We start from the raw sequence: 57,671 nt of genomic DNA, 5'->3' as shown, positions 1-57,671 counted from the left end.
CCGGCTGGAGGTGTCCGACCGCGGCACCGGCCAGCCGGCCCCGCGCACCCCGCACCGGGCCGGCCGCCCGGGTGGCCACGGGATGTTCATCGTGCAGCGGCTCTGCCTGGACTGGGGGGTCGTCCGGACCCCGGGGCGGGCGGGGAAGACGGTGTGGGCGGAGCTGGGCGCTCCGCTGTAGGCCCCGCGCCCCGTGGGGGTGCTCCCCTTCAGGGCGTTCGCATCGTCACAGATCCTCCCCGCACCGTCTCTTCCTTCCTCACGCGCCCCGGCGTACCTTGACGGCCCATCTGATGAACCGTCAGGAATGGGGTGGACCGATCGTGTCGTACCCGAAACGAACCGCGGCACTCGCGTCCGCCGCGGCCCTCGCCGGGTCGGTGGTGCTGCTGGCGGCGCCCGCCGCCCATGCCGATGTCGTCGACGTCAACTACCGCTGTCAGACCCCGATCGGGGTCAAGAGCGCCGTCTCGCCCATCAACATGACGGGCGTCAAGAGCGGCAACGACTACAAGATCACGATGTCCTGGCAGAAGGGCGTCTCCTCCAGCCCGGTCGAGCTGGGCAAGGGGGCGATGACCCCGAGCGCCACCATCCGGCTGGGCGGCGCCGACAGCGGCTCGCTCCCGGTCAGCGGGCCCCCCAACGCGGCCGCGATCCCCGCCAACACTCCCATCAAGATCAGTGACTTGAGCGGGACGTACACACCGAACAAGACCGGCAAGGTCACCTTCACACCGGGCACGCTCACCATCAAGGCGCTCGGCACGACGACGACCTGCACGCCGACCAACAGCCCGGGGCCGGGCCTGACCCTGGACGTGACGGCGGCCGGCGGTTCGACCGGGTCGTCCTCCGGCGGATCGTCCTCGGCCGGGTCGTCCTCGTCGTCGTCCTCGGGCGGCACCTCCGCCGCCGGACAGCTCCCGCAGACCGGCCCCGAGGACTCGGCGGTCGCCCTCGGCACGCTCGGCGCCACGGTGTTCCTCGCCGGTGCGGCCGGCACGTTGTGGCTGACCCGCCGCGGGCAGTCCGTACGCCGCTGACCCCGGTCGAGCCCTACGCCGCCGCCCCTGGCCACCGCTGGAGCCGCCCATGCCGTCCGCCGTCCGCGCCCTGACCCGCCCGCTGCCCCTGGCCGCCGGCCTGCTGCTCGCCGTGCTGGGCGCGGCGCCGCCCGCGGCCGCCACGGACCCGGGCTGGTCCGTCGCGCCCGTCGGCGGCGGCCGGCCGTCCTTCTACGCCGAGGGCACGCCCGGTACGGTCCTGCAGGACGCGGTGTCCGTCACCAACTCCGGGCGCGCGCCGCTCGACGTCCGGTTCTCCGGCACCGGCCCGCGGACCGTGTTCGCCCGGCCGGCGCTGCGCGTCCCCGCCCGTACCCGTGCCGAGGTGCCCTTCACGGTGACCGTACCGGCCGGGGACGCACCCGGTGTCCGCTCCGGCGCCGTCGTCGTACGGGACGCCAAGGGGCGCACCGTGAGCGTGCCGGTCCGGCTCCGGGTCGGCGGTCCGACGCTCGCCGCGCTGACCGTCGAGCACCTTGCCGTACACGCCCACAGCATCACGTACGACCTGGTCAACCGTGGTACGACCGTGCTCGTGCCGACCCTCGCGGTGCGCGCGGACGGGGTGTTCGGCCGGGTCCTGGACCGCGCCTCGCGCGCCCTTCCGCTCCGGGTGCGCCCCGGCGCGCGGGTACGGCTCACCGAGCCCTGGCCGGACCCGCCCGCGCTGGACGCCGTCGACGTACGGCTGACGGTCACGGCGCCGGGCGGCGCGCGCGACACGGCGGCCGCGTCGGCCCGGTTCGTGCCGTGGACGCCGGTGACGGGGGCGGGCGGCGTCGCGCTGGCCGGGGCGGGCGCGCTGTTCGCCGTACGCCGCAGGCGGGGGCGGGAACCGGTGGACGTACCGCAGGGGTCCGCCGAACTCCCGGGCCCTGCCCTTGAGTTGACGGAAGGCGCGGTGAAGTGAGCGGACATGTGAGACTTCCGCGGCGGCCGGCGGGCGCGACGGTGCTCGCGCTGCTCCTGCTCTGCCTGGCCCTCCCCCTCGCCGCCCCGGCGCACGCGGCGGACGGCCCGACGGTGAAACTGTCCACGACCCAGGCCGGCACCGGCGGCTCGGTCACCGCCGGCGGTACGGGCTGGCGGCCGAACGCGCTGCTGATGCTGCTGGTGTGCGGCCGCGCCACACCCGCCCGGGGCGTGATCGGCGGCACCAACTCCTGTGCCAACGGCGACGGCCGGGCCGTGACCACCGACGCGCAGGGCGCCTTCAGCAAGAAGCTCCCGGTCGCCGAACCACCCGTGCCCTGCCCCTGTGTGGTGCACGTGGCCACGGTCACCGGGACGCAGGCGACGGCGGACGCGGTCCTGGAGGTCGCCGGCCATCCGGTCGCTCCGCTGCCCGCCGAGCCGTCCGGCGGCCGGCTGGCGATCCTGTCGGACACCCGGCTGACCGGTTCGAGCGGCCTGCTGACCTGGTTCGGGGCGCCGCCCGGCCGCAGCCTCGTCTTCACGATCGGCAACACCGGCACGAGCGCGATCAAGGACCCGGTGTTCCAGGTCGGCTCCGCACACGGCGTCTTCGCGCCGCAGTGGGACGACCGGCAGTGGCAGGGCACCCTGGCGCCCGGTAAGAAGGCGCAGGTCAAGCTGCCCGTCGAGCTGACGGCCGGCGCCCACGGCGACTACACCGTGTCCCTGAAGTACGACGGCAAGGTGCTCGCCGAGCAGCCGTGGGGCGTGGGGCGGCCCTGGGGCGTGAGCCTCTTCTGGCTGCTGCTCTGTCTCGTGGTCCCGGCCGCGCTGTTCCGGATCGGCATGGCCGTCGTGGACCGGGTACGGCCCCGCCGGCCCGGCGGCGCCCACCGCACCCGCGGCGTGCGCCTGCCCGACCTGCGCCTGCCGCTGCCCCGCTCCCGGACCGGCACCGGCACCGGCTCCGAAGATCCGCCCCCCTCGACCCCGACCCTGCCGTGGTTCGCCCCGGGCTCCGTCCCGGGCGGCCCGGCCGGCCGGCTCTCCGCACCGCACACCGACAGCCCGACGAGTCCTACGACTCCCACCACGAAGGGACCCACGTGAGCATCCGAAGGAGAGGTACGGCCGCGGGCGCCGCGCTGGCGCTGTGCGGTGCGGGCGTCCTGCTGGGCATCGCCGCGACCCCCGCGCAGGCGGCCGAGGTGTCGTTCGCCACCCACTGCGTGCCGCCCGCGGGGATCACCCCCGTCGACGGCACCACCAAGGTCGAGATCACCGCGCCGGCGACCGCGAAGGTCGGCGACACGGTGGACGTCGTGTGGAAGTTCGTCCAGGCCGCGTCGAAGAACCCGGACATCATCGACCTGCCCGCGAACTCGGTCCAGCCGTCCGGGGTGCTGAAGGCGGCCGGCGCGCAGAGCGCCGACATCGCCATGCAGGGCCCGCGGCAGAACCCCGCGATCCCCAAGGGCGGCGACATGGTGCTGTCCGACATGAAGGGCAGCCTGAAACTGACGACGGCCGGCGAGGTGACGCTGACGCCGGACGCCTACACCGTCAACGCGATGTCGACCGACACCAAGTGCACACCCAAGGAGACCGTCCAGAAGGCGGCGACGATCCAGGTGACGGGCGCCGGCGGCGGCGGCACCCCCACGACGACCCCCACCACGACCCCCACCACGACGCCGACCCAGACCCCGACGGCCACGGCCACGGCCACGCCCACGGCCACGTCCACCGGCGGGACCGGCGGTCAGACCGACTTCACCGGCAAGGAGGTGCAGATCCCGTACGCCTGCAAGACCCCGATCGGCGACAAGAGCGCGACCTCGCCGGTGCAGGTCAACGCCAAGAAGGACGGCGGGAACTTCGACCTCACCGTGCAGTTCAAGAAGTCCGTGATGGACAGCCCCGCCGACATCCCGGCGAACTCCGTCAAGCCGTCCATGGAGGTGGTGCTGGGCGGCGCCGACAAGGGCACGGTGCACGTGGAGGGGCCGATGAACGCAAGCCCCATCAAGTCCGGCGACCCGATCACCATCCCGGACCTCACCGGCACCTACAAGCCGGGCGCGAGCGGCAGTTCGACGCTGTCCCCGGGCGTGCTCACGGTCAAGGCGCTCGGTACGACCACGACCTGCACGCCGACCAGGAGCGAGGTCTCGCTCACGCTGGACACCAGCCAGCAGCCGGGCGGCGCGTCCGGCGGCACTTCCACCGGCGGCGGCACGAGCGGCACCACCGGCGGCTCCGGCAGCGGCTCCGGCGGCCTCGCTGACACCGGAGCGAGCGACCACGGCGCCCTGAAGGCCCTGGGCCTGGTGGCCGGCACGGCGATCCTGCTGGGCGGCGCGGTGTTCACGTTCATGCCGGGACGCCGGACACGCTGACCTGACCGTTCCGAGAACGCCGAAGAGGGCCACCGCGTCCAGCGACGCGATGGCCCTCTTCAGCGGGACCGCTGCACGGAACTGCGTCAGTGCACGTTGCCCATCATCTTGTTGACCTTCTTGCGGTACATCCACACCGCCACACCGGCGAGCACGGCGAGCACGGCCTCCAGGGCGACGAAGCCCTGCTTGTCGAGGTTGACGCCGCCGACGGCCGGGTTCGAGAGCAGCGCGGTGATCGAGTCGCCCGCGGTGACCGCGAGGAACCAGACACCCATCATCTGGGAGGCGTACTTCTTCGGCGCCATCTTCGTCGTCACCGACAGACCGACCGGCGACAGCGTCAGCTCACCGATGGTCTGCACGAAGTAGATACCGACGATCCACATCGCGGCGGCCTTGTGACCGCCCTCGGCGATGGACAGCGGGGCGAGGAAGACGAAGAAGGAGACACCGATCAGCACCAGACCGGACGCGAACTTCACGATCGTGCTCGGCTCCTTGCCGCGCCGGTTCAGCCACAGCCACAGCCAGGCGAAGACCGGCGCCAGCGCCATGATCATGACCGGGTTGACCGACTGGTACCAGGAGACCGGGAAGCCCCAGCCGAAGACCGTGTTGTTGGCCGAGCTGCTCGCGAACAGCGACAGGGTCGAACCACCCTGGTCGTAGATCATCCAGAAGACGGCGGCGGCGACGAAGAACCAGATGTACGCCGACACCTTCGACTTCTCGTCCCCGTCCAGGTCCTTGTCCCGGAGGATGCGGGCGATGACCAGGATCGGCACGATCAGACCGATGATCGTGAGCGGGATCAGCGCCCAGTTCAGCGTGAAGTGACCGGTGCCGCCGACGACACCGTAGAAGACGGCCGCGACGGCCAGCCACATCAGGCCCTTGCGCAGGGTCGCGGACTTCTCCTGGGCGGTCAGCGGGGTCGGGACCTCGCTGCTCTTCTCGCTCAGGTGACGGCCGCCGAGCAGGTACTGGGCCAGACCCAGCGCCATGCCGAGCGCGGCGAGCGCGAAGCCCAGGTGCCAGTTGACGTTCTCGCCGACCGTGCCGATGACCAGCGGCGCGACGAAGGCACCGACGTTGATGCCGATGTAGAAGAGCGTGAAGCCACCGTCACGGCGGGGGTCGTCGGCGCCCTTGTAGAGGTGGCCGACCATCGTGGAGATGTTGGCCTTCAGCAGACCGGAACCGATGGCGACCAGGCCCAGGCCGACGAAGAAGCTGGCGGCGACGGGCAGTGCCAGGCACAGGTGGCCGAGCATGATGATCAGGCCCGCGACGGCGACCGTCTTGCGGGGGCCGAGCACGCGGTCGGCGAACCAGCCGCCGGGCAGGGCGAGCAGGTACACGAGCGACACGTACACCGAGTAGATGGCGGTCGCCGTGCCCGCGCTCAGGTGGAGGCCACCCGGGGCCACCAGGTACAGCGGGAGCAGGGCCCTCATGCCGTAGTAGGAGAAACGCTCCCACATCTCGGTCATGAAGAGGGTGGCCAGGCCGCGGGGGTGGCCGAAGAAGGTCTTCTCGGAGCCGGGGGTGCCCGGGCGGACCGAGTCCTTCGTCAGGCTGGACGCCATGGTCGTTCCTTGCTGGTCGGGACGCGCGAGGCGGAGCGTTGCGCGCCCGGTGGGGGTGCGGCCGGCACCGGCGAGGTCGGTCGTCCACCCCCACGCCCAGGGGGAGTCCGTCTCCGGATCACGGAAGCGGCGGACGGCGACCACCGGGATCCACGCCCCGACGCGACGATGCGTCCGGGGCCCGGCCAGAGGTCATTCCTTTCAAGGCCGGCAGTTGCCAGCCCGTACACAAAAGAGACCTTCAGCGTCAGATGCCCGCCAAAGGTCCCCGGATGTACTACAGGCGTTCACGTCACTGTACGGCAGGACACTGCCGGATATGGAAGGACTTGAGACGCGGATCACAGGTGTCGAGGGAACCGCGGGAACGGTTTCGAAGGTCCCCTCTAAGATCGCATCTCCGGACCCATGGTCCGAACCGCCGGTTCGGCAAGGTAAGAGTTCCGGGAAGCGATCACACCCCAGCGAGGCGCGCGGGCGGTCTACCATCACCTCTATGACCCGTGTACTGCTCGCCGAGGACGACGCGTCCATCTCGGAGCCGCTGGCCCGCGCCCTACGCCGCGAAGGTTACGAGGTCGAGGTGCGCGAGGACGGCCCCACCGCGCTCGACGCCGGAATGCAGGGCGGTGTCGATCTGGTCGTACTGGACCTGGGGCTGCCCGGCATGGACGGCCTGGAGGTCGCCCGCCGGCTGCGGGCCGACGGCCACACCGTGCCGATCCTCATCCTGACCGCGCGGGCCGACGAGGTGGACACCGTCGTCGGCCTGGACGCGGGCGCCGACGACTACGTCACCAAGCCCTTCCGGCTCGCCGAACTGCTCGCCCGGGTGCGGGCCCTGCTGCGCCGCGGCGCGGCCGAGCCCCAGCAGCCGCCGGCCACCCACGGTGTGCGGATCGACGTCGAGTCGCACCGCGCGTGGATGGGCGACGAGGAACTCCAGCTCACCGCCAAGGAGTTCGACCTGCTGCGGGTGCTGGTGCGCGACGCCGGCCGGGTCGTGACCCGCGACCAGCTGATGCGCGAGGTCTGGGACACCACGTGGTGGTCGTCCACCAAGACCCTCGACATGCACATCTCCTGGCTGCGCAAGAAGCTCGGCGACGACGCGGCGAACCCTCGCTACATCGCCACGGTCCGCGGCGTGGGCTTCCGCTTCGAGAAGAGCTGAGCCCCGCCGGGGGGCCGCGGTCACCCCGGGCCGATCACCTCAGGTAACGGAACATGCGCCGACGTCTCATCCAGTCCACCCTCGCCGTCGTCCTCGTGGTGATCGCCGTCTTCGGCGTCTCCCTGGTGATCGTCGAGTCCCGGACGATCAGCAACAGTGCCCAGGAGCGGGTGGACTCCGAGGCGGTGCGGCTGGCCAGCATCGTGGACAGCCGGATCCTCGCCGCGGAGAACGTCAACGCGGACGTGTTGCGCAATCCGGTCAGCAAGGAGCAGTACGCGGTCATCCGCCTGCCCGGACAGCCCCCGATCGAGATCGGCACCAAGCCGCAGGGTGATGTGATCCACGCCACCCAGCACGGTGAGGAGGGCGAGACGGTCACCGTGCAGGAGCCGCGCTCCGCGGTGACCCGGGAGGTCGGCCGCACCCTGCTGATCATCGGGCTGGTCGCGCTGCTCGCCGTCGTCGCCGCCGTCCTGCTCGCCATCCGCCAGGCCAACAAGCTCTCGTCCCCGCTGACCGACCTCGCCGAGACCGCCGAGCGCCTCGGCTCCGGCGACCCGCGCCCGCGGCACAAGCGCTACGGCGTCCCCGAGCTGGACCGGGTCGCCGATGTGCTGGACTCCTCCGCCGAGCGGATCGGGCGGATGCTGACCGCCGAGCGGCGGCTGGCCGCGGACGCCTCCCACCAGCTGCGCACCCCGCTGACCGCGCTCTCGATGCGGCTGGAGGAGATCACCCTCACGGATGACCCGGACATCGTGAAGGAAGAGGCGAACGTCGCGCTCACCCAGGTCGAGCGGCTCACGGACGTGGTCGAGCGGCTGCTGACGAACTCCCGCGACCCGCGCACCGGCTCCGCCGTCACCTTCGACCTGGACGAGGTCATCCAGCAGCAGCTCGCCGAGTGGCGGCCCGCCTACCGCAGCGCAGGGCGGGCCATCGTCAGCTCCGGCAAACGCCATCTCCAGGCCGTCGGCACGCCGGGCGCGGTCGCGCAGGTGCTGGCCGCGCTGATCGAGAACTCCCTCATGCACGGTGGCGGCACGGTCGCGCTGCGTACCCGGGTCACCGGCAACCAGGCCGTGGTCGAGGTGACCGACGAGGGCCCCGGCGTCCCGGCCGACCTCGGCGCGCGCATTTTCGAGCGCACGATCAGCGGCCGCAACTCCACGGGGATCGGCCTGGCCGTCGCCCGCGACCTCGCGGAGGCCGACGGCGGCCGGCTGGAGCTCCTCCAGACCGCCCCGCCGGTCTTCGGCCTGTTCCTCTCCCGCACCCCGCCGGCCCGCAAGGCGGACGAGAGCCAGCCGACGGTCCGCTGAGGGCAAGAAGAGCCGAGGCGCGGAAGAGCTGAGGCACAGAAAAGTGGGCCCCCGGTCAGGGGGCCCACTTCGTGCTGCTCGGTGTGTGCGCGTGTCTACGGAACCCGCTGCGTCTTCGGCTCCGGCTCGGTCCGCGACTGCGACGCGGCCGCCAGGATCGACTCCGCCTCCTGCGACGGCTCCACCCGGAACACCCAGGTGCGGTACGACCAGAAGCGGAAGAGCGTCGCGACGCCGATGCCCACGAACTTGAAGATGTTGCTCTGCAGCGAGCTGTCCCAGCCCATGCCGTAGGTCGCCGCGTAGAGCACACCGTTCTCGATCACGAGGCCGATCGCACTGAAGAACAGGAACAGCGTGAGTTCCTTGGTGCGGCCGCTCTTCTCACGGTCCCGGTACGTCCAGTAACGGAAACCGACGTAGTTGAAGGCGATGGCGACCACGGTCGCGATGATGCTCGCGCGCACGACCGGCAGGTTGGAGCCGTTGCGTACGAGGTTGAAGACAGCGAGATTGACAAAGATGCCCGCGACACCGACGGTGCCGAACTTGGCCACCTCGCGCACGAGTCGTTGCAGCCCCGAGGAACGAGGTTCCATGGCTGGGCAGCTCCCGTCGGTAGGTTTCGTCAGCCCAGCCATGCTAACCAGGTGAACCGGCCGACGCCTGCGCTCCAGGCCACAGCTGGGAAACAGTCCGGAAAGAGGTCGGGAAGCCGGCGGTAAGAGGCCGTGAGAGGGACGCGATCCGGCCGCCTCGATGTGGCCGATACGCTATAGGCGTGACGTTCCCGGTAGTCGGCATGGTCGGCGGGGGGCAGCTCGCGCGTATGACGCACGAGGCAGGCATCCCGTTGGGCATCAGGTTCAAGCTCCTCAGTGACACCCCTCAGGATTCCGCGGCGCAGGTCGTGAGCGATGTCGTCATAGGCGACTATCGCGATCTCGACACGCTGCGTGACTTCGCGCGCGGATGCGATGTGATCACCTTCGATCACGAACACGTGCCCACCGAGCACCTCAGGGCCCTGGAGGCGGACGGCATTCCCGTGCGCCCGGGGCCCGACGCGCTGGTGCACGCCCAGGACAAGGGCGTGATGCGTGCGAAGCTCGACGCGATCGGCGTCCCGTGCCCGCGGCACCGCATCGTCGCGGACCCGGAGGACGTGGTCCGGTTCGCGGCCGAGGGCGAGGGCTTCCCGGTGGTCCTCAAGACCGTCCGCGGCGGCTACGACGGCAAGGGCGTGTGGGTCGTGGAGACCCCTGAGGAGGCCGCGGAGCCGTTCCGGGCCGGTGTCCCGGTCCTCGCCGAGGAGAAGGTCGACTACGTCCGCGAGCTGGCCGCCTGTGTCGTCCGTTCCCCGCACGGCCAGGCCGTCGCCTACCCGGTCGTCGAGTCCCGGCAGGTGAAGGGCGTCTGCGACACCGTGATCGCGCCCGCCCCCGGCCTCGACGAGGCGCTCGCGCTGCAGGCCGAGGAGATGGCGCTGCGGATCGCCAAGGAGCTCGGCGTCGTCGGGCATCTCGCCGTCGAGCTGTTCCAGACCCGCGACGGCCGTGTCCTCGTCAACGAGCTGGCGATGCGACCGCACAATTCCGGCCACTGGACCCAGGACGGCGCGATCACCAGCCAGTTCGCCAACCATGTCCGCGCGGTCCTCGACCTCCCGCTCGGCGACCCGCGCCCGCGCGCCCCGTGGACGGTCATGGTCAACGTGCTGGGCGGCGACTACCCGGACATGTACTCCGCGTACCTGCACTGCATGGCACGCGACCCCAAGCTCAAGATCCACATGTACGGCAAGGACGTGAAGCCCGGCCGCAAGGTCGGACACGTCAACACCTACGGCGACGACCTGGACGACGTGCTGGAGCGCGCCCGTCACGCTGCCGGCTACCTGAGAGGCACGATCACCGAATGAGCCCCGTTGTTGGCATCGTCATGGGGTCGGACTCCGACTGGCCCGTCATGGAGGCCGCCGCCAAGGCCCTGGACGAGTTCGAGATCGCCTACGAGGTCGACGTCGTCTCCGCGCACCGCATGCCCCGCGAGATGATCACGTACGGCGAGCAGGCCGCCGACCGCGGCCTGAAGGTGATCATCGCGGGCGCGGGCGGTGCCGCCCACCTGCCCGGCATGCTCGCCTCCGTGACCCCCCTGCCGGTCATCGGCGTGCCCGTGCCGCTGAAGTACCTGGACGGCATGGACTCGCTGCTGTCCATCGTGCAGATGCCGGCCGGCGTGCCCGTCGCCACCGTCTCCGTCGCCGGCGCCCGCAACGCCGGACTGCTCGCGGCCCGGATCCTCGCCACGCACGACGAGGACCTGCTGCACAAGATGCGCGACTTCCAGCACGACCTCAACGACCAGGCCACCGAGAAGGGCAAACGGCTGCGCGCCAAGGTCGAGGGGTCGAGCGGCTTCGGCTTCGGGAAGTAAGACGTAATGACCTCAACTGACGAAGCACGGTCCCTGCTCCGCGAGTTCCCCGTCGTCGACGGCCACAACGACCTGCCGTGGGCACTGCGCGAACAGGTCCGCTACGACCTCGCCGCCCGCGACATCGCCGTACCGCAGAACGAGCACCTGCACACCGACATCCCCCGCCTGCGCGAGGGCGGCGTCGGCGCGCAGTACTGGTCGGTGTACGTGCGCTCCGACCTGCCCGGCGCGGTGCCGGCCACCCTCGAACAGATCGACTGCGTACGGCAGTTGATCGCCCGGCACCCCGCCGACCTGCGGGCCGCGCTGACCGCCGCCGACATGGAGGCGGCGCGCGCGGAGGGCCGTATCGCCTCCCTGATGGGCGCGGAGGGCGGGCACTCGATCGACAACTCGCTGGGCACCCTGCGCGGGTTGTACGAGCTGGGCGTGCGCTACATGACGCTCACCCACAACGACAACAACGACTGGGCGGACTCGGCGACCGACGAGCCGAAGGTCGGCGGTCTGTCGGCGTTCGGCCGCGAGGTCGTCCGGGAGATGAACCGCCTCGGCATGCTGGTCGACCTCTCCCACGTGGCGGCCACGACGATGCGCGCCGCGCTGGACACCACGTCCGCGCCGGTGATCTTCTCGCACTCCTCCTCGCGCGCCGTGTGCGACCACCCGCGCAACATCCCGGACGACGTGCTGGAGCGGCTGCCCGCCAACGGCGGCATGGCGATGGTGACGTTCGTGCCGAAGTTCGTGCTCCAGGCGGCCGTCGACTGGACCCTGGCCGCCGACGAGAACATGCGCGCGCACGGCTTCCACCACCTCGCCTCGACGCCCGAGGCGATGAAGATCCACCGCGCCTTCGAGGAGCGCAACCCGCGCCCGATCGCCACGGTGTCGACGGTGGCGGACCACCTGGACCACATGCGCGAGGTGGCCGGCATCGACCACCTGGGCATCGGCGGCGACTACGACGGCACCGCCTTCACCCCGGACGGCCTCAGCGACGTCTCCGGCTACCCGAACCTGCTCGCCGAGCTGCTGGAGCGCGGCTGGTCCAAGGCCGACCTGGCCAAGCTGACCTGGCAGAACGCGGTGCGGGTGCTGGGCGCCGCGGAGGACGTGGCCCGCGGCCTTCAGGCGACGCGCGCCCCGTCCAACGCCACGATCGAGTCGCTCGACGGCGCCGTCTGAGCGTCGAGGGCGGGGTAGTCGTTGTAACCGGCGGCCCCGCCCACGTACATGGTCCGGGTTGGCGAGAAACGGCCGGCTGAGCGCCACCAGGTCGGAGCGCACCAGGTGCGGACAGACGAGGTCCAGCCCCTCCAGCCGGGCGAGGAGCGTGGCGTAGAGGCCGTTGGTGTCCTCCTCGCGGACGCCGTTGACGGTGGAGGCGGGGGAGATCCGGACGCCCACCGGTCGGCGCCGACCGCGTCGGCCACCGCCTCGGTCACCTCCGCCGCGAACCGCACCCGGCGTTCGACGGAGCCGCCGTAGCCGTCGGTACGGCGGCCGGTCGGTGCCCGCCGGGCGTGAAGATCGTCTCCGGCAGCGGCACGGCGGAGGGGGCCACCGGGGTCAGTCCGCTGGTGGCCGGGTGGCTCACCCGGCCACCGTGCTGCCCGACTGCGTTCGCGATTGCGGGTCAGAGGGGCCATCACCAGGTGGCTGGGGAGTCCGAGCCGGGCGGGGTGAGGAAGTCCATGTCGGCCGTGGAGTCCGTTGTCCGTGCCATGCCGGCACGGTAGAACTTGACACCGGTGTGAGATTCAAGCCCTCGGCCGGCGAGGCGGACATGCGGATCGGTGAACTGGCCCGGCGCACCGGGGTGAGCGAGCGGTCGCCGCGCTACTACGAGACCCAGGGGCTGCTCGCCGCCGAGCGCACCTCCGGCGGCCACCGCGACCACCCCGAGCCGGCCGTCGACCGGGTCATCAGGATCCAGGAGCTGTACGCGGCCGGGCTGCACAGCGAGAGGATCCGGCAGCTGCTGCGCTGCATGCGCGACCAGGACGGCGGCCCCTCCGCGAGCGCCACCCCGCGCCCGGTCGAGGACCTCACCGCCGAGCGCGCCCGCATCGACCGGACGAGCTCATCCGCACGGCCCGCGACAGCTGACCGGCGTACCCCCGAACGCCCCACTCACCAGGAAGCTCCCGTTCCCCCCGTGCGACCGTGACGTGTACGCCTTCACGAAGTAGCTCGACCACGACGTAGTAGCTCAACCACGACGTAGCTCACGACGACGTACGGAGCCGCCATGGCCGACCTCCAGCACGACATATCCACGACCACCGAGGCCGGCGCGGGCGAGGGCCTGCCGGACGACCCCTTCACGGAGGACGATCCCGGCGCGCTCCTGCTGCGGGCCCACGCGCTGCTCGCCGAGCACCCCGTCGCCGACGGCTACAGCGGACTGCCCTGGGCCCTGCGCCATCTGCCCTGGTACGACCTGGAGCTGGGCGAGGCGGCCGTCGACACCGACGTGCCCCGGATGCGCGAGGGCCATGTGGGCGTGGTGTTCTGGTCGCTGCACCTGCCCGAGGGCCCCGATGGCGACCGGGCCACGGCGGCGACCCTGGAGCAGCTGGACCAGGTGCGCACGGTGATCGAGGCGCATCCGGAGGGCCTGCGCCTGGTGGGCACCGCCGGGCAGGTCATCGACGCCCGCAACCACGGCCGGGTCGCCGTGGTGCCCGGCCCCGCGTACGCCGCCGCGCTCGACGACTCCCTCGGCATCCTGCGGGTCCTGCGCACCCTCGGCCTGCGCGTCCTCACCCTGACCGGTACGGCCTGGGCGGGGGAGCGGGGGCTGAGCCGGTTCGGCGAGGAGGTGGTCCGCGAGATGAACCGCATCGGCGTGCTGGCGGACGTCTCCGGCGCCTGTGCCGCCACCGTCGAACGCACCCTCGCCCTGTCCAAGACCCCGGTGCTGTGCACCCGCTCCGCCGCCCGCGAGCTGCGCCCGCACCCGGCCAACCTGACCGACGAGCTGCTCACGGCGCTGGGCGCGGCGAAGGGCGTGTGCATGGTGCCGCTGACCGCCGAGCAGACCGGGCCGACGATCAGGGACGTCGCCGACCACCTGGACCACGTCCGCGACGTGGCCGGCCCGCAGTGCGTCGGCCTGTCCGGCACCTACGACTCCGGCGCCGTCCACCCCCGCGACCTCGCCGACGCCTCGCGCTACCCCCACCTGATCGCCGAACTCCTGCGCCGCGGCTGGACCGAGACCGAGCTGTCCCTGCTGACCTGGGGCAACGTCCAACGGGTGCTCCGCAGCGCGGACTTCATGGTCCGGGCGGCACAGCGGCGCGCGTGAAGCACGACGATGCGCGGCGATTCACAGGAAGTTCACCGGCCGGGTATGTGTCCGGTGGTGCAGAATGCGGGAAGACGCCGGTTCGGCCGACTGAGCCTCGGCCGAACCGGCGTCGTCCCGACGGCTATGCCGTGGGGCGGCCCATCGCCCGGTACGTCCAGCCCGCACCGCGCCACAGCAGCGGGTCGAGCGCGTTGCGGCCGTCCAGGATGAGACGGGCCGCCGCGACCTCGCCGAGCGCCGCCGGGTCCAGCTCGCGGAACGCGCGCCACTCGGTCAGGTGCAGCACGGCGTCGGCGCCGCGTACGGCCTCCAGCGCCGAGTCGGCGTAGCCGAGCGTCGGGAAGACCTTGCGGGCGTTGTCCATGCCCTTCGGGTCGTACACCGTGACCTGGCCGCCCTGGAGGTGGATCTGACCGGCCACGTTCAGCGCGGGCGAGTCGCGCACGTCGTCCGAGTCGGGCTTGAAGGTGGCGCCCAGCACCGCGATCCGCTTGCCGAGGAAGGAGCCGCCGCCGAGCGCCTCCCGGGTCATCTCGACCATCTGGCCGCGCCGGCGCATGTTGATGGAGTCGATCTCGCGCAGGAAGGTCAGCGCCTGGTCGGCGCCCAGCTCGCCCGCCCGCGCCATGAAAGCCCGGATGTCCTTGGGCAGACACCCGCCGCCGAAGCCGATGCCCGCGCGCAGGAACTTGGCCCCGATCCGCTCGTCGTACCCGATGGCCTCCGCGAGCTTCACCACGTCACCGCCGGCGGCCTCGCACACCTCCGCCATCGCGTTGATGAAGGAGATCTTGGTGGCGAGGAAGGAGTTCGCGGCCGTCTTCACCAGCTCGGCGGTCGGGAAGTCGGTCACGACGAACGGCGTGCCCTCGCCGACCGGGCCGGCGTACACCTCGCGCAGCAGCTTCTCGGCGCGCTCCCCGCGCACGCCCACCACGATCCGGTCCGGGTGCAGGGTGTCCTGCACCGCGAAGCCCTCGCGCAGGAACTCCGGGTTCCAGGCCAGCTCCGCCTCGGCGCCCGCCGGGGCGTTCTCGGCCAGGTACGCCGCCAGCCGCTCGGCCGAGCCGACGGGCACGGTCGACTTGCCGACGACCAGGGCCGGGCGGTGCAGATGCGGGGCGAGCGAGGCGATCGCGGCATCGACGTACGACATGTCGCAGGCGTACTCGCCGTGCTTCTGCGGGGTGTTCACGCACACGAAGTGCACGTCGCCGAAGGCGCCGATCTCGGCCCAGTCGGTGGTGAACCGCAGCCGCCCGCTCGATCCCTCGATCCCGGCCACGTGCCGGCGCAGCAGCTCGTCCAGCCCCGGCTCGTACATCGGGGTCTCGCCGCGCTCCAGCAGGGCGATCTTCTCGGGTACGACGTCGAGCCCGAGCACCTCGAAGCCGAGTTCGGCCATGGCCGCGGCGTGCGTGGCGCCGAGGTAGCCGGTGCCGATCACAGTGATCTTCAGGCTCATGGGGGTGCGCTCCAGCTCGGACTCGGGTACGTCGGTGATGCGGCCCCGAGCATAGTCGGGGCCCTCACCGGGCAATTTCCCCGCTGTCGTGTAGCTCACGTAGGCGCGGCGCGGGCGGGCCTCTAAAATTTGAGTTACTTAACGGTAATTAGCGTCAGTATCACTGCGTCTTTGGAGCGTGAGAGACCGTGGCCGGATCGGCTGACTTCGACCTGTACCGCCCGTCCGAGGAGCACGACATGCTCCGCGACGCCGTCCGTTCCATGGTCGAGGCGAAGATCGCGCCGTACGCCGCGGCGGTGGACGAGGAAGCCCGCTTCCCGCAGGAGGCCCACGACGCCCTCGTGGCGAACGACCTGCACGCCGTGCACGTACCCGAGGAGTACGGCGGCGCCGGCGCCGACGCGCTCGCGACCGTCATCGTGATCGAGGAGGTCGCCCGCGCCTGCGTCTCCTCCTCCCTGATCCCCGCCGTGAACAAGCTCGGCTCGCTCCCGGTGATCCTCTCCGGCGGCGAGGAGCTGAAGAAGAAGTACCTGACCCCGCTCGCCAAGGGCGAGGCGATGTTCTCGTACTGCCTCTCCGAGCCGGAGGCGGGCTCGGACGCCGGCGGCATGACGACCAAGGCGGTCCGCGACGGCGACCACTACGTCCTCAACGGCGTGAAGCGCTGGATCACCAACGCGGGCGTCTCCGAGTACTACACGGTCATGGCCGTCACCGACCCGACCAAGCGGACCAAGGGCATCTCCGCCTTCGTCGTCGAGAAGTCGGACGAGGGCGTCTCCTTCGGCGCTCCGGAGAAGAAGCTCGGCATCAAGGGCTCCCCGACCCGCGAGGTCTACTTCGACAACGTCCGCATCCCCGCCGAGCGCATGATCGGCGCGGAGGGCACCGGCTTCGCGACCGCCATGAAGACCCTGGACCACACCCGCATCACCATCGCCGCCCAGGCGCTCGGTGTCGCCCAGGGCGCCCTCGACTACGCCAAGGGCTACGTCCAGGAGCGCAAGCAGTTCGGCAAGCCGATCGCCGACTTCCAGGGCATCCAGTTCATGCTCGCGGACATGTCGATGAAGATCTCGGCCGCCCGCGCCCTGACCTACCAGGCCGCCGCCGCCTCCGAGCGCGGCGACGCCGACCTCACCTACCTGGGCGCCGCCGCCAAGTGCTTCGCCTCGGACGTCGCCATGGAGGTCACCACGGACGCCGTCCAACTCCTCGGCGGCTACGGCTACACCCGCGACTACCCGGTGGAGCGCATGATGCGCGACGCCAAGATCACCCAGATCTACGAGGGCACGAACCAGGTCCAGCGGATCGTCATGGCCCGCAACCTGCCGTAACGGCACGGGAGTTCACGGCTCGGTGAAAGGCGCCCCCGCGGTCCTCGGGGGCGCCTTTTCGCTTTTGCTGCCTGGGGGGACAGGCGGTGATGCATCGTTTGGCATGGAGCGCACTCCAATACCCGGCGTCCTGAGCAGACGGTCCGACGAACTCAGGAGGCAGCGGACTTCTACGGTTCCGGACACAACGAGGAGCTGATCGGGCGGGCCGTCGCCGGACGGCGTGACGAGGTGGTGCCGGCCACGAAGTCCGGCTCGGGGTCGACCACATCGACCTCTACTACCAGCACCGGGTCGACCCGCAGGTACCCATCGAGGAAACCGTCGGCGCCATGGCCGAGCTGGTCCGGGCGGGCAAGGTCCGCCACCTCGGGCTGTCCGAGGCCGGCGCGCGGACCATCCGGCGGGCGCACGCCCGCGCTGCAGAGCGAGTGGTCGCTGTGGACCCGCGGCCTGGAGGCGGAGATCGCCCCGGTCTGTCGCGAGCTCGGCATCGGCCTGGTCCCGTTCTCCCCGCTCGGGCGCGGCTTCCTGACCGGACGGGTGCAGCCCGGTCGAGGAGATGGCGGAGACCGACGTGCGGCGCGGCCAGCCGCGTTTCACCGACGGCAACCTCGAACACAACCTGGCGATCGTGGCGAAGCTGAACGAACTGGCCCTGGGTGCAGCACCGGGGCGAGGACGTGGTGCCCATCCCCGGGACCCGGCGGCAGAGGTACCTGGAGGAGAACCTCGCCGCCCTGACCGTCGAACTGTCCCCTGAGGACCTCGCAGCCATCGAGGCCGCCGCCCCGGCCGGGCAGATCGCGGGCAACCGCTACGACGCGACCAGCCTCACCTTCGTCGACCGCTGAGCCGCCGCCCGGACAGCGGCGTACGCGACCGCGCGATCGTCACCGGCTTCAAGTGCCGACCGGTCGGTCACATGCGGGACCCCGGTGCCTGACATAGGACGGAAGCACACGGGAACCCGTCCGGGCCCCAAGTCCCCCAGGAGGAGCCATGACCCAGTCCGGAACGACGATGAAGCCCATGACGCAGCAGATGCAGGAGTGCGTCGACGCCTGCATGACCGCGCACCGGATGTGCGAGGAGACCATGAGCTCCTGCATGCAGATGGGCGGGCAGGTGCAGATGAAGATCATGCGTGCGCTCATGGACTGCTCCGAGACGACCCGCATGTGCGCCGACATGATGATGCGCCGCTCGCCCATGGCGGGCGAGATGTGCGCGATGTGCGCCAAGGCGTGCGACATGTGCGTCGAGGCGTGTATGACCATGCCGGACGATCCGCAGATGACGCGCTGCGCGGAGGCGTGTCGCCGCTCGGCGGAGGCGTGCCGTGCCATGGCGGGAGCCAAGATGTGAAGCCCGCCTGAACGACGTCGAGGGCACCCGCACGGGTGCCCTCGACGTCGTACGACGACCGGTTCAGTTTCCGGAGACGGTGACCTTCTGGTCGTTGTTCAGCTCGTCCACCAGCGTCTTCACCTTGGTCTTGTCCCAGACGAGGTTGCCGCCGACCGAGCCGGAGATCGGCATGTTCAGGGACGTGCCGTCACCGCCCTGGACCCCCTTCATCGCCCAGAACATCGAGGCCAGGTCCCACAGGCTCATGTCCTTGTCGACGATCAGCGAGTCCAGGCCCGCGCCCATCACGGGGTAGAACGTGAAGGGGTTCAGGATCGTGGAAGGCGTCGCCACCTGGTGGGCCAGTGCCGACAGGAACTTCTGCTGGTTCTTGGTGCGCTGGAGGTCGCTCGCGGCGAAGGCGTGCCGGGTGCGGACGAAGGCGAGGGCCTGGGCGCCGTTCAGCGTCTGCTTGCCCGCCTTGAAGTTCGCGCCGGACCATTTGTCCGAGAAGCCCTTGTCGATGTTGATCTCGACACCGCCGACCGCGTCCACGATGTTCGCGAAGCCCTCGAAGCCGATCTCCACGTAGTGGTCGATGTGCAGACCGGTGTTCGCCTCGATGGTGCGGACCAGCAGCGTCGGCCCGTCCTCGGCGTAGGTCGCGTTGAGCTTCTCCTGGCGGCCCTGCGCCGGGTAGACCTTCCCGGACGTGGAGCCCTTGTACGAGGGGACGGTCACGTTCGAGTCGCGCGGCAGCGAGACCAGCGTGTCGCCGTTGTCACCGACGTGCAGGATCATCATCGAGTCGGTGCGCTTGCCCTCGGCGGAGCCGGTGTGCAGCTTCTGCTCGTCCGCCTTGGTCATGCCCTCGCGGCTGTCCGAGCCGACGATCAGGTAGTTCGTGCCCGAGCCCGCCGCCGGCCGGTCGATGACCGTGGACAGGTCGACCTCGCGGCGCAGCTTGGAGTCGGCCCAGAAGTAGGTCGCGACCGAGGTGACGACCAGCACGGTCGCCAGCGTGATCACGGTCCACTTGATCCGCCGCCGCCAGTTCGGCGCGGGACGCGCCCCCCGGGGCGGTACACCGTCCGGCCCGCCCGGTCCGCCGCCGCCGGGACCGCCGTAGACCTGGCCCGTGTTGTAGCCGCTGTCGTACTCGCCGTAACCGTCGTCGTACGACGGCTGCTGCGGGACACCGGCTCCGTACGGCGGGGCGGCCGGGCCGCGGTTGCCGTACGCCGAGCGCTGCCCGGGCGGCGTCGCCGGGCCGCGCCGTACCTGGCGCATCACCTGGGCGCCCTCCGGCTGTGCGTCGGAGCTGCCGCGCCCGTAACGCGGGCCGCGGTTGTCGTCGGACCATCCCTCGGGCCAGTCATTCATGGGCCCAGTGTGCAGGGCGCGGACAGGCGCCGTACAAGGGCTGTCGGAAAATAGGAGCGGCGCTGTTGCGAAGCCGACACAAATTCCGCGAAAGTCGCATCGGCATAAGGTGGACGGCATGACAGACCAGGCCACGGAAGCGGAACGAGACATGGAACCGGACATACCGGGTAAGCCGACGTCCGCCTCGCGCACCACTCTCAGCCACATCATGACCCACAACGACACCAACCTTCTGGGTACGGTGCACGGCGGCGTGATCATGAAGCTGGTCGACGACGCGGCGGGCGCGGTGGCGGGCCGGCACTCCGGCGGTCCCGCCGTCACCGCGTCCATGGACGAGATGGCCTTCCTGGAGCCGGTCCGCGTCGGCGACCTGGTTCATGTGAAGGCCCAGGTCAACTGGACCGGCCGGACCTCCATGGAGGTCGGCGTCCGGGTCCTCGCCGAGCGCTGGAACGAGTCGGCCCCGGCCACCCAGGTCGGCTCGGCCTACCTGGTCTTCGCGGCCGTCGACGCCGACGGCAAGCCGCGCCGGGTGCCCGCGGTGGTCCCGGAGACCGACCGCGACCGGCGCCGGTACCAGGAGGCCCAGATCCGCCGCACGCACCGGCTGGCCCGCCGTCGGGAGATCAGGGAACTGCGGGAGCGGCGCGCCGCCGAGGGGTTCGAGGACTGAGCGCTCCGCTGGAAGTGCCGCACTGCGCCGTCGGTCGTCTGCGGGGCCGTCGCGGCTGGTCGCGCTCACGCGCGCAGCCGCATATCGACGGAGCCCCGCGCCCCTTCGGGGCGCTGCCGAACCGCACCGGACTTCGCCGGACCCGCTTGGTCACGCCCTACGACCCCGGGCACACCACCTCGCTGCCGCGCACCGCGCGCGGGGCCGGCTGGCCCGGGTCCTCGAAGCGCACCTTGTGCACGTTCTTGAAGTCCGCCGCGACCGTCAGCCTCAGCAGCTGTCCCTGCCCCGGCACGGCCCGCAGCTCGGCGCCCGGCAGGGCCGCCGCGAGGGCGCGGGCGGAGCGGTCCCAGCGGGGGTCGTAGGAGATGACCGAGTGCGGGACATGCGCCGGGGCCGTCACCGGCAGCCGGGTCGTGGTGAAGCCCGTCGCCGCCAGCGCCGCGTCCACCCGCTTGGCCAGTCCCAGGGTGGCCGAGCCGTTCGCCACCTGGACCCGGATCTGCTGCGGATCCACGTCCACCGGGGTCACCGGGGCCGGTGCCGGGCCGTCGTGCCGCGGCGGGTCCGTGGTGAGCGGCTTGTCGTCGCGCAGGGACGTGAACAGCTGGTCCGCCTTCGCCTGGTCCCACTTCAGGGTCGAGCCGACACCCCTGACCTCGTAGTTCATCTGCCCGATGGGCACGGTGACGAACTCGGAGGAGGAGGGCGAGAAGTCCCGCATGGCCCGGGCGAGGTCGAGCAGCTCGTCCGTGCCGAAGGTCTCGTCGGCGCGGACCGAGCCGAGCACCGCCCGGGCCACGTCCCGGAACCGCATCGGGTTCAGCAGCACCCCCGAGGAGGCGGCCTTCTCGATCAGGGAGGCCAGGAACCGCTGCTGCCGCTTCATCCGCCCCAGGTCGCTGGTGCCGTCGACGTGCCGGGCCCGCACGTACTGCAGCGCCTGCCCGCCCTTGAGGGTGTGCGTGCCGGCCGCGAGGTCGAGCCCGCTGTATGCGTCCTGCATCGGGGCAGGCGTGCAGATCTTCACCCCGCCGAGGACGTCCACGGTCTTCATGAAGCTGGTGAAGTCGACCTCGAGATAGTGGTCGATCTTCAGATGGGTCATGCTCTCGATCGCGCGGACGGTCAGCTGGGGGCCGCCCTCGGAGTAGGCGGCGTTCAGCCTGATCGGATGCGCCGGGTGCTGCTGCCCGGTGGCCGGGTCGGTGCGGGCGGGCAGCTCGGCGTAGGAGTCGCGCGGCAGGCTCACCACAGTGGCCCGGTCCCGGTTCTCCGAGATGTGCACGATCATCATCGTGTCCGTGCAGTGGCAGGGCGCCCCGCCCAGCCGGAACGCCCGCCGCTCCCGCTCGGTGATCTTGTCGCGGCCGTCGGTGCCGACCAGCAGCACGTTCATGCCGTGCCCCGCCCGGGGCCGGTTCTTCATGTCCTTGAACGCGTCGACCCGCGCGATACCCGCGTCCAGGCTGCTGATCACCGCGTGCCCGATCCCGGCCGAGGCCAGCACCACCACGGACAGCGTGCACAGCGCCCGCATGGCCCAACGCGGCCGACGGGGTGTGCGCAGGGACCTCACCGGCCGTACGGGCGGGCGCGGCACACGGCGGGACGGCTGCGGTCGGCGCTGCGGAGGCGCGGGGGACCGGGGCGGGCTGGCCAAAGGGGGCACCTCCGGGCGAGGCCGTACGTGAGATCCGTGAGCACGGTAGGCCGATACGATCTCCAGCCCGGTCCTACGTCCCTGCGGCGCGCAAAGGTGTCCCCCGTTCGCGGTAACGTGAGCCCCCTATGAACGCCAAGTCCGACGTGCGGCTCCCCGCTGTCTCCGTGATCATGCCCGTCCTCGACGAGGAGCGGCATCTGCGCGGGGCCGTCCAAGCGATCCTCGCGCAGGAGTACGCCGGCGAGATGGAGGTCGTGATCGCCCTCGGTCCGTCCACGGACCGCACGGACGAGATCGCGGCCCGGCTCGTGGCCGAAGACGCGCGTGTGCACACCGTCCCGAACCCCACCGGCCGCACGCCCGCGGCGCTCAACGCGGCGATCAAGGCCTCCCGGCATCCGATCGTGGTCCGCGTCGACGGCCACGGCATCCTCTCGGCGAACTACATCGCCACCGCCGTCCGGCTGCTGGAGGAGACCGGCGCGCAGAACGTCGGCGGCATCATGCACGCCGAGGGCGAGAACGACTGGGAGCACGCGGTCGCGGCCGCCATGACCTCGAAGATCGGGGTCGGGAACGCCGCCTTCCACACGGGCGGCGAGGCCGCCCCCGCCGAGACGGTCTACCTCGGCGTCTTCCGCCGCGAGGCGCTGGAGCGGCAGGGCGGCTACAACGAGGAGTTCATCCGCGCCCAGGACTGGGAGCTGAACTTCCGCATACGCGAGGCCGGCGGCCTGATCTGGTTCTCGCCGGAGCTGAAGGTGTCGTACCGGCCGCGGCCCTCCGTGCGGGCGCTGGCCAAGCAGTACAAGGACTACGGCCGTTGGCGGCACGTCGTCGCGCGCTACCACTCCGGCTCGATCAACCTGCGCTACCTCGCCCCGCCGACCGCGGTGTGCGCGATCGCGGCGGGTGTCGTGGCCGGCGCCCTTCTCACCCCGTGGGGCTTCGTCGTCCCCGGCGGCTACCTCGCGGCGATCGCCGCGGGCTCCGTCCCGGCGGGCAGGGGCCTGCCCCTGAGGGCCCGCCTGCAGATCCCCGTGGCCCTCGCCACCATGCACATGTCGTGGGGCTGGGGCTTCCTGACCAGCCCGAGGTCGCTGGCGAAGAAGGTCATCGCGTCGCGGCGGCCGGCGGTCATCGGCTCGCACTGAGCCGGCGAACAGGGCCCCTCTCCGGCAGGGGCCCTTCCGCTACCACCGATACGGCTTGTACACATCCATGCACTGCGACGTGTCCGAGCCGTTGACGGCGTCGGCGTTGTCGGGGATGTCCCCGGCCTTCGGCTTCGACTGCCTGGGGTACGACGCACCGGTGCGCCAGTCCGCGCCGACGACGACCGTGACCCCGGACACCCCGGTCGACTGCTGTACCGAACTCGCCGGAATACCCAGCGACTTGGCCACGGCCTGGGCGTCACCCGCCAGGTCCGCGCTCGGGTACTGCACGACTGTCTTGTCCGCGGACTGGGTCACGGAGGTGTCCGCCGCCGCGCGCGCGTAGCCCTGCTGGGCGAGCACCTGGCTGATCGCCCCCGCCCGGCCCGGCACCGCCGCCTCGGTCGAGCTCTGGGTGGCGTTCTGCACCAGCACGCCGAGCCGGGCCGGGTCCGTCGAGGGGGCCTTGGCCGTCTTCCCGGAGTCGTGCGGTTCGGCCGGCGTCTGCTTCTTCGAGCCGGACGCGGCGCCGTTCTTGTCGAGCGGCACGTCGTCGCGGAGCATCTGCCACAGCTTGTCGGCGTTCGCCGCGTCCGGCAGGACATGTGAATCGTCCTGCGGATCCTGGATGTTGGGCATCGTCACCGACGTGATGCGGTCCGACGGCACCGACTTCATCTCCATGCCGAGGTCGTACAGCTTCTTGACCGTGCCGATCTCCTCGGAGACCTTCAGGGACTTGACGGCCGCGTCGGCCAGGTCCATCAGGCGCCCGGAGTCGGTGAAGACGTTCTGCTTGCGCAGCGTGCGCATCATCGAGTTCAGGTACATGTGCTGGGCGCGGGCCCGCATCAGGTCGCTGCCCCAGGCGTGCCGGGTGCGCAGCCACTGCAGCGCCTGCTCGCCCTCGACCTTGTGCGTCCCGGCCGTCAGCTTCAGCCCGGAGCCGCCGCGCTGGGCCGGGGTCGGGTGGTCCCACACGTTCTGCTTCACGCACACGTCGACACCGCCGATGGCGTCCGCCATCCGCACCACGCCGGAGAAGTCGATCGTCATCCAGTGGTCGATGTAGACCCCGGTGAGCTTCTCCCAGGTGGACAGCGTGCAGCCGGCCCCGCCCCGGGCCAGCGTGGTGTTGATGATGTCGTTCGTCTGCGGATAGATCTTGCCGGTCTCGGGGTCCGTGCACTTGGGGATGTCGACGCGGGTGTCCCGGGGGATGCTCACCATGGCGGCGCTCTTGCGGTCCGCGGAGAGGTGGATGAGCATCTGGACGTCCGCGTTCGGGGGACCGCCGACGCTGTCCCTGCTGCCGCCGAGCTTCAGGTCCTCGGCCGAGTTACGGCTGTCCGAGCCGATCAGCAGGATGTTCAGCGGGGTCTGCCCGGCGGCGTTCGGCGCGGTCTTGTGCGCCGCGGAGTCGCCGCTGCTGCGCTGGCCCTTGCGGATGCTCGCGTTCAGGTGCTCGTAGTACAGGTAACCGGCGCCCGCGGTGCCGAGTATCACCACCGCCAGCACGGTCGCCGACCACCGCAGGGCACGGCGTCTGCGCCGCGGGCGCCCGGCTCCGGAACCTCCTCTGCGCCGCCCTCCGCCGTGCCGGGACCCCTCCGGGTCCGTCCGGTCCTGCGGCCCGGGCGCCACCCCGTCGCCGACCGCAGGTTCCTGCCCTCGCACATCGCTCTGCGCCAAACTTCCTGCCCTCCCCACCCTTGCGCCCCACCCGTGGTCATGAAAACGGGCCCGTCCCGCGTCGGGTTAGACGCACGACGGGCCCGAAGGGTTACCTATGAAGCGCACTTGGCCTCGTTGGCCGTCGACCCGTCGACCTTCGGCGCCTTCTCCGGGGCGGTGAGCGAGACACCGGCGCCCTTGAAGTCCTTGCCGAGGGTCAGCGTCATCGCCGGCAGGCCCTGGGAGTTGATCACACTCTTGCCGGGGACGAGCGCCGAGCCGGGCAGCCCCATCAGCGCGGCCAACTCCCGTGCCTGGGCGGCCTGGTCGGGGGCGTACTCCAGTGTGGTGTTCTTCGCCTCGGCCGGTGCGTTGCCCGCGTTCTCCGACTTCAGCACGCCCTTGTCGGTCTGCAGCCAGGACAGCTCCTCCTGCGCGCTGCCCGACTGGGCACCGCCGTTGAGGATCCGCACCCGTACGTCCGCCGGCGCGGACCTGCTGCCCTTGAGCCGGGCCGCCTGGGCGTCCTTCGCCGCCTTCTGCTTCTCCTTCACCTCGGTGAAGGAGACGTCGTTCTGGATCGCCTGGAAGACCGCGGGCGCCGTCGACTGGTTGACGACGACGGTCGCGTGCACCTTCTCGGCGGGGTTGTCTATCACCGGCACCGTGGTGAAGGTGATGTTCTTGGGCGGCACCTTCTTCATCTCCAGCGCCATGTCCTTGAGGGTGCTGATGCTGTCGATGCCGGTGTCGACGGTCAGCGCCTTGGTCGCGGCCTCGGCCAGGTCGAGCAGCTTGGAGGGGTTGGTGAGGGTGTCGCTGGAGGACATCTTGCGCATCAGCGAACCCAGGAACTGCTGCTGGACCTTGATGCGGTCCAGGTCGCCCTGGTTGCCGAAGCTGTGCCGGGTGCGCACGAAGGCGAGGGCCTGCTCGCCCTCCACCACCGACTTGCCCGCGGGCAGCTTCAGATGGGACTCCTTGTCGTTCACCGGATGCGCGACGCACACCTCGACGCCGCCCACCGCGGTCGACAGGGTCTTCACCGCGTTGAAGTCGGCCATCATGAAGTGGTCCACGTGGATGCCGGTGACCTCCTCGACGGTGCGCATGGTGCAGCCCGGGTCGCGGCCGTCCTGTCCGAGGCTCGTGTTGAAGCGCACGTTCTCCGTGCCGGGGATCACCTTGGTGCTGCCGTCCGGCTGCTTCGTCGGGCAGTCCGGGATGTCGACGATCAGGTCGCGCGGGATGCTCAGCGCGGTGGCGTTCGTCCGGTCCTTGGACACGTGCAGCAGGATGTCGGTGTCCGCGTGGCCGACGCTGCCCTTGTCGCCGTAGCCCTCGTTGCCCTTGCCGGTGCGCTTGTCGGTGCCGATGACCAGGAGGTTGAAGGCCTCGTCCTTGCTGAAGCCCTTGGAGCCCGCGTCGCCGACGTCGGTCGAGCTGATGTTGCCTTCGAGGTGCCGGAGATAGAGGTAGCCGGCGGTACCCACCGCGACCAGCACGAACGCGGTGCCGCCCGCGGTCCACGCGAGGACCTTCTTGGCCTTCGACTTCTTCTGCCCGTTCTTCTTCACCGGCCGCCGCGCGGCGCGTCGCCCCTGCGGGGCCTCCGGCTCGCCGCCCCGGCGCCGGGCCGAGCGCGGCCGGGGCACCTCGGCGTTGCCCACCTGGCTCATCTCCCGGGTCTCCCCGGCGGCCATGTCGTTACGGCGGCGCCGCGCACCGCCGCCCTCCTGGGCGGCCGGTCTGCGCGGAGAGGGCACCTGTGACTGCGCTCCGGAAGAACCCAGTCGCAGTTCGTATTCGCCGGTATTCGGATTGAGTACCCACTGGTCGGCGGGATCGATGTTGTCCGCCCGCCCACGGCCTTGCGCGTTGGGGTCCTTCACGGTCGTCCGAATCCTCCGTCGGGGCCACGCGGCGCCTTCCCCCTCAAAGGCGCTCGGGTCTCGGTGAATCGGTGCACGACTCCAGGACTGACCTCGCGCCGGGTGCACCGGAGCGCTCACACTATCCGCCCAGTTCGGCGTCGAGCGACGCCGGTGACGAATTCGCCCTCCCTACAACTGGGCAATCCCCCTCATATTCTGAACGGAATTCGAGCGCGCCGGTGTGCGCCTCATGCGCAGCCGTGCTCGGCGGCCGTACTGCCGCGGAAGGTCGGCGCGGGGGAGGGGATGCCCCGGGAGCCCGTGTCCCCACCGGGCCGTGCGGTCTTTCCGGGCACTCCCCGGGTCACCGCCACGGGCTGATCGGCGCGCAGCAGCGCGAACAGTTTCCCGGCCGCCGGTTCCACGAGTTGGTCACGGTTGGCGTCGTGGACGTACGACTTCCTCGGTACCGTCAGGAACTGCACCTGTTTGATGGGAATGTTGCGCAGCCCCCGCACCAATTGGTACAAGCCGCGCAGACTGGCCAGTTCCGGATCGGCGGTCAGTGAAGAGGTCGCCGCGTCCAGCACCGGATAGAGCTTCACCGGATTCAGCAGGACGTCGCTGCTCTGCATCTTGTTGACGAGTGCGCCGAGGAACTGCTGCTGCCGTTCCATCCGCTCGGTGTCGCTGCCGTCGCCCAGCGACTCGCGGGCCCGCACGAACCCGAGCGCCTGCTCGCCGTCCAGCTCGACCTCCCCCGCGGGCAGACTCAGCTTGGCGGCCCTGTCGTGAACGGGCTCCTTCAGGCAGACCTGCACCCCGTCGACGGCGTCCACCATCTCCTTGAACCCGCTGAAGTCCACGACCACGTGATGGTCGATCCGGACGCCCGTCAGCTTCTCGACGGTACGGATCGAACAGGCCGAACCCCCCACCGAATAGGCGCTGTTGAACATCGTGAACACCGGCGCGCTGCGACTGCCGTCCGTCCGCAGACAGCGGGGGACGTCCACCATCAGGTCCCGCGGCAGCGACACGGCGGTGGCGCTGCGCCGGTTCGCGGCCAGGTGCAGCAGGATCGTGGTGTCCGACCGCTCGCTGCCCAGATCCCGCCCGTAGCGCGCGTTGCCGTCCCCGGACCGGGTGTCGGAGCCGATCAGCAGGATGTTCTGCGCGCCCTTCACCAGCGCGGTGGGGCGCTCCCGCTCGTACCGGGCGAGTTCCCGGGCGGCCGCGTCGTCCGAGGTGATGTTGGCGTTCAGGGCGGCGTAGAGGAGCCAGCCGCCACCGGCGGCCGCTGCGACGGACGCGGCCAGCCCGAGCGCCGCCCGCCGCACCCACCGCCGCCGACGCCGGCGCGCCGGCCCGTCCCCGGCCGCCGAGGCCCCGAGCCCGGGGCCGTGGGCCGTGCCTGCGGTGTCGGTCACGGGTGGGGCACCCCCTCATCGGCGTGTGAGTGTGATGTGCTGCTCTCTCGACGATGGCCGGGATGGCGGTGGGCGGCGTCCTCGGCTAGCCCGAGCGGGGGAGTGCGGGGCCGGTCGGCGTCGGCGCGTGGGTCCGTCCCCGGCCGTTGAGGTCCTGAGCGTGGGGCTGTGGGCCGTGCCTGCGGTGTCGGTCACGGGTGGGGCACCCCCTCATCGGCGTGTGAGTGTGATGTGCTGCTCTCTCGACGATGGCCGGGATGGCGGTGGGCGGCGTCCTCGGCTAGCCCGAGCGGGGGAGTGCGGGGCCGGTCGGCGGCGCCTACCGCCGTACCGCGGTCACCCGCTCGCTCTCGATCCGCTGGGCGAGCGCCTCCTCGCCCAGCCGGTCCGGATGCCGGCAGAGCACCACGGACCCCCCGGAGGCGAGCGGCGAGAACAGCCCCGCGCTCAGCCCCTCCCAGGTGTCGTACGGCAGCCCCGACAGCAGCCGCGAACCGGGCCCCGTCAGCTCCAGCTCCGCCGCGTCGGCGACCGCCTTCTGCACGACCTCCGCCGCGCTGAACTCCGCGCCGGCGACGATCAGCGCCGGCTCGTCCGCGTCCACCGGAGCGAACGGCACGAACCGGTCGCCCTGTCCGGGCACCTCCACGGCGTAGTCGAGGAACCCGTCCGGCGGCTGCGGGAAACGCCCGCCCAGCGGCCGCAGCGCGAGGGCGACCCGCTCACCCCGGCACGCCCGCGCCGCGTCCAGCGAGTCCGGCCCGCTGACCACCACGTCGGCCGCGGACGGCTCCCCGCCCACATCGGCGAGGGCGCCCACCGAGGCGCAGGCCAGCAGCCACACCGCCGTCTGCCAGTGCGCGGGCAGCAGCAGGGCGACCCGGTCGCCGGGCTCGACGGAGAGTTCGCCCTGAAGGAGGTTCGCGGTCTTGGCCACCCAATTGGCGAACGTGGCCACGGACAGTTCGACGCGTTCGCCCGTGGCGTCGTCGTAGAAGGTCACCAGCGGGCGGCCGGGGTCCGCGGCGAGCGCGGAAGCCAGCAGGTCGGCAGGGGTGCGATCGGTGGCGTTCACCCGGGAAAGGGTACGCGCGGGCGATCACGGGCGGCGCGTACCCGTGCCACCGGTTCGGCGGAACGCATCCGACGGTCCGTCAGATCACCTATGGACAGAGTTGTCTGATTATGTCAAAGATCGTAACCATGCGTGGACTCTTTCCCCCTTCCTTCAGTTCCTTCAGCTCCTTCAGTTCCTCCGCTTCCTTCAGCTCCTTCGGCGCGCCCTTGATCGCCGCCGCCCTCGCGCTCTCCCCCCTGTCCCTGCCCGCGACCGCCGTGACCGCCGCGCCCGTGACCGGCATCCCGGGGAGCACCCGCTCGCTGCCCCTCGCCCCCCTCACCCGCGCGCGCGTCCTCGGCGCCGCCCCGGAACAGGGGCTCTACCGGGCGGGCGGCGAGCACTTCTCGCTGCTCGGGGTCGTGTGGGACGACCCCGGCGCCGAGCTGCGCGGCCGGGTCCAGGTGCGCACCCGGGCCGCCGGCACGGGGGCCTGGACCGACTGGCGGGACGTCGAGACGCACAACGGGGGGCACGGCCCCGACCCGGGCACGGCGGAGGCGGCCTCGCGCCGGGTGCGCGGGGCGACCGCGCCGCTGTGGGTGGGGGCCTCGGAGGGGGTGGACGTACGGGTCCGCGCGGCGTCCGTACCGCTGCCGGACGGCACCGGTTCGACCGGAGCGCGCACCTCGGTCCCGTTGCCCTCCGGGCTGCGGCTGGAGCTCGTCGACCCGGGGGACGACGGAACACCGCCGGGCACACCGGCCGACACGCCCCTCACCGTTCCCGAAACGGCGGCGGCGCGCGCGGCCTCCGCCGCCAACACCGACGTCGCCGGCTTCGGCGCCCTGGAGATCCCGGAGCTCGACAAGGCGGCCACCGAGCGGGAACTCACCCGCCTCAAGGGCCCGGCGCGGACGGCGTCGTACATCGGGGCGCGCCCGCGGATCGTCACCCGCCTGGCCTGGGGCGCGGACGAGTCGCTGCGCGAACCCGGGTTCGGCTACACGAAGACGGTCAAGGCGGCCTTCGTCCACCACACGGGCTCGGGCAACCAGTACAGCTGCTCCCAGGCCCCCTCCGTCATCCGCAGTATCTACCGCTACCACGTCAAGAGCATGGGCTGGCGGGACATCGGCTACAACTTCCTCGTCGACAAGTGCGGAACCGTCTACGAGGGCCGGGCCGGGGGCGTGGCGAAGGCGGTGCTCGGCGCGCACACCCTCGGCTTCAACAGCGACAGCATGGGCATCGCCGTGATCGGTACGTACACCGGGACGGAGCCGTCCGACGCGGTGGTCACGGCCCTCGCCCGGCTCACCGCGTGGAAGCTCGGGCTCAACGGCGCCGATCCACAGGGCAGGACATATCTCACGTCGGCCGGAGGCAACCTCTACCGGAAGGGTAAGAACGTGCAGCTGAACGTGATCTCCGGACACCGGGACGGGTTCGCCACCGACTGCCCCGGCACAGCGCTCTACGCCAGGCTCGGAGCGGCTCGTTCCGCCGCCTCTGACTACCAGGGGCGCTGAACGGGCCGCCGTCACGGGCACGGTGAACGGGGCTCGCGCGCACCGCCGTCGACGGGGGCGCGCCGGTCTCACACCGTTCTATTACCGATCTCGTGGAAAACCGCGCGGTCGTCAAGGGCGCCGTCGCTACGGTCTGCATACACTGACCGGCCGAAGCCGAAACGAGTAGTAACGAGTAGTTCGACCGGTCCCGGCAGGAAGAAAGCAGAGACGACAGGTGACAGAAGCGATCCTCCTGGTCGGCGGCAAAGGCACCCGGCTGCGTCCACTGACGGTGCACACGCCCAAGCCCATGGTTCCGGCCGCCGGCGTACCGTTCCTCACGCATCAGCTGGCGCGGGCCAAGGCGGCCGGTGTGGACCACATCGTCCTCGCCACCAGCTATCTGGCCGAGGTCTTCGAGCCGTACTTCGGCGACGGCTCCGCCCTCGGACTGAGCATCGAGTACGTGACGGAGGAGGAACCCCTCGGCACCGGCGGCGCCATCCGCAACGTCGCCTCGCGTCTGCACTCCGGGCCCGACGAACCGGTCCTGATCTTCAACGGCGACATCCTGACGGGCCTGGACATCGAGGCCCTGGTCGACACCCACCGCTCGACGGGCGCGGACGTCTCCCTGCATCTGACGAAGGTGACGGACCCGCGCGCCTACGGCCTGGTCCCGACCGACGAGACCGGCAGGGTGCTGGCCTTCCTGGAGAAGCCGCAGACGCCCGAGGAGATCGTCACCGACCAGATCAACGCGGGGGCGTACGTCTTCCGCCGCTCGGTCATCGACTCGATCCCGCTGGGCCGCCCGGTCTCGGTGGAGCGCGAGACGTTCCCGGACCTCCTCGCGGCCGGAGCCCACCTCCAGGGCATGGTCGACTCCACGTACTGGCTGGACCTCGGCACCCCGGCGGCCTTCGTCCGCGGCTCGGCCGACCTGGTCCTGGGCCGCGCGCCGTCCCCGGCCGTCCCGGGCCGCTGCGGCGACCGCCTCGTCCTGCCCACGGCCACGGTGGCGCCGGACGCCAAGCTGACCGGCGGCACGGTGGTGGGCGAGGGCGCGTTCGTGGCCGAGGGCGCCCGTGTCTTCGGCTCGACGATCCTGCCCGGCGCCGTCATCGAACCGGGCGCGGTCATCACCGACTCCCTGATCGGCACGAAGGCCCGCGTCGGCGAGCGCTCCGTGCTCACCGGCACGGTCGTCGGCGACGGCGCGATCGTCGGCCCCGACAACGAACTGCGCGAGGGAGTCCGGGTGTGGTGCGACGCCCGCATCCCGGCGGGCGCGGTGCGGTTCTCCTCGGACCAGTAGTCCAGGCCGGTGGTTCGGGTCAGTAGTTCGGGTCGGTAGTTCGGGCCAGCAGCGACGAGGGGGCCCGGGGATCACTCCCCGGGCCCCCTCGTCCGCAGGCACGCTCACAGCAGCCCGATGTCCACCCGAGGCATCTTCGGCGCCCGCCGGGCCGGCACCTGCCCGCTCAGCAGGATCAGCCGGGCCGCCCGGTGCCGCTGCCCGGCGTACGGCTCCAGCAGGCGCAGCATCCGGGCGTCGTCGGCATGACGGTCCCCGGCCAGCGCCCACCCCACGATCCCCGGCAGATGCAGGTCCCCGACCGTCACCGCGTCCGTCGCCCCGTGACTGCGCTGTACGACCTCCGCCGACGTCCAGGGCCCCACGCCCGGTACGACCTCCAGCCGTGCCTGTGCCTCGGCGGCCGGCATCCCCACCGCCTGCTCCAGCCGCGCGGCGACCCGTACGGCCCGCAGGATCGTCGACGCCCGCTTGTCGTCGACGCCCGCCCGGTGCCATTCCCAGGAGGGGATCAGCGCCCATGTCCGCGCCGCCGGCATCACCCGCATCGGCCGCTCGGACACCCCGGCGGGTCCCGGCGCCGGCTCCCCGAACCTGCGCACCAGCAACCGCCAGGCACGGTACGCCTCGTCGGTCGTGACCTTCTGCTCCAGCACCGACGGGATCAACGACTCCAGCACCAGCCCGGTCCGTGTCAGCCGCAGCCCCGGCCGCCGGTGCCGCGCCAGCGCCACCACCCGGTGCCGGGGCACGAACGCCTCCGGCTCGTCGGCCGCGCCCAGCAGTTCGGGCAGCCCGTCCAGCAGCCATTCGGCCCCCGGCCCCCATGCTTCGCCGAGCACCTCTCCGGCGTACGCCCGCACCCGCAGCGTGCCCGGCCCGGCCGGCGTACGGCAGGCACGCCACACGGATCCGTCAGGCGTGGCCCGGAACGTGGGATCGGCGGGCCCGCGCCGCAGCGGTCCGAGCACCAGCCCGAGATCCAGCGGCCCCTGCGGCGTCCACCGGCGCACCCGCGCCCGCTCCGACGGCACCGCCTGCCGCGGTATCGGGCCAGGGGGGAGCGTGGGCCGCTGGGGGAAACGTCCTGCCACGGGTGAGGTCCTAGGAGAGCCGGTGTCGTGCTACGAGCGTAGGCGGTGCGGGAAGGCGCCGTACGGGACTTTCCCGCCCGGCCCCTTCCGGCAACCGGCTCACCGCACCTCGATGAACGCCTCCGGGTCCCGCTGCGGCCGCGGTCCCGGATCCGCTGCCGGACGTCCGACCGCCACCGCGCCCATCGGATCCCAGTCCGCCGGCAGCCCGAGCGTCTCGCGCACCACGTCCCGGCAGAACAGCGTGGACGACACCCACGCCGAGCCCAGCCGCTCCCCGGCCAGCGCGACCAGGAAGTTCTGCACGCCCGCGCCCGCCGCGACGACGAACATCTCCCGCTCGGCGCCGTCCCGCCGCGCGTCCCCGTAGTGGTGCGCGCCGTCCATGACGAGACACGGCACCACCAGACAGGGCGCGTCGCGCAGCACGTCGCCGCGGCGCACCCGCTTCGCTATGGACGTCTCGCTCTTGCCGTCCCGGCGCAGGTCGGCGATCCAGGCCTCCCGCATCGCGTCCAGCAGCCGCAGCCGTGACTCCGGCGACTGCAGCAGCACGAACCGCCACGGGGTCGTGTGGTGTGGCGCCGGTGCCGTCACCGCGGCGGCCACCGCGCGGCGGACCGCGCCGGGGTCCACGGGATCGTCGGTGAAGGCCCGGACCGTGCGCCGCTGGGTGACCGCCTCGCGGACGGCCTCGGAGGTGCCGAGCCGGAACATGTCGTCCTGCGCGGTCCGCACCAGCGCCCGCGCGCCCTCCTCCGGCTCCCCGCCGACGACGTGCGGCAGGCCGCGGACGACGGCGACCGGCCGCCCGGACGCCTTGCCCTTGACCAGGTCTCCCGCCGCCGCCAGTTCGTCCGCCGTGGCCACGACCGTCGCGCTGAGCGGATTGCCGTACGCGTCCGTGCCGCCGCGCAGGTCGTCCAGCACGCGTACGCCGGCCGCGCCGATCGCCACGTCCGTGAGCCCCGAGCGCCAGGGCCGCCCGAAGGTGTCGGTGACGACCACGCCCACGTCGACGCCGAGCGTGGCGCGCAGCCCGGCACGGATCGCGCGCGCGGAGGCGTCCGGGTCCTCGGGCAGCAACAGCACCGTGCCCGCGGGGGTGTTGGAGGCGTCGACCCCGGCCGCGGCCATGACCAGGCCCTGCCGGTTCTCCACGATGCGCAGCGTGCCGCGGCGGGCCACCACCCGGACCGTCTCGGCGTCGATCGCCGCCTCCCGGTCGGCGGCCTGCGTGATCCGGCCCTCGGCCTTGGAGACGATCTTGGAGGTGACGACCAGCACGTCCCCGTCCACCAGGCCCGGCTCGGTGGCGGCGATCAGCTTGGCGAGGTCGTCGCCCGGCTGCACCTCAGGGATGCCGGACAGGGCCCGGACCGTGTACCGCGGGTCCTGAGGGCGGTCCTCGGTCATGCTCCCCGCACCTCCTCGGCCAGCGCCAGCGCCTCGCGCGCCATCGACGCGGCCGCGTCGACGTCGGTCATCATCAGCGGCACGGCCCGGCAGCGGATGCCGTCCGCCTCGACCCGTTCGACGGCGCCCGCGTCCACGGTGTCGACCAGCCAGCCGTCCAGCAGCCCGGAGCCGTAGTGCTCGGCGACCGCGGCGGCCGTGGACTCCACGCCGACCGCGGCGAGCACCTTGTCGGCCATCCCGCGCACGGGCGCGTCCCCGACGATGGGGGACAGGCCCACCACGGGCACGCCCGCCTCCGCGATGGCCTCCCGGATGCCGGGCACGGCCAGGATCGTGCCGACGGACACGACCGGGTTGGACGGCGGGAAGAGGATGACGTCCGCCGCGGCGATGGCCTCCAGGACGCCGGGCGCCGGCTTGGACTGCTCGGCGCCGACGGGCACGATCGCCTCCGCCGGGACCTCGGCGCGCAGCCGTACCCAGTACTCCTGGAAGTGGACCGCCCTGCGCTCGCCGTCCACCTCGACCGCCACGTGGGTCTCCACGCGGTCGTCGGTCATCGGGATCAGCTTCACACCCGGCTGCCAGCGGTCGCACAGCGCCTCGGTGACCGCGCTGAGCGGATAGCCGGCGCCGAGCATCTGTGTCCGCACGATGTGCGTGGCGAAGTCCCGGTCGCCGAGGCCGAACCACTCGGGCCCGGCGCCGTAGGCCGCCAGCTCCTCCTTGACCCGGAAGGTCTCGTCGGTCCGCCCCCAGCCCTGCTCCTCGTTGATACCCCCGCCCAGCGTGTACATCACCGTGTCGAGGTCCGGGCAGACCTTCAGCCCGAAGAGATGGATGTCGTCGCCGGTGTTGCCGATCACCGTGATCTCCGCGTCCGGCACGGCCCGCTTCAGACCACGCAGGAAACGGGCACCGCCGATGCCGCCTGCCAGAACCACAATGCGCATGCGGCCAAGTGTCGCAGGCGGGTACGACAACGCGTCAGGCAGTCACCGGACGCGGCTCGGTGCGCGCCTCGCAGTGCGGGGACGTGTGCATGGGCATCTCGGTCAGGCCCGGGTGGTAGACGTGCAGGCTGACCGCCGGCTCCAGGGCGTCGTTGACGACCTCGTGGACGTACCCCGGCGCGAACACGCGCTGCGCGCCCGCCGCCAGCGCGCGTGTGGCGCGTTCGGTGCGTTCGGTGAGGGTGCCGTCCAGGACGGTGAGGACACCGGAGGAGCGGCCGTGGTCGTGCAGGCCGCTGCCCTGTCCGGGCAGCCAGCTCAGCAGCCACACCTCGTAGCCGGGCCCGGTGCGCAGCCGGTGGTACCAGCGCGTCGTCGCGTCGTAGCGGACGAGGTGGGCCCACTGGGACCGGTCGGCGGCGATCGCGCGCGCGAGGCCCACGAACTCGGCGACGGTGGCCGGGTGCTCACGCGGTGGCTGGAGCAGGTGCGGGACTTCGAGGATGTCGCCGGCGATCTGGAGGTCGTTGTCGCTGTTCATGGGTGCGCTGGTTCCTCGGTGAAGGAAGGTCAGAGGGAACGGAGAAACGGGAACCGCGTCGCGGGGGACACGGCCGACAGCCGGAGCGGGGTATGGCTCAACAGCTGGAACAGCGACAACAGCTACAGCGCGCCCGGGCAGCACCATGGGACCCGGCGGTGCGGGTCGAGGTGAGTGCCGAGTGCGCGAGCATGCCCCCTAGGACAGCGGTTCACACCTGTGCTGTCAACTCGACGCCCGACATGTGGGACACGCTTCACCTCATCCGGTTCATCTGTCAGGTGAAAGGTTTGCTCACCCGGTTACCCGGACACATGCGCCACAACCGGGCACTCAAACCTCGTGCAACTCGATCGAACGCGGAGCCGTCTTTCTCCGTACAGAGATCTGTCAGAGGTCTGTACGAGGTTCGACCACCTCCGGAGCCCTCGCCTGCGCGTCGAGGTTTATGGCGATTTGAACACTTTCCGCACGGCCTTGGTTCCGCAGAGTGAATAACGGGCCCAATAGCAGATCTCGGCTTGACTCGCCCGGAGCAGCACACTTGTAATTTCACTCGTGTCGTTCAGCCGAAATCGGTAACGGCTGACGCACGGGGACGCGAAAGACAGACGAGGGGCGCACATGACCGAGCTGGTGCAGCAACTGCTGGTCGACGACGCGGACGAGGAACTCGGCTGGCAGGAGCGCGCGCTGTGCGCCCAGACCGACCCCGAGTCCTTCTTCCCCGAGAAGGGCGGCTCCACCAGAGAGGCGAAGAAGGTCTGCCTCGCCTGTGAGGTCCGCTCCGAATGCCTTGAGTACGCCCTCGCCAACGACGAGCGCTTCGGTATCTGGGGCGGCCTGTCCGAGCGGGAGCGCCGCCGCCTGAAGAAGGCCGCCGTCTGACCGCACATCCACACCAAAACGTCACGAACGGCCCGTCGCATGTGGGTTATCCACAGGCGGCGGGCCGTCGTCGTGGTCAGCCGATAGTGTGGTCGCTCGTCCGAGACGCCCCGCTGTCCCCTCGATGCACGAGGAGGCACAGGCGTCCACCGCAGTCCATCGAACCGGGGCCCGTACCTCGATGTCCGTGCACAGCCATACGGCAGCCCAAGACCCGGCAGCCACGGCGGGTTTCGACCCGTCCCGCCCGGCCGCGTTTGACCCGTCCCGCCCGGCCGCGTTGGACCCGTCCCGCCCGCCCGAGTTCCCGCGTCACGTCGTCACCGCGGTCCTCGTCGCCCACGACGGTGCCCGCTGGCTGCCCGACGCCCTCGCCGGCCTGCTCGGCCAGGAGCGCCCCGTCCAGCACGCCGTCGCGGCCGACACCGGCAGCGCGGACGACTCCGCCCGGCTGCTCGGCGAAGCCCTCGGCGACGGCAACGTCCTGCACCTGGCCCGCCGCACCGGCTTCGGCCAGGCCGTGGAGGAGGCGAGCCGCACCGCCCCGGTCCTCACCCCGGAAGAGCTGCCGTATCTCAAACGCCCCAGCGGCTGGGACCCGGTCACCCGCTCGTGGCGCGACGACGCCTACGACCTGCCCGAACTCCCGCACGGCGAGCCCGTCCAGTGGCTCTGGCTGCTGCACGACGACTGCGCCCCCGAACCCGACGCCCTCGCCGAGCTGCTGCGCGTCGTCGAGAACGAACAGGAGCTGGGACGCACCGACGTGGGCGTCGTCGGCCCCAAGCTGCGCGGCTGGTACGACCGTCGGCAGCTGCTGGAGGTGGGCGTCTCCATCGCCAACTCCGGCCGCCGCTGGACCGGCCTGGACCGCCGCGAACAGGACCAGGGCCAGCACGACCACGTCCGCACCGTGCTGTCCGTGTCCTCCGCCGGCATGCTCGTGCGCCGCGACGTCTTCGAACAACTCGGCGGCTTCGACCGCCGCCTGCCCCTCATGCGCGACGACGTCGACCTGTGCTGGCGCGCCCACAGCGCCGGCCACCGCGTCCTGATCGCCCCCGACGCCGTCGTCCGGCACGCCGAGGCCGCCGCCCGCGAGCGCCGCGCCGTCGACTGCGCGGGCCGCACCAGCGCCTCCCCGCACAAGGTCGACAAGGCCGGTGCCGTCTACACCCTGCTCGCCAACACCCGTACGGGCGCGCTGCCCTGGGTCCTGCTCAGGATCGTCCTCGGCACCGTCCTGCGCACCGTCGCCTACCTCGTCGGCAAGGTCCCGGGCCAGGCCGTCGACGAGATCCGCGGCCTGCTCGGCGTGCTGCTGCGCCCCGAGCGGATCATCGCCGCCCGGCGCCGCCGCGGCTCCTCACAACTCGACAAGGGCGAGCTGCGCGAGCTCCTGCCACCACCCGGCGCCACCATCCGCGCCACCGTCGAGCAGGTCGCGGGCAACTTCTCCAGCGGCCGGGACAGCGAGACCTCCTCGGCGGGCCGGCACGGCGGCGCCATGGAGTCCGGCCCCGGCGGCGACGACGCCGACTTCCTGGAGATCGAGCAGTTCGCCCGGCTCAAGCGCATCGCCCGCAACCCCGGCCCGGTGCTCTTCCTGGCCCTGCTGCTGATCTCCCTCGCCGCCTGCCGCGCCCTGCTCGGCAGCGGTGCGCTCGCGGGCGGTGCCCTGCTGCCCGCCCCGGCCGGCCCCGGCGAGCTGTGGTCCCGCTTCGCCGACTCCTGGCACCCGGTGGGCGCGGGCGGCTCCCCGTCCGCACCGCCGTACCTCGGGATTCTCGCGGCCCTCGGCACGCTCCTGTTCGGCTCCACCGGACTCGCGGTCACCGTCCTGCTGATCGCCGCGGTGCCGCTCGCCGGCTTCACCGCCTACTTCGCCTCCCGGCCGCTCGTCACCTCCCGGCTGCTGCGCGCGTGGGCCGCCATCGCCTACGCCTTCCTGCCCGCCACCACCGGCGCCCTGGCCGGCGGCCGCATCGGCACCACCGTCCTCGCGGTGCTGCTGCCGCTCATCGCGCGCGCGGGCATCGCCGCGAGCGGCCTCGCGAACCGCTCCGGCGCGCGCGGCAGTTGGCGCGCCACCTGGGCGTACGCGCTGCTGCTGACCATCGCCACGGCCTTCACGCCGATCGTGTGGCCCATCGCGCTGCTCCTCGGCCTCGGCGTCCTGGCGCTGCGCCGCACCGACCCCGTCGCCCACGGCCTGCGCTTCCTCGCCCAGCTCGGCACCCCGCTGCTGGTCCTCGCCCCCTGGTCGCTGACCCTGCTGCCGACCGGCTTCTTCAAGGAAGCCGGCCTGGACTACGGCGCGTCGACCGCCTCCGCACTCGACCTGCTCGGCGCCAGCCCCGGCGGCGTGGGCACCGTGCACGGACTGATGCTCATCGGCATCGTCCTCGCCGCGCTCGCCGCGCTCCTGCGCTCCGAGCGACAGCTGGGCATCCGCACCGCCTGGGCCGTCGCCCTGGTCGCCCTCGTCTTCGCCGTCCTGTCCAACAGGTCCGCCTGGGCCGGACCGGCCACTCTCGTCTACGGCATCGCCCTGCTGGCCGCCGCCGCCCTCGGCGCCGACGGCGCACGCGCACGCGTGGCCGAGCAGAGCTTCGGCTGGCGCCAGCCGGTCGCCGCCCTGATCGCCCTCGCCTCCGCCGTGGGCCCGCTGCTCGTCGCCGCCGGCTGGGTGATCGGCGGCGCCGACGGCCCCGTGAAGCGCCAGGACCCCACCCAGGTGCCCGCGTTCGTCGCCGAGGACGCCACCACCGGCGACCAGGCCCGCACCCTGATCCTCGACAGCGACTCCACCGCGCGCGTGCGCTACGCCCTGGTCCGCGGCTCCGGCGCCCGCATGGGCGACGCCGAACTCAGCGCCGCCGAGGGCACGAACAGTCGGCTGGACAAGATCGTCGCCAACCTCGTCGCCGGCTCCGGCGCCGACCAGGCCGACGAGCTCGGCGGCTTCGCCGTGCGCTACGTCCTCGTCCACAAGGGCGCGCCCCGCGACTTCACCCGCGTCCTCGACGCCACGCCCGGCCTGTCCCGGCTCAGCCAGCAGGGCGGCAGCGCCCTGTGGCGCGTCGACCAGGAGGTCTCCCGCGCCGCCATCGTCCCCGTCGGCGGCTCGGGCACCGCCCAGCCGGTCAGCGCCGGACCGGTGGAGATCCACACGACCGTCCCGTCCGGCGCGGACGGCCGCGTCCTGCGCCTCGCCGACACCGCCTCCGCGGGCTGGACGGCCACCCTGGACGGCAAGCCGCTCACCCGCACCACCGTCGACGGCTGGGCCCAGGGCTTCCAACTGCCCGCGAACGGCGGCAGGCTCGATGTCGTCTACGACGGCCCGATCACCCACACCGCCTGGCTGTGGGCCCAGGGGGCGCTCGCCGTCGTCCTGGTCGTCCTCGCCCTGCCCGGCCGCCGCCGCGACGTCGACGACGACCTGCCCGAGGCGGAGCCCGTGCCGGCCCAGGTCCCGACGGGCGAGGGCCGCCGCGCCCGCCGCCTGCGCGCCCAGGCCGAGGAACAGGCCGCGGAGCAGGCAGCCGAACAGGCCGGCGAGCAGACCGGTGAGCCGGCGGCGGAGCAGGCCGTCGCGCCCGTGATGCCCGACGTTCCCCCCGCCCCCGCCGCCGTACCCCAGCAGCAGCCCTACGGAGACTGGGACCAGTCCTCCTACGCGAACGCCGGCTACGGCTACACGGCGGACCAGTACCAGCCCGCCGACCCGTACCAGACGTCCGGCTACGACCAGCAGGGCTACGCCCACGACCCGTACCAGAACGGCCAGTACGACCCGTACGCCTACGGCGGCACGGCCGACCAGATGCCGTACGACCCAACGGCCTACCAGCAGGGCTACGACCCGGCGTACGACCCGGCCCAGCAGGGCTACGACCCGGCCCAGCACCCCCACGGCACCGGCAGCGAGCGCCCCGACGGGAGCCAGCAGTGAACCGCACGACCTTGTCCCTGATCGCCGGCACCACCGCGCTGGCCGCCGTCACCGCGTTCGCCGCCCTCGACGGCCCGTCCGCGTCCGGGGCCACCGCGCCGAAGGCCGCGGCCAGCCTCCCGGTGGAGCGTACGAGCCTGCTGTGCCCGGCACCGAGCATCTCGGACATCGCCGACACGTCGTACACCTCGTTCACGCCTGTCACCCAGTCCGCGGCGAGCAGCGGCAAGGCCCAACTCCAGGCAGCCGACCAGCAGTCGGCGGACGGCACGGACACCTCCGTGTCGGGCGGCTCCACGCCGGGCAAGGGCTCCAAGGGATCGCAGGGCTCGAAGGCGGGCAAGGACTCCAAGGGGTCCAAGAGCGGGAGCACGCCGGCGGACAAGCCGGTGCTCACCCCCAAGGCCCCCGGCACCCCGGCCACCGGCGATGTCTCGGGCGCCGACGGGTCCGCGCTCATCGGCACCGCCGACGGGGGGTTCGCGCCCGGCTGGACCGTGCAGGAGACCACCGAGGTCGCCGCCGGCACGGGCCGCGGCCTTCAGGGCGTCAACTGCACACCCGCGGACACCGAGTTCTGGTTCCCGGGCGCCAGCACGGCCGCGAGCCGCACCGACTACGTGCACCTGACCAACCCCGACGACTCCGCCGCCGTCGTCGACGTCGAGCTGTACGACAAGAACGGCGCGGTCAAGTCCCCGCTCGGCGAGAACCTCACCGTTCCGCCGCACGCGAGCAAGCCGATCCTGCTGTCCACGCTCACCGACGAGCAGCAGTCCGACCTGACCGTGCACGTCAGCGTGCGCAGCGGCCGGGTCGGCGCGGCCGTACAGGCCCTGGACGCCAAGGCGGGCGGCGACTGGCTGGCCGCGGCCGCCGACCCGGCGCCCGCCCTGGTCCTGCCCGGCATCCCCGCGGACGCCACCGACGTCCGGCTGATCACCTTCGCCCCCGGCGGCGACGACGCCGACCTCAAGGTCCGCCTGGCCACGTCCGGCGGCCTGATCACCCCGGCCGGCAATGAGACCGTGCACGTGAAGTCCGGCATGACCACCGCGGCCGACCTCGGCCCCGTCACCCGCGGCGAGGCGGGCTCCCTGATCCTGACCCCGACGGACCAGTCGGTCCCGATCGTGGCCGCGCTCCAGGTCGTGCGCGGCAAGGGCGACAAGCAGGAGACGGCCTTCATCCCGGCCACGGCCCCGGTCGGCGCGCGCGCGACCGCCGCCGACAACAGCGCCAAGGGCTCGACCCTGTCCCTGACCGCACCGACCGCCACGGCCACGGTCAAGGTCACCGCCTCGGCGGGCAGCGGCGGCGGCACGGCGGCGACGAAGACCTTCACGATCAGGTCCGGCACGACCCAGAACCTCGCGGCCCCGGTCCCCTCGGGCCTCCAGGGCACCTACGCCCTCACCGTGGAAACGACCTCGGGCGGCCCGGTCTACGCCTCCCGCACCCTCACGGCCACCGAGGGCGGAGTTCCGGGCTTCACCATCCAGACCCTCCCGAACGACCGCGGAACGGTCGCCGTACCGCAGACGACGCAGGACCTGGGGGTGCTGCAGAAGTAACAGCGGGAAAGCCGGGAGCAGGGGTGAGCAGGGGGAGGGGGGAGCGGACGGGCAGGGGCGACGGCCCCTAGTCCTCCCCGTACCGCGGATCCACGGTCTCCGGGGTCAGCCCCAGCAGCTCCGCCACCTGCTCCACGACCACCTCGTGTACCAGCGCGGCCCGCTCGTCGCGCCCCTTCGTCCGGATCTCCACCGGCCGCCGGTACACGACGACACGCGCCTGCCGCCCGTCCCGCGCCGGCACGACCCCGCCGAGCGGCACAGCCTCGTCGCTCCACGCCTGATCGCCCCGCGCGTCCAGCCGGGGCACCTCCAGCACGAGGAATTCGATGTCGGCGAGTTGCGGCCACCGTCGTTCGAGCCGCTCCACGGAGTCCCGCACCAGATCCGCGAACACCTCGGCGCGGCTGGCCGAGAGCGGCACCTGCGGCGGTGCGATCGGCCCGCGCATGCCCCGCCCGTGACGATCACGGCGACGGGGCCCGGGGCCGCTGGCACGGGGCGGTACACGGTTGTCCATCACCGGTGAAGCGTAGTCCCCGCCCGCGTCCCCCGCCCGGCTCCACACGACAACCTCGACCTCTCCCGGACGACCGGCCGGCCCCGTGTCCTGCGGCGGTATCCCACCCGATGTCACAGGATGACCATTCAGGCCAACGTCTGGCGCGTTTCCATAACCCTCCGAGACCGCCAAACTCAAGGCAATTGACGGTGTTTGTGCCGACTCATGACCGGATCGAACATTGCCCGCGACGCGCCGGGGACTCGTCCACGCAGGTCAACAGGGTCTCCACGAAAGGGTGTGTGGGGCGTTTCACAGCCCGACACGGTGGAGTGACCTGGTGGAGAGTCGTCGCGGCCCGCTCAAGAGTGCGGTACCGTCCAACGTCGTGAGCCCTGTACGTCGCTGTTCGCGCACCGCCTGCGGCCGACCCGCCGTGGCGACGCTGACGTACGTCTACGCCGACTCCACCGCGGTCCTCGGCCCGCTCGCCACCTACGCGGAACCCCACTGCTACGACCTGTGCGCCGAGCACTCCGAGCGCCTCACCGCCCCGCGCGGCTGGGAGGTCGTACGCCTCCTCGACGGCTCGGCCCCCGCACGCCCCAGCGGTGACGACCTCGAAGCGCTCGCCAACGCCGTGCGCGAGGCGGCCCGCCCCCAGCAGCGCGCGGCCGAGGCGGCCGGCGGCGGAGCCCGCACGGCGGACCCGATGGAGGTCGCCCGCCGCGGCCACCTCCGCGTCCTGCGCTCCCCGGACAACTGAGCGACCCTCCGCCGCCCCGGAGGCTCGGCCTCCGCATGGTGTCCGCACACCTCTCCCTTACCCCCGACGGGTAGTTTGTGGGCACCCATAGAACTTTCAGGAGGGTTGGACGTGGCTGCTGATCTGTCGCAGATCGTGAAGGCGTACGACGTGCGGGGAGTGGTCCCGGACCAGTGGGACGAATCGCTCGCCCGGCTCTTCGGCGCCGCCTTCGCGCAGGTGACGGGCGCCACGGCGATCGTCGTCGGCCATGACATGCGCCCCTCGTCGCCGGGCCTGTCCCGCGCCTTCGCGCAGGGCGCGGCCGACCGCGGCGTGGACGTCACCGAGATCGGCCTGTGCTCCACGGACCAGCTGTACTACGCCTCGGGCGCGCTGAACCTGCCCGGCGCCATGTTCACGGCCTCCCACAACCCGGCCCAGTACAACGGCATCAAGCTGTGCCGCGCGGGCGCCGCCCCGGTCGGCCAGGACACCGGCCTCGCGCAGATCCGCGAACTGGCCGAGGGCTGGCTGGAGTCGGGCACCCCGGAGCCGGTGGCCGAGCCGGGAACCCTGTCCGGGCGCGAGACGTTGGAGGACTACGCGGCGTACCTGCGCTCGCTGGTCGACCTGACCTCCATCCGCCCCCTGAAGGTCGTGGTCGACGCCGGCAACGGCATGGGCGGCCACACGGTCCCGTCCGTCTTCGAGGGCCTGCCCCTGACCCTCGTGCCGATGTACTTCGAACTGGACGGCACCTTCCCGAACCACGAGGCCAACCCGCTCGACCCGGCCAACCTCGTGGACCTGCAGAAGCGGGTTCCCGAGGAGGGCGCCGACCTCGGTATCGCCTTCGACGGCGACGCCGACCGCTGCTTCGTCGTGGACCAGCACGGCGACCCGGTCTCCCCGTCCGCGATCACCGCCCTGGTCGCCGCCCGCGAGCTGGCCCGCAACGGCGGCACGGGCACGATCATCCACAACCTGATCACCTCCCGCACGGTCCCGGAGGTCGTGCGGGAGAACGGCGGCACCCCGGTGCGCACCCGCGTCGGCCACTCCTTCATCAAGGCGGAGATGGCCGAGTCCGGCGCGATCTTCGGCGGCGAGCACTCCGCCCACTACTACTTCAAGGACTTCTGGAACGCCGACACGGGCATGCTGGCCGCCCTGCACGTCCTCGCGGCCCTCGGCGGCCAGGACGGCCCCCTGTCCTCCCTCGTCGCCCAGTACGACCGCTACGTCGGCTCCGGCGAGATCAACTCCACCGTCGCCGACCAGGCCGGCCGCCTCGCCGCCATCCGCGCCGCGTACGGGGACCGCGCCGACGTCACCCTGGACGACCTCGACGGCCTCACGGTCGCCGCGGCCGACTGGTGGTTCAACGTCCGCCCCTCCAACACGGAGCCCCTCCTCCGCCTGAACGCCGAGGCGAAGGACGAGGCGACCATGGCGAAGATCAGGGACGAGGCCCTGGCGATCATCCGGGCCTGAGGCCGGACGCCTGACGCCTGACGCCTGACGCCTGAGGCAGGGGGCGGGCCCGCCGGGCGGCGGGCCCGGGACGGCGGGGCGGCTTCCCAGCCCCGGCCCCAGCCCCGTGCCCCGGCCCAACCTGCCCCGCAGCGGTACGCTGACCAGCGGCCAAAGAAACCTCGCCCCGAAGGGACATCCCATGCCGCTCGAAGCCGGCCTCCTGGAGATCCTCGCCTGCCCCGCGTGCCACGCCCCCCTTGAGGAGCAGGACACCGAGCTGGTCTGCACGAGCCAGGACTGCGGCCTCGCGTACCCCGTCCGCGACGGCATCCCGGTCCTCCTCGTGGACGAGGCCCGCCGCCCCGCGTGACGAGGCGCTTCACCTCGTAGCCCAGGCGCCCGCCGCACCGCGAACCGGCGCCACCCCCTGGAGGGCTCCGCACAGGACCCCGGCGATCGGAGGCTGCCGCCCATGCTGGACGAATCGCTGCTCGACACCCCGGAGGGCCTCGCCGAGGCCGACCGCCGAGGCCTGCTGCGCGGTGCCGCCGAGGCCGGCGCCCGCGTCCGCACCGCCGCCCGGCACGCCGCCGAGGCCGGGATCGGCGACCTCAAGCCCGACGGCCGCCCGCGCGCCGTACTGATCGCCGGCCCCGGCACGGCCGCCACCCACACCGCCGACCTCATCGGCGCGCTGGCCGGCGTCGGCAGCCCCGTGGTCCGGCTGGCCCCGACCGGCGTCGCCCCGGCCGCCGGCGCCCTGCGCTGGGAGCTCCCGGGCTGGGCCGGCTCCGTCGACCTGCTCCTGATCGCCACCCCGGACGGCACCGAACCCAGCCTCGCCCTCCTCACCGACCAGGCCTATCGCCGCGGCTGCTCGGTCGTCGCCGTGGCCCCGGCCGGGACGCCGCTCGCCGAGTCCGTCGCCGGCGCGCACGGCCTGTTCGTACCGATGGCGACAGCGCCGTACGACCAGGACGAACCGCTCGCCGCGTCCTCCTCGGGCGTCTTCTGGGCGCTGCTCACCCCGCTGCTGGCCCTGCTGGACCGCATCGGCCTGATCGGCGCCCCGCCCGAGGAGCTGGAGAAGGTCGCCGACCGGCTGGACCACGTCGCCGAGCGCTGCGGCCCCGCCATCGCGACGTACAGCAACCCGGCGAAGACCCTCGCCGCCGAACTCGCCGACGCGCTCCCGGTGGTGTGGACGGAAGGCACCTCGGTGGGCCCCGCGGGACACCGCTTCGCCGCGGCCCTCGCCGAACTCGCCGGACGCCCCGCGCTCGTCGCCGAACTCCCCGAGGCGCTCGCCGCACACAGCGCCCTGCTGGCCGGCCCGCTGGCCGCAAGCGCCGACCCCGGCGACTTCTTCCGCGACCGCGTGGAGGAGGCACCCGCGCTGCACGCGCGCGTGGTGCTGCTCCGCGACCGCCCGCTCGGCGGCCTCACCGCCGCGCCCGCCGCCCGCGACCTGGCTCTCAGCCACGACACGCCGATCAGCGAACTCGAACCGGAGGAGGGCGGCGAACTGGAGACCCTCGCGGACCTGATCGCCGTCACGGATTTCGCCGCCGTTTACCTGGCGCTCGCTTCCAGGGCCTGATGTGGGCACCGGGCCGGCCCCGCCGCGCCCGCGCCCTCAGCGACCGGCACCGGCCGAGCGACAGGGACCGGATGGCCGACCGGCCGACACCGACCGAGTGGCGTACCGACCGAGCCGCGTACGAACGACCGACAGAGAAGACACGGACACATGGACCGCCTCGACAACACCATCCGCCCCTACGCCTGGGGTTCCCCCACCGCCATCCCGCACCTGACCGGCGTCGAGCCGACCGGTGAACCGCAGGCGGAGATGTGGATGGGCGCGCATCCCGGCGCCCCCTCGCGCACCGCGCGCGGGAGTCTCGTCGAGGTCATCGACGCGAACCCGGAGGCCGAGCTGGGCAAGGCGGCCGTGGCCAAGTTCGGTCCGCGCCTGCCCTTCCTGCTCAAGATCCTCGCCGCCGGCGCGCCCCTCTCCCTCCAGGTGCACCCCGACCTGGCCCAGGCGAAGGAGGGCTACGCGGACGAGGAGCGCCGTGGCGTCCCGGTCGACGCCCCGCACCGCAACTACAAGGACGCCAACCACAAGCCCGAACTGATCTGTGCGCTCTCCGAGTTCGACGGCCTGTGCGGCTTCCGCGACCCCGTCCAGGCCGCCGACCTGCTCGCCGGCCTCGGCGTCGACTCGCTCAAGCCGTACGTCGACCTGCTGCACGCGGGCCCCGAGGACGCGGCCCTGCGCGAGGTCCTCACCGCGATCCTCAGCGCCGCCCCGGAGGAGATGGCGCGCACGGTCGCCGAGGCCAGTGCCGCCTGCACCCGCCTCGGCGGTGCCTACACCCCCTACGCCGACATCGCCCACCACTACCCGGGCGACCCCGGCGTCATCGCCGCCATGCTGCTCAACCACGTCCGGCTCCAGCCCGGCGAGGCCCTCTTCCTCGGCGCCGGCATCCCGCACGCCTACCTCAACGGCCTCGGCGTCGAGATCATGGCCAACTCCGACAACGTCCTGCGCTGCGGCCTGACCCCCAAGCACGTCGACGTCCCCGAACTGCTGCGCGTCGTCCGCTTCGAGGCGAGCGACCCGGGCGTGCTGCGCCCCGAGGCCGCCGCGGACGGCGAGGAGGTCTACGAGACGCCGATCGACGAGTTCCGCCTGTCCCGGTACGTGTTCGCCGAGGGCACCACCGCCCACGACCTCACCCTCGACACCCCGCAGATCCTCCTGTGCACGGCCGGTTCGGTCCGCGCGGGCGAACACGAACTGGGCCCCGGCCGGTCGGTCTTCGTCCCGGCGGGCGAGAAGGCGGCCGTCTCCGGCGCGGGAACTGTCTACCGCGCCACTGTGATCGTATGACCGGGGTTGTGGATACCTGACGCGGTGAGCCCCGGCCGGGCTGCAAGAATGGCCCACCGGCAAAGGCCGGGCAAAGCCGGACCCGCCCGGACGACAGCGACGTCCGAGGGCGGCACAGGCGGCCCGGCCGGCACCGGCCGCAGAGGGCGACAGAGGCGAAGGGACAACGCGGACACATGAGCGCGTCAGGCGGTACGAAGGCGATCGTGGCGGCACTCGGCGCCAATCTCGCGATCGCGGCATCCAAGTTCGTGGCGTTCGCGTTCAGCGGCTCCTCCTCGATGCTCGCCGAGGGCGTCCACTCGCTCGCCGACTCCGGCAACCAGTTCCTGCTGCTGCTCGGCGGCAAGCGCGCACAGCGCGAGGCCACCCCGCAACACCCGTTCGGTTACGGCCGCGAGCGCTTCATCTACGCCTTCCTGGTCTCGATCGTGCTGTTCTCGATCGGCGGCATGTTCGCCGTCTACGAGGGCTTCGAGAAGATCAGCCACCCGCACGAACTGGAGAACTGGTACTGGCCGGTGGGCGTCCTGCTCTTCGCGGTCATCGCCGAGGGCTTCTCCTTCCGCACGGCCATAAAGGAGTCCAACGAGCTGCGTGGCGCGCTGTCGTGGGCCCAGTTCATCCGCCGCGCCAAGGCGCCCGAACTGCCCGTCGTCCTGCTGGAGGACTTCGGCGCCCTCATCGGTCTGGTCCTCGCCCTGCTCGGCGTCGGCCTCTCCGTCCTCACCGGCGACGGCGTCTGGGACGGCATCGGCACCGTGTGCATCGGCGTCCTGCTCGTCTGCATCGCCCTGGTCCTCGCCGCCGAGACCAAGTCGCTGCTGCTGGGCGAGGCCGCCGGCTCCGACGTGGTCAGGCAGATCGAGGAGGCGACCGTCGACGGCGACACCGTCACCGGCGTCATCCACATGCGCACGCTGCACCTCGGCCCCGAGGAGCTGCTCGTCGCCGCCAAGATCGCCGTCCAGCACGACGACACGGCCACCGAGGTCGCGAACGCCATCAACGCCGCCGAGGCCCGCATCCGCGCCGCCGTCCCGATCGCCCGCGTCATCTACCTCGAACCGGACATCTACAGCGAGGCCGAGGCCGCCAAGGGCCCCGACCCGGAGGCCACCCCCGGCGGCCCGAACCCGCACGCGGCCGGCCACTGACCAGCCGTCAGCCACCCATCGGCGGCGCAGGCCAGGGCATCACCGGCGCCGCCTTCCGCCGCCGTACGACGAGAAAACCCATCCCGAGCCCGCCGCCGGCGGGCACCAGCACACCACCGAGGAGCGCGGCCATGACGCCCAGGGCCGGGACCGTACGGCCGTCCGTCACCCGGCCCGGCACCGCGCCCGCGGACACCGTCCCGCTCTGCTCGTCGAGGTGGAACCGCGAGTCCTGGGAGTTCGCGCGGTAGTCGCCCAGGAGGAACAGCCGCCCCTGAGGGAACGTCACGTCGTACGCCCTGTGCGCGCCGTCGGCGTCACCGCCGTACACGTACGGCTCCTCGACCGGCTTCCCGTTCACGGTCACCCGCTCCCGCGAACCCACCGCCGTGCAGCACCGCACCCGGTCCCCGCCCACCCCGACGACCCGCTTCACCAGGGGCGCGTCGATCCCGTACGACACCGGCGGCGTGAACACGACGACGTCGCCGCGCCGCACCTCGCTCCCGTCGACACGCTCCCAGACGATCCCGGTCCCGCGCGCGTACGTCGGCCCCATGCTGTCACCCCCGAGGGCCGAGACCCCGTACGACGCCCGCAGCCAGACGACGGCACCGACCGCCAACACCAGCCCCAGCACCTCTGCCACCAGCGCCGAGACCCCCAGCCCCCGCCCGCGCGTGCTCCCCGCCATGTCCCGTCCTCCCCAAGAGCCCCATCCGAGGCGCGGAGAACAGCGGCACTCCGTGAACGGACTGTGCGACGGGGCCGGCACACAGGACAAGAGACGGGCGGGGCGGCGCATCCGGGGCGGCGGATACGGGACGGGGCACGCGGGCCCCGGGCGCCGGTCACCCGGAGCCGGGACCCGCACCTGTCATCCCCTTCGTCCCCGCCGGCTCACCCGACCTCGGCGAGCACGCCGAGGACCGCCCGCTCGTCCGGCGCCGCCGACAGCCGCTCGCGGAAGCCGGGATCCATCAGCTTGCGGGACAACAGCGCGAGGATTCTGAGGTGTTCGTCCCCGGCGGCCGCCTCCGGTACGGCGATCATGAACACCAGCCGGGCCTTCGTACCGTCCAGCGAGCCCCACTCGATCCCCTCGGCGGACCGCGCGAACCCTACGACCGGCGCACTCACCGCATCAGTCTTGGCATGCGGGATGGCGATCTCCTCCCCGAGGCCGGTCGTGCCCTGCTCCTCCCGCCGCAGCGCGCTCGCCACCAACTCGTCCACATCGGCGACCCGCCCGCTACGGCCCAGCAGCTCGGCCATCTCCCGTATCGCGGCCTCCTTGCCCCCGGCGGCGAGCGCGACCCGCACGGTGCGCCCGCTGAGATACCCGGACAACACCTCGGCCTCCGTCCCCGGATCGGCGGAGACAAGCACCGAACCCGCCGACCCCGCAACACCGGCCTCCGCCGTCGCCCCCGCCTGCTCAGGCACGACCACCTGCGCCGCCGAATCGCCCTCCACGGCCGACGAACCCGAACCCGAGCCCAACTCCGCGCCCGAACCCGAGCCCAACTCCGCGCCCGAACCCGAGCCCAACTCCGCGCCCGAGTCCGAACCCGACTCCGTGTCCGTGTCCGAAGCCCCAGCCTCAGCCGATTCCGAACCCGGCGCCGGAGCCGCGCCAGAACCCGCGGGACCAGCCCCCACACGCCCCCGCCGCCCGCTCACATCGACCAACGTCACGGTCACCAGCGCGGTCACCACCGCGCCGATCACCACCGCGACGAAGAACATCGGCACCCCGCTCACCGCACCGAGCACCGCCACGATCGGCCCCCCCGTGCGGCACCGCGTCCTTCACCCCGGCCAGCCCCGCGACCGCACCGGCCACCGCACCACCCAGCATGTTGGCCGGAATCACCTGCGCAGGCCGTGCGGCCGCGAACGGAATCGCGCCCTCCGAGATGCCGAAGCAGCCCATGAACAGCGCCGCGAGACCGGTCTCCCGCTCCTGCTCCGTGTAGAGCCTGCGCCTGATGAGCGTGGCCAGCCCCTGCCCCAGCGGCATCACCGGAATCGCGGCCGCGCACATGGCCATCACCGTCTGGTTGCCGCTCGCGATGAGCCCGGCGCCGAAGAGGAACGCCGTCTTGTTGACCGGCCCGCCCATGTCGAACGCGATCATCAGCCCCAGAATCGCGCCGAGCAGGATGGCGCTCGTCCCCGTCATCCCGCCGAGCCAGCTCGTCAGGTGCTCGAACACCCAGGAGATCGGCCTGCCGATGACATAGATGAAGAACAGCCCGAGCGCGGTCGTCGCCACGATCGGGATCACGATGATCGGCATGATCGGCTGCACGAACTTCGGCACCCGGACCTTCTTGATCCACAGCACCAGGTACCCGGCGAGGAACCCCGTCACGATCGCGCCGATGAACCCCGCGCCGGCCTTCGAGTCGTACAGCGCCCCCGTGTTCGCGATCCAGCCCCCGATCATGCCCGGCACCAGCGCGGGCCGGTCGGCGATCGCGTACGCGATGTAGCCGGACAGGATCGGGATCATCAGCTGGAACCCGATCCCGCCGATCGCGTTGACATGCGCCCAGAAGGTGCCGTCCGGGATCACGTACCCCTTCGCCGTCGCATGGCCGCCGAGCGCCAGCGACACCGCGATCAGCAGACCGCCGACGACCACGAACGGGATCATGTACGACACGCCGTTCATCAGCGCCTTGTAGACCGGCCCCCGCTCCCGGCCGCCGCCCCCGCCACCCGGGGTCCCCGCGCCGCTCCCGGCCCCACCCGGCGTGTGCACCGGCGCCGACGACACCCGCTCGATCAGCTGCTCGGGATGATGGATGCCCTCGGCGACCCCGACCGTCAGCACGCGCTTGCCCGCGAACCGGCTCAGGTCGACGTCCTTGTCGGCGGCGACGATGATGCCGTCCGCGCTTCTGACATCGTTGTCATCGAGGACGTTTTCGGCCCCGATCGATCCCTGGGTCTCCACCTTCATCTCGATGCCACGGCTCGCCGCAGCCTGCGCGAGCTTCTCCGCCGCCATGTACGTGTGCGCGATGCCGGTCGGGCACGCGGTCACCGCCAGCAGCCTCACCCGCCGCCGCTCGTCATCACGGCCGCCCGTGGAGGGCGGTCCGGCCGGACTGGTCACGTCGATACTCCTCACACCTTCGTCGTGCGCGGTGTCGTCCCGGACACCCCGCGAGCACGGACCGGAACGCCCGGCCCCCTGCATCCTGCCGCACCCGCTCCCCGGACCACAGTGGCAAAGCCCCTGTTCATCCCGTTCTACAGGCTCCCGTTCCCGAGTCCTCGCCCCCTGCCGGGGCGCCTCCTGCCCCCGCAGCGCCGCTCGAAACCGCCCTCCCACTGGCTCGAACCTTGCGGCGACGGACTGGGGGCGACCGGGTCCTCCGGTGTAGCTTGGGACGGAGCCAGACGTCGCTGCTGATGGCGGTCGGGCGGTCCTCGCGGACCGGCCGAGGGAGAGAGGGCCTCCGACGGACTGCGCTGCGCGTACGGGGGCACGCCTGTGTGCTCTTCGCGGGCACTCGTGTCGTCCGCCGCCGCGCAGATCAGCCGTACACCCACCTCGATCCCGACTCCGAGGAGCAGCTCGTAATGACGACTGTCGACAACCGACAGGACTTCAAGGTCGCCGACCTCTCGCTGGCCGAGTTCGGCCGCAAGGAGATCACCCTCGCCGAGCACGAGATGCCCGGCCTGATGGCGATCCGCAAGGAGTACGCCGAGGCGCAGCCCCTGGCCGGCGCCCGCGTCACCGGCTCCCTGCACATGACCGTCCAGACCGCCGTGCTCATCGAGACCCTCGTCGCCCTGGGTGCGCGGGTCCGCTGGGCCTCCTGCAACATCTTCTCCACCCAGGACCACGCGGCCGCCGCCATCGCCGTCGGCCCGAACGGCACGCCCGAGAACCCGCAGGGCGTCCCGGTCTTCGCCTGGAAGGGCGAGACCCTGGAGGAGTACTGGTGGTGCACGGAGCAGGCGCTGACCTGGCCGGACAGCCCCACCGGCGGCCCGAACATGATCCTGGACGACGGCGGTGACGCCACCCTCCTCGTCCACAAGGGCGTCGAGTACGAGAAGGACGGCAAGGTCCCCGGCCTGGACACCGCCGAGTCCGACGAGCACCGCGTCATCCTCGACCTCCTGCACCGCACCATCACGGACGGCTCGCAGAAGTGGACCCAGCTGGCCTCCGAGATCCGCGGCGTGACGGAGGAGACCACGACGGGCGTCCACCGCCTGTACGAGATGCAGCGCGACGGCGTCCTCCTGTTCCCGGCGATCAACGTCAACGACGCCGTCACCAAGTCGAAGTTCGACAACAAATACGGCTGCCGCCACTCCCTGATCGACGGCATCAACCGCGCCACGGACGTGCTGATCGGTGGCAAGACCGCGGTCGTGTGCGGCTACGGCGACGTGGGCAAGGGCTGCGCGGAGTCCCTGCGCGGCCAAGGCGCCCGCGTCATCGTCACCGAGATCGACCCGATCTGCGCCCTCCAGGCCGCGATGGACGGCTACCAGGTCACGACCCTCGACGAGGTCATCGACAAGGCCGACATCTTCGTCACCACGACGGGCAACAAGGACATCATCATGGCCTCGGACATGGCCAGGATGAAGCACCAGGCGATCGTCGGGAACATCGGCCACTTCGACAACGAGATCGACATGGCCGGTCTGGCGAAGATCCCGGGCATCGTGAAGGACGAGGTCAAGCCGCAGGTCCACACCTGGACCTTCCCGGACGGCAAGGTGATCATCGTGCTGTCCGAGGGCCGCCTGCTCAACCTGGGCAACGCCACCGGTCACCCGTCGTTCGTCATGTCCAACTCCTTCGCGGACCAGACCCTGGCCCAGATCGAGCTGTTCACCAAGCCGGACGAGTACCCGGTCGGTGTGTACACGCTGCCCAAGCACCTGGACGAGAAGGTCGCCCGTCTCCACCTGGACTCGCTCGGCGTGAAGCTGACGACGCTGCGTCCGGAGCAGGCCGCGTACATCGGCGTCGAGGTCGACGGCCCGTACAAGTCCGACCACTACCGCTACTGAGCCCCCGGGTTCCGTAGCCCCGCCCGCCGGGGAGCGCACCGGTGCACCGCCGCGCTCCCCGACAGCAGGTTTCCCGAGGCAGGCCCCCGCACCCCCGTGCCGGGGGCCTGCCTCTTTCCCGGAACCGTCAGCCGGCCCGGAGCCAGTCCGGACCGGTCGACCCGGCCCGGGCCGTCAGCCCGTCAAGCCCCAGGACCCCCATGCCCCGCGGCCGTTATTCGCTCCATGATCCGCACGATCACACCGCCCTCGCAGAAGAACACTTCCAATGCGCCCCCGGCCCGTCCGGCTGGCGCTATGTCTCCCGGCTGACCGGCCCCACCGGTGACCAGCTGGGCTCGGTCGACCTCGCCCTGGACGACCTCGGCCGCCCCATCCGCCTCGAACTGCACGCGGGAGGCTGGCAGGTGCGCGGTGCCGCCCTCGACGGCGTCACCTGGGTCCGCACCGACCCCACCGGAACCCATGCCACCGAAGGCAATGTGCGCGCCCACGCCTTCACCGGCACGTCCCCCGCGTTTCTCGTCGCCACTGCCCGTCTGCTGCGCCTCACCCCCTCCTCCGCCGCGACCCGCGTACGACTGGTCGCCTTCACGGATCCGGTCCTCGCCCCCCGCACCGTGGACCAGTCCTGGGCCCTGGTGAACAGCGAAGCACACGCCACTGACAACGGCCCCCTGACCGTGGACGAATACCAGGTCACAGCCCTGGACACCGGTGAACGGCACAGCGTCCACATCGCCGGCGACGTCGTCCTGGCCGCGCCCGGCATCGAGTTGGAAGACCTCGAGACAGCGCCGTCGTCCTTCGACTGAACGCGGAGGGACGCGGAGGGACACGAGCGCCGAGAGCTCCCCGGCCCCCGCCTCAGGCCGGCGGCGCGAATCCGGTGGACGGGTGGTCGGCCGACGGCTCGTCCACCGGCCGTGCGGCAGGCGCGGCCGGCGGCGTGACGGGCGCCTGCGGCCGCTGCGGGCCCTGGCGCTCTGGCCCGGCCGACGGAGCGACGTTCCCCGTCGGGCCCGCTACGGGAGCGGGCGATGGCTGAGGTGCAGTGGCCGCCGCCGACGTGCGGTTTCGCCCCGCTACCGGGCCGAAACCGCCGGCACCGAACGTCTGCCGGACTTCACGGGACTGCCGCTCGTGCACCACGGCCGCGAGAAAGGCGGCGGCCGGCAGATCCGGCGGCACCGAAGCGCCCGTACGCGCCGCGAGATCAGCCGCGAGCCGCTGCGCCATCCCTGCAGAGACCTGCGGGTCGAGCTGCGACATCCGCGTCAGGTACTGCCGCACGGCCAGCCACAGTCCGTCCGGCACGGCCGAAAGGTCCAGCTCGGCGAACCGTCCCACGAGCCACGGCGGCGGAGGCGGTACGAATCCGGCCGGACCGGCGGGTATTCGCTCACGGACGACGAGCGTGCCCGCGAACACGTCCCCGAGCCGCCGGCCCCGCGCGGACACCAGGGAGGCGATGCAGGCCACCACACCGAACGTCAGCAGGATCTCGACCACACCGATCGCACCGCGCACCAGCGCATGCCGGAACCGGATCGGCCCGCCGTCGTCCCGCACCACCCGCAGCCCGAAGGCCAGCTTCCCCAGCGACCGCCCATGACTGAGAGTCTCCACCGCGATCGGTCCGCCGACCAGCACCAGCAGAAACGTCGCGATCGACAGGGCCACCTGCGCGGCCTCGTCCATGGAGGCCGTCGACATCACCAGCGCCACCGTGACCACGACGTATGCGGTCACCGCCGCCACAAGGTCGAACAACACGGCCAGCGCCCTGCTCGGCAGCCTCGCCGGCAGCAGTTCGAGCGCTACCGCCTCGCCGGTCACCAGCTCACTCACGCCCGCCGTCCCTCCCTGATCTGCCCCCGGAACCGCAAGTCTGCCAAGCTGTGGGCGCATCGCGCCCCAGTACGACAACCTGACGGCAGATGCGAGCATCCACGACGAGCGGACCAGCTGTCGACGACCAGCCGAGGAGCAGACAGACCCGATGGACCTGGACGTCTTCGTCTCCGCGCACCGCGCCGAATGGGATCGCCTCGACGCCCTGCTCCGCCGCCGACGTCGGCTCAACGGCGCCGAAGCCGACGAACTCGTCGCGCTCTATCAGCGCACCGCCACTCATCTCTCCCTCATCCAGTCCAGCGCTCCGGACCCGCAGCTGACGGGTCGGCTCAGCCAACTCGTGGCACGCGCGCGTAGCGCCGTCACCGGCACCCGCCGCGCCTCATGGCGTGACGTCACGCGCTTCCTGGGCCAGGGCTTCCCTGCCGCCGTCTATCGCACGCGCCATTGGTGGGTCCCCACGGCACTTGTCTCCACGGTCATCGCGATCCTGCTCGGCTGGTGGATCGGCACCCACGCGGACGTGCAGTCGTCCATCGCGGCCCCGAGCCAGCTGCGCGAGCTGACCCGCCCCGGTGGCGAGTACGAGACGTACTACTCCAGCCACCCCGCGGCCGCCTTCGCCGCCCAGGTGTGGACGAACAACGCCCAAGCTGCAGCGGTGTGCCTGGTCCTGGGCGTCTTCCTGGGGCTGCCCGTCCTGTGGATCCTCTTCGAGAACATGCTCAACCTGGGCGTCGGGTTCGGTCTGATGTCCTCCGCCGGCCGCCTCGACACCTTCCTGGGGCTGGTCCTCCCGCACGGCCTGCTCGAACTGACCGCCGTCTTCGTCGCCGCGGGTACGGGCCTCCGCCTGGGCTGGACCCTCATCGACCCCGGTCCCCGGACCCGCCGTACCGCTCTCGCCGAGGAGGGACGGGCAGCGGTCGGCATGGCGATCGGCCTGGCCCTGGTCCTCTTCGTCTCCGGCGCCATCGAAGGCTTCGTCACCCCCTCCGGCCTGCCCACCTGGGCACGCATCGGCATCGGCGTCGCGGCCGAACTGGCATTCCTGACGTACATCTACGTCCTGGGCCGCCGAGCGGTACGCGCCGGCGAGACGGGCGATCTCGAAGCGACGGACCGCAGCGCCACCGTCCCCACCGCTGCCTGATGTGCGTTCCACGCCTGTGAGCTGCTAGTCTCCTCTTCGCCCGCAGAACCCGTTGACACGGGTGACGTGGGGAGGTAGATTCAAACAGTTGCCTAGAACTGGACAAGTTCGGCGGCGAGCGTTAGAATCTACGAGCTTCCTGAGGAAAGTCGAGAACGACTTACTCGAAGAAGCACCTCCCGATTACTCAGAAATGAGCGGCCGGTCAGACCGGCCAAGAACTTCTGATAAAGTCGGAACCGCCGGAA

The 57,671-nt window shown here is 71.9% G+C and carries 47 protein-coding genes and 3 pseudogenes (1 of these 50 running past the window's edge); 32 read left to right on the top strand and 18 right to left on the bottom strand.

Going from position 1 to position 57,671, the window contains the following annotated elements:
* The 5 genes from BIV25_RS24890 to BIV25_RS24870 form a co-directional block, all read left to right on the top strand.
* Positions 1 to 181 carry the final stretch of an ATP-binding protein gene (locus BIV25_RS24890; protein ID WP_071374638.1) on the top strand. It extends 425 nt beyond the left edge of the window, so the window shows 181 of its 606 coding nt (coding positions 426–606); the start codon falls outside the window, past its left edge; it ends in the stop codon at positions 179 to 181.
* Positions 182 to 323: 142 nt separating this feature from the next.
* On the top strand, positions 324 to 1,046 hold the full coding sequence (locus tag BIV25_RS24885) for an LPXTG cell wall anchor domain-containing protein (protein ID WP_177235410.1): 723 nt from the start codon (positions 324 to 326) through the stop codon (positions 1,044 to 1,046).
* 49 nt (positions 1,047 to 1,095) lie between these two features.
* Entirely contained in the window at positions 1,096 to 1,977 is an 882-nt protein-coding gene (locus tag BIV25_RS24880; protein ID WP_071374636.1) for a hypothetical protein, read from the top strand.
* 8 nt (positions 1,978 to 1,985) lie between these two features.
* A complete protein-coding gene (locus BIV25_RS24875) occupies positions 1,986 to 3,092 on the top strand; it encodes a hypothetical protein (RefSeq protein ID WP_256256038.1) in 1,107 nt (368 codons plus the stop codon).
* Positions 3,089 to 4,381, top strand: a complete 1,293-nt coding sequence (locus tag BIV25_RS24870) for a hypothetical protein (RefSeq protein WP_071374634.1) — start codon at positions 3,089 to 3,091, stop codon at positions 4,379 to 4,381. Before BIV25_RS24875 ends, BIV25_RS24870 begins: the two co-directional genes overlap by 4 nt.
* Positions 4,382 to 4,467: 86 nt before the next feature.
* Here the strand turns inward: BIV25_RS24870 and BIV25_RS24865 are convergent, their stop codons facing one another.
* On the bottom strand, positions 4,468 to 5,973 hold the full coding sequence (locus BIV25_RS24865) for a peptide MFS transporter (RefSeq protein ID WP_071374747.1): 1,506 nt from the start codon (positions 5,971 to 5,973) through the stop codon (positions 4,468 to 4,470).
* A 496-nt stretch (positions 5,974 to 6,469) separates the two neighbouring features.
* On the opposite strand from BIV25_RS24865, the gene BIV25_RS24860 reads away from it, so the two are divergent.
* Positions 6,470 to 7,147, top strand: coding sequence for a response regulator transcription factor (locus tag BIV25_RS24860; protein WP_020940464.1), 678 nt, complete (start codon positions 6,470 to 6,472; stop codon positions 7,145 to 7,147).
* 53 nt (positions 7,148 to 7,200) lie between these two features.
* Positions 7,201 to 8,472, top strand: a complete 1,272-nt coding sequence (locus tag BIV25_RS24855) for an ATP-binding protein (RefSeq protein ID WP_071374633.1) — start codon at positions 7,201 to 7,203, stop codon at positions 8,470 to 8,472.
* A gap of 95 nt (positions 8,473 to 8,567) precedes the next feature.
* On the opposite strand, the gene BIV25_RS24850 is transcribed toward BIV25_RS24855, so the two are convergent.
* The gene (locus tag BIV25_RS24850) at positions 8,568 to 9,071 is read right to left on the bottom strand and encodes a GtrA family protein (RefSeq protein ID WP_071374632.1); all 504 of its coding nucleotides are present in this window, start codon (positions 9,069 to 9,071) and stop codon (positions 8,568 to 8,570) included.
* A gap of 182 nt (positions 9,072 to 9,253) precedes the next feature.
* On the opposite strand from BIV25_RS24850, the gene BIV25_RS24845 reads away from it, so the two are divergent.
* From BIV25_RS24845 to BIV25_RS24835, 3 genes are read left to right on the top strand one after another with little or no spacing between them, the layout of a single operon-like run.
* Positions 9,254 to 10,393 (top strand): 5-(carboxyamino)imidazole ribonucleotide synthase, encoded by a 1,140-nt coding sequence (locus BIV25_RS24845; RefSeq protein WP_071374631.1) that lies wholly within the window; start codon positions 9,254 to 9,256, stop codon positions 10,391 to 10,393.
* A complete protein-coding gene (gene purE, locus BIV25_RS24840; RefSeq protein WP_079172948.1) occupies positions 10,390 to 10,911 on the top strand; it encodes a 5-(carboxyamino)imidazole ribonucleotide mutase in 522 nt (173 codons plus the stop codon). Before BIV25_RS24845 ends, purE begins: the two co-directional genes overlap by 4 nt.
* Before the next feature lie 6 nt (positions 10,912 to 10,917).
* Positions 10,918 to 12,102 carry a dipeptidase gene (locus tag BIV25_RS24835; protein ID WP_071374629.1) on the top strand — a complete coding sequence of 395 codons (1,185 nt, stop codon included), beginning with the start codon at positions 10,918 to 10,920 and terminating at the stop codon, positions 12,100 to 12,102.
* On the opposite strand, the pseudogene BIV25_RS47575 reads toward BIV25_RS24835, so the two are convergent.
* Positions 12,045 to 12,529: pseudogene (locus BIV25_RS47575) on the bottom strand (alkene reductase); the annotation flags it as partial. The gene BIV25_RS24835 and the pseudogene BIV25_RS47575 sit on opposite strands and share 58 nt — an antisense overlap.
* A gap of 174 nt (positions 12,530 to 12,703) precedes the next feature.
* Between BIV25_RS47575 and BIV25_RS24820 the strand changes: the two are divergent.
* Positions 12,704 to 13,087 (top strand): MerR family transcriptional regulator, encoded by a 384-nt coding sequence (locus BIV25_RS24820; RefSeq protein ID WP_079176882.1) that lies wholly within the window; start codon positions 12,704 to 12,706, stop codon positions 13,085 to 13,087.
* Between the two features lie 81 nt (positions 13,088 to 13,168).
* Positions 13,169 to 14,230 carry a dipeptidase gene (locus BIV25_RS24815; protein WP_071374626.1) on the top strand — a complete coding sequence of 354 codons (1,062 nt, stop codon included), beginning with the start codon at positions 13,169 to 13,171 and terminating at the stop codon, positions 14,228 to 14,230.
* 124 nt (positions 14,231 to 14,354) lie between these two features.
* On the opposite strand, the gene BIV25_RS24810 is transcribed toward BIV25_RS24815, so the two are convergent.
* Entirely contained in the window at positions 14,355 to 15,698 is a 1,344-nt protein-coding gene (locus BIV25_RS24810) for a UDP-glucose/GDP-mannose dehydrogenase family protein (protein WP_071374746.1), read from the bottom strand.
* 188 nt (positions 15,699 to 15,886) lie between these two features.
* Here BIV25_RS24810 and BIV25_RS24805 point away from each other — a divergent pair, with 188 nt between their 5' ends.
* The 4 genes and pseudogenes from BIV25_RS24805 (at position 15,887) to BIV25_RS24795 (ending at position 18,412) form a co-directional block, all read left to right on the top strand.
* Positions 15,887 to 17,044 carry an acyl-CoA dehydrogenase family protein gene (locus BIV25_RS24805; RefSeq protein WP_107486305.1) on the top strand — a complete coding sequence of 386 codons (1,158 nt, stop codon included), beginning with the start codon at positions 15,887 to 15,889 and terminating at the stop codon, positions 17,042 to 17,044.
* A 269-nt stretch (positions 17,045 to 17,313) separates the two neighbouring features.
* Positions 17,314 to 17,788 (top strand): annotated as a pseudogene (locus tag BIV25_RS24800) (aldo/keto reductase).
* Complete coding sequence (locus BIV25_RS54530; RefSeq protein ID WP_371273063.1) at positions 17,731 to 17,898, top strand: hypothetical protein; 168 nt, start codon at positions 17,731 to 17,733, stop codon at positions 17,896 to 17,898. The pseudogene BIV25_RS24800 and the gene BIV25_RS54530 overlap by 58 nt, the downstream one beginning before the upstream one ends.
* Before the next feature lie 148 nt (positions 17,899 to 18,046).
* Positions 18,047 to 18,412 (top strand): four-helix bundle copper-binding protein, encoded by a 366-nt coding sequence (locus BIV25_RS24795; protein WP_071374625.1) that lies wholly within the window; start codon positions 18,047 to 18,049, stop codon positions 18,410 to 18,412.
* A gap of 63 nt (positions 18,413 to 18,475) precedes the next feature.
* Here BIV25_RS24795 and BIV25_RS24790 read toward each other — a convergent pair whose 3' ends face one another.
* The gene (locus BIV25_RS24790) at positions 18,476 to 19,777 is read right to left on the bottom strand and encodes an LCP family protein (RefSeq protein ID WP_177235404.1); all 1,302 of its coding nucleotides are present in this window, start codon (positions 19,775 to 19,777) and stop codon (positions 18,476 to 18,478) included.
* A 118-nt stretch (positions 19,778 to 19,895) separates the two neighbouring features.
* Between BIV25_RS24790 and BIV25_RS24785 the strand changes: the two genes are divergently transcribed.
* Positions 19,896 to 20,456, top strand: coding sequence for an acyl-CoA thioesterase (locus tag BIV25_RS24785; protein ID WP_071374624.1), 561 nt, complete (start codon positions 19,896 to 19,898; stop codon positions 20,454 to 20,456).
* 157 nt (positions 20,457 to 20,613) lie between these two features.
* On the opposite strand, the gene BIV25_RS24780 is transcribed toward BIV25_RS24785, so the two are convergent.
* On the bottom strand, positions 20,614 to 21,996 hold the full coding sequence (locus BIV25_RS24780; protein WP_071374623.1) for an LCP family protein: 1,383 nt from the start codon (positions 21,994 to 21,996) through the stop codon (positions 20,614 to 20,616).
* Between the two features lie 251 nt (positions 21,997 to 22,247).
* Between BIV25_RS24780 and BIV25_RS24775 the strand changes: the two genes are divergently transcribed.
* Positions 22,248 to 23,276 carry a glycosyltransferase family 2 protein gene (locus BIV25_RS24775; protein WP_071374622.1) on the top strand — a complete coding sequence of 343 codons (1,029 nt, stop codon included), beginning with the start codon at positions 22,248 to 22,250 and terminating at the stop codon, positions 23,274 to 23,276.
* Positions 23,277 to 23,315: 39 nt separating this feature from the next.
* Here BIV25_RS24775 and BIV25_RS24770 read toward each other — a convergent pair whose 3' ends face one another.
* The 4 genes from BIV25_RS24770 to BIV25_RS24755 form a co-directional block, all read right to left on the bottom strand.
* Positions 23,316 to 24,971 carry an LCP family protein gene (locus BIV25_RS24770; RefSeq protein ID WP_079176872.1) on the bottom strand — a complete coding sequence of 552 codons (1,656 nt, stop codon included), beginning with the start codon at positions 24,969 to 24,971 and terminating at the stop codon, positions 23,316 to 23,318.
* 95 nt (positions 24,972 to 25,066) lie between these two features.
* Positions 25,067 to 26,845, bottom strand: coding sequence for an LCP family protein (locus tag BIV25_RS24765; RefSeq protein ID WP_071374620.1), 1,779 nt, complete (start codon positions 26,843 to 26,845; stop codon positions 25,067 to 25,069).
* A gap of 230 nt (positions 26,846 to 27,075) precedes the next feature.
* Positions 27,076 to 28,257 carry an LCP family protein gene (locus tag BIV25_RS24760; RefSeq protein ID WP_071374619.1) on the bottom strand — a complete coding sequence of 394 codons (1,182 nt, stop codon included), beginning with the start codon at positions 28,255 to 28,257 and terminating at the stop codon, positions 27,076 to 27,078.
* A 319-nt stretch (positions 28,258 to 28,576) separates the two neighbouring features.
* Positions 28,577 to 29,332 carry a TIGR03089 family protein gene (locus BIV25_RS24755; RefSeq protein ID WP_071374618.1) on the bottom strand — a complete coding sequence of 252 codons (756 nt, stop codon included), beginning with the start codon at positions 29,330 to 29,332 and terminating at the stop codon, positions 28,577 to 28,579.
* Between the two features lie 128 nt (positions 29,333 to 29,460).
* Between BIV25_RS24755 and BIV25_RS24750 the strand changes: the two genes are divergently transcribed.
* Positions 29,461 to 30,846 (top strand): peptidoglycan recognition protein, encoded by a 1,386-nt coding sequence (locus BIV25_RS24750; RefSeq protein WP_107486302.1) that lies wholly within the window; start codon positions 29,461 to 29,463, stop codon positions 30,844 to 30,846.
* A gap of 217 nt (positions 30,847 to 31,063) precedes the next feature.
* Positions 31,064 to 32,146 (top strand): sugar phosphate nucleotidyltransferase, encoded by a 1,083-nt coding sequence (locus BIV25_RS24745; protein WP_071374616.1) that lies wholly within the window; start codon positions 31,064 to 31,066, stop codon positions 32,144 to 32,146.
* A 104-nt stretch (positions 32,147 to 32,250) separates the two neighbouring features.
* Here the strand turns inward: BIV25_RS24745 and BIV25_RS24740 are convergent, their stop codons facing one another.
* The 4 genes from BIV25_RS24740 to BIV25_RS24725 form a co-directional block, all read right to left on the bottom strand.
* Positions 32,251 to 33,240: a DNA-3-methyladenine glycosylase 2 family protein gene (locus tag BIV25_RS24740; RefSeq protein WP_177235403.1), complete on the bottom strand. Its 990-nt coding sequence runs from the start codon at positions 33,238 to 33,240 to the stop codon at positions 32,251 to 32,253.
* A 99-nt stretch (positions 33,241 to 33,339) separates the two neighbouring features.
* Entirely contained in the window at positions 33,340 to 34,656 is a 1,317-nt protein-coding gene (locus BIV25_RS24735; protein ID WP_071374614.1) for a coenzyme F420-0:L-glutamate ligase, read from the bottom strand.
* Complete coding sequence (gene cofD, locus BIV25_RS24730; RefSeq protein WP_071374613.1) at positions 34,653 to 35,612, bottom strand: 2-phospho-L-lactate transferase; 960 nt, start codon at positions 35,610 to 35,612, stop codon at positions 34,653 to 34,655. Before cofD ends, BIV25_RS24735 begins: the two co-directional genes overlap by 4 nt.
* Positions 35,613 to 35,646: 34 nt before the next feature.
* A complete protein-coding gene (locus BIV25_RS24725; protein ID WP_071374612.1) occupies positions 35,647 to 36,153 on the bottom strand; it encodes a cysteine dioxygenase family protein in 507 nt (168 codons plus the stop codon).
* 624 nt (positions 36,154 to 36,777) lie between these two features.
* Between BIV25_RS24725 and BIV25_RS24720 the strand changes: the two genes are divergently transcribed.
* From BIV25_RS24720 to BIV25_RS24710, 3 genes are all read left to right on the top strand, one after another.
* Positions 36,778 to 37,041, top strand: a complete 264-nt coding sequence (locus tag BIV25_RS24720; protein WP_003975777.1) for a WhiB family transcriptional regulator — start codon at positions 36,778 to 36,780, stop codon at positions 37,039 to 37,041.
* Positions 37,042 to 37,222: 181 nt separating this feature from the next.
* Positions 37,223 to 40,999, top strand: a complete 3,777-nt coding sequence (locus BIV25_RS24715) for a glycosyltransferase family 2 protein (protein WP_079176870.1) — start codon at positions 37,223 to 37,225, stop codon at positions 40,997 to 40,999.
* Positions 40,996 to 42,573, top strand: coding sequence for a DUF5719 family protein (locus tag BIV25_RS24710; RefSeq protein ID WP_071374610.1), 1,578 nt, complete (start codon positions 40,996 to 40,998; stop codon positions 42,571 to 42,573). The genes BIV25_RS24715 and BIV25_RS24710 overlap by 4 nt, the downstream gene beginning before the upstream one ends.
* A 67-nt stretch (positions 42,574 to 42,640) precedes the next feature.
* Here the strand turns inward: BIV25_RS24710 and BIV25_RS24705 are convergent, their stop codons facing one another.
* Entirely contained in the window at positions 42,641 to 43,093 is a 453-nt protein-coding gene (locus tag BIV25_RS24705; protein WP_079176869.1) for a metallopeptidase family protein, read from the bottom strand.
* Positions 43,094 to 43,415: 322 nt separating this feature from the next.
* On the opposite strand from BIV25_RS24705, the gene BIV25_RS24700 reads away from it, so the two are divergent.
* The 6 genes from BIV25_RS24700 (at position 43,416) to BIV25_RS24680 (ending at position 49,358) form a co-directional block, all read left to right on the top strand.
* Complete coding sequence (locus BIV25_RS24700) at positions 43,416 to 43,841, top strand: DUF3499 domain-containing protein (RefSeq protein ID WP_079176868.1); 426 nt, start codon at positions 43,416 to 43,418, stop codon at positions 43,839 to 43,841.
* Between the two features lie 111 nt (positions 43,842 to 43,952).
* Positions 43,953 to 45,317, top strand: coding sequence for a phosphomannomutase/phosphoglucomutase (locus BIV25_RS24695; protein WP_071374608.1), 1,365 nt, complete (start codon positions 43,953 to 43,955; stop codon positions 45,315 to 45,317).
* A gap of 181 nt (positions 45,318 to 45,498) precedes the next feature.
* Positions 45,499 to 45,669 carry a Trm112 family protein gene (locus BIV25_RS47565; RefSeq protein ID WP_079172953.1) on the top strand — a complete coding sequence of 57 codons (171 nt, stop codon included), beginning with the start codon at positions 45,499 to 45,501 and terminating at the stop codon, positions 45,667 to 45,669.
* 102 nt (positions 45,670 to 45,771) lie between these two features.
* Positions 45,772 to 46,899: an SIS domain-containing protein gene (locus BIV25_RS24690; protein ID WP_071374607.1), complete on the top strand. Its 1,128-nt coding sequence runs from the start codon at positions 45,772 to 45,774 to the stop codon at positions 46,897 to 46,899.
* Positions 46,900 to 47,049: 150 nt separating this feature from the next.
* The gene (manA, locus tag BIV25_RS24685) at positions 47,050 to 48,201 is read left to right on the top strand and encodes a mannose-6-phosphate isomerase, class I (RefSeq protein ID WP_071374606.1); all 1,152 of its coding nucleotides are present in this window, start codon (positions 47,050 to 47,052) and stop codon (positions 48,199 to 48,201) included.
* Positions 48,202 to 48,377: 176 nt separating this feature from the next.
* Complete coding sequence (locus BIV25_RS24680) at positions 48,378 to 49,358, top strand: cation diffusion facilitator family transporter (RefSeq protein WP_071374605.1); 981 nt, start codon at positions 48,378 to 48,380, stop codon at positions 49,356 to 49,358.
* A gap of 7 nt (positions 49,359 to 49,365) precedes the next feature.
* On the opposite strand, the gene lepB is transcribed toward BIV25_RS24680, so the two are convergent.
* Both lepB and BIV25_RS24670 read right to left on the bottom strand, forming a co-directional pair.
* Complete coding sequence (gene lepB / locus BIV25_RS24675; RefSeq protein WP_079176867.1) at positions 49,366 to 50,052, bottom strand: signal peptidase I; 687 nt, start codon at positions 50,050 to 50,052, stop codon at positions 49,366 to 49,368.
* Positions 50,053 to 50,258: 206 nt separating this feature from the next.
* Positions 50,259 to 52,485 (bottom strand): annotated as a pseudogene (locus tag BIV25_RS24670) (fructose-specific PTS transporter subunit EIIC).
* A 470-nt stretch (positions 52,486 to 52,955) separates the two neighbouring features.
* Between BIV25_RS24670 and ahcY the strand changes: the two are divergent.
* Both ahcY and BIV25_RS24660 read left to right on the top strand, forming a co-directional pair.
* Entirely contained in the window at positions 52,956 to 54,413 is a 1,458-nt protein-coding gene (gene ahcY, locus BIV25_RS24665; protein ID WP_071374604.1) for an adenosylhomocysteinase, read from the top strand.
* 200 nt (positions 54,414 to 54,613) lie between these two features.
* Positions 54,614 to 55,228 (top strand): hypothetical protein, encoded by a 615-nt coding sequence (locus BIV25_RS24660; protein ID WP_071374603.1) that lies wholly within the window; start codon positions 54,614 to 54,616, stop codon positions 55,226 to 55,228.
* A 52-nt stretch (positions 55,229 to 55,280) separates the two neighbouring features.
* Here the strand turns inward: BIV25_RS24660 and BIV25_RS24655 are convergent, their stop codons facing one another.
* Positions 55,281 to 56,264 carry an RDD family protein gene (locus BIV25_RS24655; RefSeq protein WP_071374602.1) on the bottom strand — a complete coding sequence of 328 codons (984 nt, stop codon included), beginning with the start codon at positions 56,262 to 56,264 and terminating at the stop codon, positions 55,281 to 55,283.
* A gap of 151 nt (positions 56,265 to 56,415) precedes the next feature.
* On the opposite strand from BIV25_RS24655, the gene BIV25_RS24650 reads away from it, so the two are divergent.
* On the top strand, positions 56,416 to 57,423 hold the full coding sequence (locus BIV25_RS24650; protein WP_071374601.1) for a stage II sporulation protein M: 1,008 nt from the start codon (positions 56,416 to 56,418) through the stop codon (positions 57,421 to 57,423).
* Positions 57,424 to 57,671 lie beyond the last annotated feature (248 nt).

Source organism: Streptomyces sp. MUSC 14 (assembly GCF_001866675.1).
GTDB lineage: Bacteria > Actinomycetota > Actinomycetes > Streptomycetales > Streptomycetaceae > Streptomyces.
This window is presented reverse-complemented; position numbering and strand designations above follow the sequence as displayed.

Coding starts and splice junctions, on each gene's coding strand:
- BIV25_RS24880 (WP_071374636.1), top strand. CDS start 1,096: ATGCCGTCCGCCGTCCGCGCCCTGACCCGCCCGCTGCCCCTGGCCGCC.
- BIV25_RS24865 (WP_071374747.1), bottom strand. CDS start 5,973: ATGGCGTCCAGCCTGACGAAGGACTCGGTCCGCCCGGGCACCCCCGGC.
- BIV25_RS24860 (WP_020940464.1), top strand. CDS start 6,470: ATGACCCGTGTACTGCTCGCCGAGGACGACGCGTCCATCTCGGAGCCG.
- BIV25_RS24855 (WP_071374633.1), top strand. CDS start 7,201: ATGCGCCGACGTCTCATCCAGTCCACCCTCGCCGTCGTCCTCGTGGTG.
- BIV25_RS24850 (WP_071374632.1), bottom strand. CDS start 9,071: ATGGAACCTCGTTCCTCGGGGCTGCAACGACTCGTGCGCGAGGTGGCC.
- purE (WP_079172948.1), top strand. CDS start 10,390: ATGAGCCCCGTTGTTGGCATCGTCATGGGGTCGGACTCCGACTGGCCC.
- BIV25_RS24835 (WP_071374629.1), top strand. CDS start 10,918: ATGACCTCAACTGACGAAGCACGGTCCCTGCTCCGCGAGTTCCCCGTC.
- BIV25_RS24820 (WP_079176882.1), top strand. CDS start 12,704: ATGCGGATCGGTGAACTGGCCCGGCGCACCGGGGTGAGCGAGCGGTCG.
- BIV25_RS24815 (WP_071374626.1), top strand. CDS start 13,169: ATGGCCGACCTCCAGCACGACATATCCACGACCACCGAGGCCGGCGCG.
- BIV25_RS24810 (WP_071374746.1), bottom strand. CDS start 15,698: ATGAGCCTGAAGATCACTGTGATCGGCACCGGCTACCTCGGCGCCACG.
- BIV25_RS24795 (WP_071374625.1), top strand. CDS start 18,047: ATGACCCAGTCCGGAACGACGATGAAGCCCATGACGCAGCAGATGCAG.
- BIV25_RS24790 (WP_177235404.1), bottom strand. CDS start 19,777: ATGAATGACTGGCCCGAGGGATGGTCCGACGACAACCGCGGCCCGCGT.
- BIV25_RS24785 (WP_071374624.1), top strand. CDS start 19,896: ATGACAGACCAGGCCACGGAAGCGGAACGAGACATGGAACCGGACATA.
- BIV25_RS24780 (WP_071374623.1), bottom strand. CDS start 21,996: ATGCGGGCGCTGTGCACGCTGTCCGTGGTGGTGCTGGCCTCGGCCGGG.
- BIV25_RS24775 (WP_071374622.1), top strand. CDS start 22,248: ATGAACGCCAAGTCCGACGTGCGGCTCCCCGCTGTCTCCGTGATCATG.
- BIV25_RS24750 (WP_107486302.1), top strand. CDS start 29,461: ATGCGTGGACTCTTTCCCCCTTCCTTCAGTTCCTTCAGCTCCTTCAGT.
- BIV25_RS24735 (WP_071374614.1), bottom strand. CDS start 34,656: ATGACCGAGGACCGCCCTCAGGACCCGCGGTACACGGTCCGGGCCCTG.
- cofD (WP_071374613.1), bottom strand. CDS start 35,612: ATGCGCATTGTGGTTCTGGCAGGCGGCATCGGCGGTGCCCGTTTCCTG.
- BIV25_RS24725 (WP_071374612.1), bottom strand. CDS start 36,153: ATGAACAGCGACAACGACCTCCAGATCGCCGGCGACATCCTCGAAGTC.
- BIV25_RS24720 (WP_003975777.1), top strand. CDS start 36,778: ATGACCGAGCTGGTGCAGCAACTGCTGGTCGACGACGCGGACGAGGAA.
- BIV25_RS24715 (WP_079176870.1), top strand. CDS start 37,223: ATGTCCGTGCACAGCCATACGGCAGCCCAAGACCCGGCAGCCACGGCG.
- BIV25_RS24705 (WP_079176869.1), bottom strand. CDS start 43,093: ATGGACAACCGTGTACCGCCCCGTGCCAGCGGCCCCGGGCCCCGTCGC.
- BIV25_RS47565 (WP_079172953.1), top strand. CDS start 45,499: ATGCCGCTCGAAGCCGGCCTCCTGGAGATCCTCGCCTGCCCCGCGTGC.
- BIV25_RS24690 (WP_071374607.1), top strand. CDS start 45,772: ATGCTGGACGAATCGCTGCTCGACACCCCGGAGGGCCTCGCCGAGGCC.
- manA (WP_071374606.1), top strand. CDS start 47,050: ATGGACCGCCTCGACAACACCATCCGCCCCTACGCCTGGGGTTCCCCC.
- BIV25_RS24680 (WP_071374605.1), top strand. CDS start 48,378: ATGAGCGCGTCAGGCGGTACGAAGGCGATCGTGGCGGCACTCGGCGCC.
- lepB (WP_079176867.1), bottom strand. CDS start 50,052: ATGGCGGGGAGCACGCGCGGGCGGGGGCTGGGGGTCTCGGCGCTGGTG.
- ahcY (WP_071374604.1), top strand. CDS start 52,956: ATGACGACTGTCGACAACCGACAGGACTTCAAGGTCGCCGACCTCTCG.
- BIV25_RS24660 (WP_071374603.1), top strand. CDS start 54,614: ATGCCCCGCGGCCGTTATTCGCTCCATGATCCGCACGATCACACCGCC.
- BIV25_RS24650 (WP_071374601.1), top strand. CDS start 56,416: ATGGACCTGGACGTCTTCGTCTCCGCGCACCGCGCCGAATGGGATCGC.